The organism is Antarctobacter sp. (assembly GCF_965277915.1).
Classification (GTDB): domain Bacteria; phylum Pseudomonadota; class Alphaproteobacteria; order Rhodobacterales; family Rhodobacteraceae; genus Antarctobacter.
In genome coordinates this window covers 1480189-1536878 of the sequence record NZ_OZ255849.1, presented here as the reverse complement: position 1 = coordinate 1536878, position 56690 = coordinate 1480189, and the positions used below count along the sequence as shown (strand labels likewise).

At 65.6% G+C, this 56690-nt stretch carries 52 protein-coding genes (2 of these 52 only partly in view); 26 read left to right on the top strand and 26 right to left on the bottom strand.

Translation table 11 applies throughout. The features are described 5' to 3' along the window. The 7 genes from ACQY5B_RS08285 to ACQY5B_RS08255 all read right to left on the bottom strand — a co-directional run. Positions 1 to 126 carry the beginning of a M20 aminoacylase family protein gene (locus ACQY5B_RS08285; protein ID WP_305972184.1) on the bottom strand. Its footprint begins 1041 nt before the window's first position, so 126 of the gene's 1167 nt are visible here — the first part of the coding sequence; its start codon is at positions 124 to 126; its stop codon lies off the left edge, out of view. 143 nt (positions 127 to 269) lie between these two features. Further along, on the bottom strand, positions 270 to 1436 hold the full coding sequence (locus tag ACQY5B_RS08280) for a M20 aminoacylase family protein (RefSeq protein ID WP_420325637.1): 1167 nt from the start codon (positions 1434 to 1436) through the stop codon (positions 270 to 272). Positions 1437 to 1489: 53 nt separating this feature from the next. Beyond that, the gene (locus ACQY5B_RS08275; protein WP_420325638.1) at positions 1490 to 2833 is read right to left on the bottom strand and encodes an NAD(P)/FAD-dependent oxidoreductase; all 1344 of its coding nucleotides are present in this window, start codon (positions 2831 to 2833) and stop codon (positions 1490 to 1492) included. 160 nt (positions 2834 to 2993) lie between these two features. Next, entirely contained in the window at positions 2994 to 4154 is a 1161-nt protein-coding gene (gene argE, locus ACQY5B_RS08270) for an acetylornithine deacetylase (RefSeq protein WP_420325639.1), read from the bottom strand. A gap of 39 nt (positions 4155 to 4193) precedes the next feature. Next, complete coding sequence (locus ACQY5B_RS08265) at positions 4194 to 5075, bottom strand: endonuclease/exonuclease/phosphatase family protein (RefSeq protein WP_420325640.1); 882 nt, start codon at positions 5073 to 5075, stop codon at positions 4194 to 4196. A gap of 3 nt (positions 5076 to 5078) precedes the next feature. Continuing rightward, positions 5079 to 5471, bottom strand: a complete 393-nt coding sequence (locus ACQY5B_RS08260) for a hypothetical protein (protein ID WP_420325641.1) — start codon at positions 5469 to 5471, stop codon at positions 5079 to 5081. 12 nt (positions 5472 to 5483) lie between these two features. Further along, complete coding sequence (locus tag ACQY5B_RS08255) at positions 5484 to 7328, bottom strand: ABC transporter ATP-binding protein (protein WP_420325642.1); 1845 nt, start codon at positions 7326 to 7328, stop codon at positions 5484 to 5486. Positions 7329 to 7580: 252 nt separating this feature from the next. On the opposite strand from ACQY5B_RS08255, the gene ACQY5B_RS08250 reads away from it, so the two are divergent. The 4 genes from ACQY5B_RS08250 (at position 7581) to ACQY5B_RS08235 (ending at position 12853) form a co-directional block, all read left to right on the top strand. Continuing rightward, positions 7581 to 9278: a peptide ABC transporter substrate-binding protein gene (locus tag ACQY5B_RS08250; RefSeq protein ID WP_305972177.1), complete on the top strand. Its 1698-nt coding sequence runs from the start codon at positions 7581 to 7583 to the stop codon at positions 9276 to 9278. Positions 9279 to 9382: 104 nt separating this feature from the next. Then, entirely contained in the window at positions 9383 to 10390 is a 1008-nt protein-coding gene (locus tag ACQY5B_RS08245; RefSeq protein WP_305972176.1) for an ABC transporter permease, read from the top strand. Next, a complete protein-coding gene (locus tag ACQY5B_RS08240; protein WP_305972175.1) occupies positions 10383 to 11372 on the top strand; it encodes an ABC transporter permease in 990 nt (329 codons plus the stop codon). Before ACQY5B_RS08245 ends, ACQY5B_RS08240 begins: the two co-directional genes overlap by 8 nt. Before the next feature lie 431 nt (positions 11373 to 11803). Next, positions 11804 to 12853, top strand: coding sequence for a YeeE/YedE family protein (locus ACQY5B_RS08235; protein ID WP_420325643.1), 1050 nt, complete (start codon positions 11804 to 11806; stop codon positions 12851 to 12853). A gap of 194 nt (positions 12854 to 13047) precedes the next feature. Here the strand turns inward: ACQY5B_RS08235 and ACQY5B_RS08230 are convergent, their stop codons facing one another. Together ACQY5B_RS08230 and ACQY5B_RS08225 are read right to left on the bottom strand one after the other, a co-directional pair. Next, positions 13048 to 14349: a DUF3422 family protein gene (locus tag ACQY5B_RS08230; protein WP_305972173.1), complete on the bottom strand. Its 1302-nt coding sequence runs from the start codon at positions 14347 to 14349 to the stop codon at positions 13048 to 13050. A gap of 145 nt (positions 14350 to 14494) precedes the next feature. After that, positions 14495 to 14932, bottom strand: coding sequence for a DUF6314 family protein (locus ACQY5B_RS08225; protein WP_420325644.1), 438 nt, complete (start codon positions 14930 to 14932; stop codon positions 14495 to 14497). 166 nt (positions 14933 to 15098) lie between these two features. On the opposite strand from ACQY5B_RS08225, the gene purB reads away from it, so the two are divergent. The 5 genes from purB to ACQY5B_RS08200 all read left to right on the top strand — a co-directional run bounded on the left by purB (position 15099) and on the right by ACQY5B_RS08200 (position 19522). Further along, entirely contained in the window at positions 15099 to 16409 is a 1311-nt protein-coding gene (gene purB / locus ACQY5B_RS08220; protein ID WP_420325645.1) for an adenylosuccinate lyase, read from the top strand. A gap of 5 nt (positions 16410 to 16414) precedes the next feature. Then, positions 16415 to 16912, top strand: coding sequence for a DUF4396 domain-containing protein (locus tag ACQY5B_RS08215; RefSeq protein ID WP_420325646.1), 498 nt, complete (start codon positions 16415 to 16417; stop codon positions 16910 to 16912). Positions 16913 to 17033: 121 nt separating this feature from the next. Further along, complete coding sequence (locus ACQY5B_RS08210) at positions 17034 to 17192, top strand: adenylosuccinate lyase (RefSeq protein ID WP_305972169.1); 159 nt, start codon at positions 17034 to 17036, stop codon at positions 17190 to 17192. A gap of 239 nt (positions 17193 to 17431) precedes the next feature. After that, positions 17432 to 18484 (top strand): flagellar motor switch protein FliG, encoded by a 1053-nt coding sequence (locus ACQY5B_RS08205; RefSeq protein WP_420325647.1) that lies wholly within the window; start codon positions 17432 to 17434, stop codon positions 18482 to 18484. Between the two features lie 69 nt (positions 18485 to 18553). Beyond that, positions 18554 to 19522, top strand: coding sequence for a lysophospholipid acyltransferase family protein (locus ACQY5B_RS08200; RefSeq protein WP_420325648.1), 969 nt, complete (start codon positions 18554 to 18556; stop codon positions 19520 to 19522). On the opposite strand, the gene ACQY5B_RS08195 is transcribed toward ACQY5B_RS08200, so the two are convergent. After that, complete coding sequence (locus ACQY5B_RS08195; protein WP_420325649.1) at positions 19492 to 20187, bottom strand: DUF1223 domain-containing protein; 696 nt, start codon at positions 20185 to 20187, stop codon at positions 19492 to 19494. The two genes, ACQY5B_RS08200 and ACQY5B_RS08195, sit on opposite strands and share 31 nt — an antisense overlap. A 309-nt stretch (positions 20188 to 20496) precedes the next feature. Between ACQY5B_RS08195 and acnA the strand changes: the two genes are divergently transcribed. The 8 genes from acnA to ACQY5B_RS08155 all read left to right on the top strand — a co-directional run bounded on the left by acnA (position 20497) and on the right by ACQY5B_RS08155 (position 29394). Then, the gene (gene acnA, locus ACQY5B_RS08190; protein ID WP_420325650.1) at positions 20497 to 23256 is read left to right on the top strand and encodes an aconitate hydratase AcnA; all 2760 of its coding nucleotides are present in this window, start codon (positions 20497 to 20499) and stop codon (positions 23254 to 23256) included. A gap of 205 nt (positions 23257 to 23461) precedes the next feature. Next, positions 23462 to 24115 carry a Hint domain-containing protein gene (locus tag ACQY5B_RS08185; RefSeq protein WP_420325651.1) on the top strand — a complete coding sequence of 218 codons (654 nt, stop codon included), beginning with the start codon at positions 23462 to 23464 and terminating at the stop codon, positions 24113 to 24115. Further along, positions 24064 to 24336 (top strand): hypothetical protein, encoded by a 273-nt coding sequence (locus tag ACQY5B_RS08180; RefSeq protein WP_420325652.1) that lies wholly within the window; start codon positions 24064 to 24066, stop codon positions 24334 to 24336. Before ACQY5B_RS08185 ends, ACQY5B_RS08180 begins: the two co-directional genes overlap by 52 nt. Before the next feature lie 301 nt (positions 24337 to 24637). Then, complete coding sequence (locus ACQY5B_RS08175) at positions 24638 to 25567, top strand: Hint domain-containing protein (protein WP_420325653.1); 930 nt, start codon at positions 24638 to 24640, stop codon at positions 25565 to 25567. A 119-nt stretch (positions 25568 to 25686) separates the two neighbouring features. Then, entirely contained in the window at positions 25687 to 26022 is a 336-nt protein-coding gene (locus ACQY5B_RS08170) for a TM2 domain-containing protein (RefSeq protein WP_305972162.1), read from the top strand. 122 nt (positions 26023 to 26144) lie between these two features. Further along, positions 26145 to 27011 (top strand): Hint domain-containing protein, encoded by an 867-nt coding sequence (locus ACQY5B_RS08165; protein ID WP_420325654.1) that lies wholly within the window; start codon positions 26145 to 26147, stop codon positions 27009 to 27011. A gap of 972 nt (positions 27012 to 27983) precedes the next feature. Then, positions 27984 to 28925: a Hint domain-containing protein gene (locus tag ACQY5B_RS08160; protein WP_420325655.1), complete on the top strand. Its 942-nt coding sequence runs from the start codon at positions 27984 to 27986 to the stop codon at positions 28923 to 28925. A 328-nt stretch (positions 28926 to 29253) separates the two neighbouring features. After that, on the top strand, positions 29254 to 29394 hold the full coding sequence (locus ACQY5B_RS08155) for a hypothetical protein (protein ID WP_420325656.1): 141 nt from the start codon (positions 29254 to 29256) through the stop codon (positions 29392 to 29394). Between the two features lie 33 nt (positions 29395 to 29427). Here the strand turns inward: ACQY5B_RS08155 and ACQY5B_RS08150 are convergent, their stop codons facing one another. The 11 genes from ACQY5B_RS08150 to yajC all read right to left on the bottom strand — a co-directional run bounded on the left by ACQY5B_RS08150 (position 29428) and on the right by yajC (position 37356). Continuing rightward, positions 29428 to 30270 carry a cytochrome C gene (locus ACQY5B_RS08150; protein WP_420325657.1) on the bottom strand — a complete coding sequence of 281 codons (843 nt, stop codon included), beginning with the start codon at positions 30268 to 30270 and terminating at the stop codon, positions 29428 to 29430. A 97-nt stretch (positions 30271 to 30367) separates the two neighbouring features. Continuing rightward, the gene (locus tag ACQY5B_RS08145) at positions 30368 to 30907 is read right to left on the bottom strand and encodes a DsbE family thiol:disulfide interchange protein (protein ID WP_420325658.1); all 540 of its coding nucleotides are present in this window, start codon (positions 30905 to 30907) and stop codon (positions 30368 to 30370) included. Continuing rightward, the gene (gene ccmD, locus ACQY5B_RS08140) at positions 30900 to 31058 is read right to left on the bottom strand and encodes a heme exporter protein CcmD (RefSeq protein ID WP_305971144.1); all 159 of its coding nucleotides are present in this window, start codon (positions 31056 to 31058) and stop codon (positions 30900 to 30902) included. The genes ACQY5B_RS08145 and ccmD overlap by 8 nt, the downstream gene beginning before the upstream one ends. After that, positions 31055 to 31804, bottom strand: coding sequence for a heme ABC transporter permease CcmC (gene ccmC, locus ACQY5B_RS08135; RefSeq protein ID WP_420325659.1), 750 nt, complete (start codon positions 31802 to 31804; stop codon positions 31055 to 31057). Before ccmC ends, ccmD begins: the two co-directional genes overlap by 4 nt. 71 nt (positions 31805 to 31875) lie before the next feature. Continuing rightward, on the bottom strand, positions 31876 to 32532 hold the full coding sequence (ccmB, locus tag ACQY5B_RS08130) for a heme exporter protein CcmB (protein ID WP_069208533.1): 657 nt from the start codon (positions 32530 to 32532) through the stop codon (positions 31876 to 31878). Beyond that, the gene (gene ccmA / locus ACQY5B_RS08125) at positions 32529 to 33143 is read right to left on the bottom strand and encodes a heme ABC exporter ATP-binding protein CcmA (RefSeq protein ID WP_420325660.1); all 615 of its coding nucleotides are present in this window, start codon (positions 33141 to 33143) and stop codon (positions 32529 to 32531) included. The genes ccmB and ccmA overlap by 4 nt, the downstream gene beginning before the upstream one ends. A 179-nt stretch (positions 33144 to 33322) precedes the next feature. Next, complete coding sequence (locus ACQY5B_RS08120; protein WP_305971141.1) at positions 33323 to 33676, bottom strand: Mth938-like domain-containing protein; 354 nt, start codon at positions 33674 to 33676, stop codon at positions 33323 to 33325. A 9-nt stretch (positions 33677 to 33685) separates the two neighbouring features. Continuing rightward, on the bottom strand, positions 33686 to 34435 hold the full coding sequence (locus ACQY5B_RS08115) for a sulfite exporter TauE/SafE family protein (protein WP_420325661.1): 750 nt from the start codon (positions 34433 to 34435) through the stop codon (positions 33686 to 33688). Next, a complete protein-coding gene (gene secF, locus ACQY5B_RS08110; protein WP_420325662.1) occupies positions 34428 to 35396 on the bottom strand; it encodes a protein translocase subunit SecF in 969 nt (322 codons plus the stop codon). Before secF ends, ACQY5B_RS08115 begins: the two co-directional genes overlap by 8 nt. A 1-nt stretch (position 35397) precedes the next feature. After that, positions 35398 to 37062 (bottom strand): protein translocase subunit SecD, encoded by a 1665-nt coding sequence (gene secD / locus ACQY5B_RS08105; RefSeq protein WP_420325663.1) that lies wholly within the window; start codon positions 37060 to 37062, stop codon positions 35398 to 35400. Positions 37063 to 37068: 6 nt separating this feature from the next. After that, positions 37069 to 37356, bottom strand: coding sequence for a preprotein translocase subunit YajC (gene yajC, locus ACQY5B_RS08100; RefSeq protein ID WP_420325664.1), 288 nt, complete (start codon positions 37354 to 37356; stop codon positions 37069 to 37071). Between the two features lie 560 nt (positions 37357 to 37916). Here yajC and ACQY5B_RS08095 point away from each other — a divergent pair. The 4 genes from ACQY5B_RS08095 (at position 37917) to lfb1 (ending at position 41117) form a co-directional block, all read left to right on the top strand. Beyond that, positions 37917 to 38555, top strand: coding sequence for a trypsin-like serine peptidase (locus ACQY5B_RS08095; protein ID WP_420325665.1), 639 nt, complete (start codon positions 37917 to 37919; stop codon positions 38553 to 38555). An 84-nt stretch (positions 38556 to 38639) separates the two neighbouring features. Continuing rightward, a complete protein-coding gene (serS, locus tag ACQY5B_RS08090; protein ID WP_420325666.1) occupies positions 38640 to 39932 on the top strand; it encodes a serine--tRNA ligase in 1293 nt (430 codons plus the stop codon). Between the two features lie 31 nt (positions 39933 to 39963). Continuing rightward, positions 39964 to 40665, top strand: coding sequence for a TspO-related membrane protein (locus ACQY5B_RS08085; protein ID WP_420325667.1), 702 nt, complete (start codon positions 39964 to 39966; stop codon positions 40663 to 40665). 80 nt (positions 40666 to 40745) lie between these two features. Further along, complete coding sequence (gene lfb1 / locus ACQY5B_RS08080) at positions 40746 to 41117, top strand: LIC10280 family protein (RefSeq protein WP_305971132.1); 372 nt, start codon at positions 40746 to 40748, stop codon at positions 41115 to 41117. A 178-nt stretch (positions 41118 to 41295) separates the two neighbouring features. Here lfb1 and der read toward each other — a convergent pair whose 3' ends face one another. The 3 genes from der to ACQY5B_RS08065 form a co-directional block, all read right to left on the bottom strand. Beyond that, positions 41296 to 42768: a ribosome biogenesis GTPase Der gene (der, locus tag ACQY5B_RS08075; RefSeq protein WP_420325668.1), complete on the bottom strand. Its 1473-nt coding sequence runs from the start codon at positions 42766 to 42768 to the stop codon at positions 41296 to 41298. Positions 42769 to 42900: 132 nt separating this feature from the next. After that, positions 42901 to 44235: a PQQ-like beta-propeller repeat protein gene (locus tag ACQY5B_RS08070; protein WP_420325669.1), complete on the bottom strand. Its 1335-nt coding sequence runs from the start codon at positions 44233 to 44235 to the stop codon at positions 42901 to 42903. 65 nt (positions 44236 to 44300) lie between these two features. Continuing rightward, the gene (locus ACQY5B_RS08065; RefSeq protein WP_420325670.1) at positions 44301 to 44957 is read right to left on the bottom strand and encodes a tetratricopeptide repeat protein; all 657 of its coding nucleotides are present in this window, start codon (positions 44955 to 44957) and stop codon (positions 44301 to 44303) included. A 346-nt stretch (positions 44958 to 45303) separates the two neighbouring features. On the opposite strand from ACQY5B_RS08065, the gene ACQY5B_RS08060 reads away from it, so the two are divergent. Continuing rightward, a complete protein-coding gene (locus ACQY5B_RS08060; RefSeq protein ID WP_420325671.1) occupies positions 45304 to 47247 on the top strand; it encodes an efflux RND transporter periplasmic adaptor subunit in 1944 nt (647 codons plus the stop codon). Next, on the top strand, positions 47244 to 51065 hold the full coding sequence (locus ACQY5B_RS08055; protein ID WP_420325672.1) for an efflux RND transporter permease subunit: 3822 nt from the start codon (positions 47244 to 47246) through the stop codon (positions 51063 to 51065). Before ACQY5B_RS08060 ends, ACQY5B_RS08055 begins: the two co-directional genes overlap by 4 nt. 129 nt (positions 51066 to 51194) lie before the next feature. On the opposite strand, the gene ACQY5B_RS08050 is transcribed toward ACQY5B_RS08055, so the two are convergent. Together ACQY5B_RS08050 and ACQY5B_RS08045 are read right to left on the bottom strand one after the other, a co-directional pair. Next, the gene (locus ACQY5B_RS08050) at positions 51195 to 51365 is read right to left on the bottom strand and encodes a DUF2256 domain-containing protein (RefSeq protein WP_305971126.1); all 171 of its coding nucleotides are present in this window, start codon (positions 51363 to 51365) and stop codon (positions 51195 to 51197) included. Further along, positions 51365 to 52876 carry an FAD-binding domain-containing protein gene (locus ACQY5B_RS08045; protein ID WP_420325673.1) on the bottom strand — a complete coding sequence of 504 codons (1512 nt, stop codon included), beginning with the start codon at positions 52874 to 52876 and terminating at the stop codon, positions 51365 to 51367. Before ACQY5B_RS08045 ends, ACQY5B_RS08050 begins: the two co-directional genes overlap by 1 nt. A gap of 89 nt (positions 52877 to 52965) precedes the next feature. On the opposite strand from ACQY5B_RS08045, the gene pepN reads away from it, so the two are divergent. The 3 genes from pepN to ACQY5B_RS08030 all read left to right on the top strand — a co-directional run. Further along, positions 52966 to 55518, top strand: a complete 2553-nt coding sequence (pepN, locus tag ACQY5B_RS08040) for an aminopeptidase N (RefSeq protein WP_420325674.1) — start codon at positions 52966 to 52968, stop codon at positions 55516 to 55518. A gap of 185 nt (positions 55519 to 55703) precedes the next feature. After that, on the top strand, positions 55704 to 56447 hold the full coding sequence (locus tag ACQY5B_RS08035; RefSeq protein ID WP_305971123.1) for an SDR family oxidoreductase: 744 nt from the start codon (positions 55704 to 55706) through the stop codon (positions 56445 to 56447). Next, positions 56444 to 56690: the 5' portion of a hypothetical protein gene (locus tag ACQY5B_RS08030; RefSeq protein ID WP_305971122.1), read on the top strand. The gene runs 185 nt beyond the window's last position; 247 of the gene's 432 nt are visible here — the first part of the coding sequence; the start codon lies at positions 56444 to 56446; its stop codon lies off the right edge, out of view. Before ACQY5B_RS08035 ends, ACQY5B_RS08030 begins: the two co-directional genes overlap by 4 nt.

Here is a 56690-nt window from a genome sequence, read left to right as displayed (position 1 = left end):
CAGCTTTTCCTCGACCAGGGCCGAGGTCCGGTGCGTTTCGAACAGGATCTCGGGGTGTTCATGCAGGTCTCGGCGCCAGGCGGTGATCTCGTCCTGCAGTTCGGCAAAGCGGTTCTTGACGGGCATCTTGGCCTCCTTGTTGTCGTGAGTGTGCGTTGCGCCGCAGGGGGCCCTTGGGGCGCCATGCGGTTATGGGGTTCAACATATGCACCGTCGTGCGGGGCGCAACCACGACCGCGCGTCGCCCCTGCCCCGGCGTCCCGCGCTGCTTAGCCCAGGGGCATCCGGGTCTCGGCCAAGGTGGCGAACCAGCTGGCCCCCACCGGCGCGATGGCATCGTCGAAATCATAGGCCGGGTTGTGCAGGTCGGCGCTGTCGCCATTGCCGATAAAGACAAAGGCCTCGGGACGCACCCGCAGCATGTCGCCGAAATCCTCGCTGCCCATCACGCGCGGCGCCTCGCGGTCCACGTGGCCGGACACCGCCTCGCCCGCGTCGGCGGCCATGGCCGCCTGTGACTCGGCATTCACCAGCGGATCCACGCCCTCGATGTATGCCATCTCCGCCTGCGCCCCGTGGGCCAGGGCAGTGGCCTCGGCGATCTGGCGGATACGGCTGCGCATCGTGGCGCGGTCTGCGACATCATACTGGCGCACCGTGCCGATCAGCGTGACCGCATCGGGCAGCACGTTATAGGTGAAAGTCTCGGATTTCATCCCGCAGACGGAAATCACCACCGCGTTCTGCGCGTTCACATCGCGCGAAGGGATCGAATGCAGCGCGGTGACGATCTGAGACGCCGCCAGGTTGGTGTCCACCGCAAGATGCGGCATGGCGCCGTGGCCGCCCTTGCCCGTCACGCGGATCTCGAACTTGTCGGCAGAGGCCAGGAACGGCCCCGGCCTCGTCGCGAAATGGCCCTGCGCCAGCCCCGGCCAGTTGTGCATGGCATAGACTTCGTCCACCTTGAACCAGTCGAACACCCCGTCTCCGATCATCGCCTTGGCCCCGCCGCTGCCTTCTTCGGCCGGCTGGAACAGCGCCACGACGGTGCCGTCGAAATTGCGCGTCTCGGCGAGATACCGGCAAGCGCCCAGCAGCATCGTGGTATGGCCGTCATGGCCACAGGCGTGCATCTTGCCCGGTATGGTCGAGGCATGATCCGCCCCGGTCTGTTCCAGGATCGGCAGCGCGTCCATGTCGGCCCGGAAGGCCACGGTGCGCCCGGACCCGCCCTGTCGTCCCCGGATCACCGCGACGACGCCGGTCTGCCCCACGCACTCGATCACCTCGTCACAGCCGAAACCCCGCAGCTTTTCGGCCACGAAACGCGCGGTCTCATGCTCCTCGAAACGCAGTTCGGGATGTGCATGCAGGTGGCGGCGCCATGCGGTCAGGTCCTCCTGCCAGTCGGCGATACGGTTCTTCACGGGCATCGGGTCTCTCCTTTGCCCGTGATCCTGCGCCCATGCGGCCGCCTCCGCAAGCCTCAGAGATTGGGGCCAGGCTGCAACCGCGACCCGTCAAAGAAGCGCGACATGCGGAACCGGTCCAGGTCATGGCCCGGATCGCGCCCGGTGGCCAGGTCGACGGCCACCCGGCCAAAGCCGGGACCGATGCCGAACCCATGCCCGCACATGCCCGTCACCACCGTCAACCCGGGGATCTGCGCGACCTGGTCCACCACCGGCACCACGTCCGGCAGCACGTCGATCATGCCCGCCCAGGCGTCCTGCGCCCGGACCGGCGCCGCATCCGGATAGATCTGGCCGAACCGCCGCATGATCTCCGAGACCTTGCCGCCATTGGGCGCGGGATCGAGGATGCGCATCCGCTCGAACGGGCTCTCTTCGGCCCCGCTCCAGTGGCGCGGGGTGGAAAAGGCATCGGGCCAGTGGCGCGGTTGCGGCCCGCGCGGGTGGATGTCGAATTCACCGGTCATGGCCAGCGGCAGGTAGTGGTGCAGGTGCCGCAGGAGATCCGGGCCAAGGTACAACTCGCCGAAAGCGGCGGGCGCCAGCGTATAGCCGCCATCGGCGCGCGGACGGAAGGCCAGCCGGTCGTCCACCGCCGCCGTCCCCACCGCCGGCGGCAAGGGCTGCGTGGCCAGCGCGGTCGAACGCACCGCAAGCTGCGGAATGTCCACCCCGTGCCGGCGCAGGAACAGCGAAGACCAGGCGCCCCCGGCCAGGACAACCGCCTGCGTCCGGACGCGGCCTTTCTCGGTGATGACACCGGTCACGCGCCCGGCCTGCCGGTCCAGCCCGCGCACGGCGCAGCTCTCGGCAATCGCCGCGCCCTCGGCCCGCGCCAGCCGCGCCAGTTCCGGCACCGCGACCCAGGGTTCGCCTTTCATGTCGGTGGGCGTGTGCAGGGCCCCGACCCAGGGGCCGCGCGGATAGTCCAGCAGGCGCAGCATCTGCATCCGCCCCAGCAGTTCCGAGCTGACGCCAAGCCCCCGGGCCTCGTCCAGCCAGCCTTCGAAAGCCGCCATCTCGGCCTCGTCACGGGCCAGATAGCTGACCCCCACGGTCCGCGTGCCCAGACGTCCGCCACATTCCGCGTCCAGCGCCTGCCACAGGTCCTGCGCCTCAAGCGCGATGGGGATCTCGGCCTTGTCGCGCCCCTGCACCCGGATCCAGCCCCAGTTGCGCGAGGACTGCTCACCGGCGACCCGGCCTTTCTCCAACAGCACGACCTTCAGCCCCCGGCGGGCCGCGAAGAGCGCGGTCGACACACCGATCACCCCGCCACCGATCACCGCAAGGTCGACGGCCTCGGGCAGAGGATCCGAAAACTCCACCTCTCCCATCTCGTGATAGGGAAATCTCATCCTGCCCTCCCTTGCCCGGCACAGGCGCCCTTCCCGAATGTCGCGGCGCCGTATTTTACCAGAGAACAAGCACCGCGCGCGCCCCTGCTTCTTCTCTGCCGAAATACTCCGGGGGTGAGGCCGAAGGCCGAGGGGGCAGCGCCCCCTTGCAGCGAACCGGTCATGCCAGGCGCTCCAGCAGGCGTTCCATGAACCGTCGGCCTTCCTCGAACTGTGCCAGGGTGATGTACTCGTCCGGTTGATGCGCGACGGTGATGCTGCCCGGGCCGCAGACCACGGCCTTGTAGCCCGCGACCTGGAAATGGCTCGCCTCGGTGCCGTAGCTGACGAAATTCTCCGAGTTGTCGCCGGTGATCTGGCGGACCAGCGCCTCGGCGGTATTGTCCGTTTCCGGGGCAAAGGGCGGCAGGCTGAATTTCTCTTCCAGTTCGATCCGGGTCTCCGAGCGGACCTGTTGCATCTGCGCGGTAAGCTCGGCGGCCTTGTCCTCGGTCAGGCGCCGCCACTGGTCCAGGGTCTCGCCCGGCACCACGCGATAACCAAAGCCGAACTCGCAATCCTTGGCCGCGATGTTATGCGCCGTGCCGCCCCGGATCTGGCCGACGTGGACGTTGGTATATGGCGGGTCGAACAGCCCGGCCATGCCGACCGGCTCCGCCGCCTGCAACTCGGCGTTCAGCTGGTTGGCCCAGTCGATCATCTTGGCCCCCCACATGATCGCGCTGACCCCGGTGTGCAGCAGCGAGCTGTGGACCTCGAAGCCGTGCACATGCACCCAGTAGGTCACGCCGCCCTTGTGGCCGGTCACCGCCTTCATCATCGTCGGCTCCCCGACGATCACGTCGCGGGCCCGCGGCAGGCCGGACATCGCCTCGATCAGCGGCGGCGCACCGGCACAGCCGATTTCCTCGTCATAGGACAATGCGATCTGCAGCGGGCGCGTGACACCGCGCCTCTTGGCCTCGACCAGGGCCCAGATCGCCAGCGCGTCGAACCCCTTCATGTCGGTGGTGCCGCGCCCGTAGAGGCGGCCGTCCCTTTCAGTCACCGTGAAAGGGTCCGTGGACCAGTCCTGCCCATCGACCGGCACCACGTCCGTATGGCCCGACAGCACCACGCCGCCCTCTTCGTCCGGCCCCACATGGGCAAAAAGCGCGGCCTTTTCCGGCTCGTCCGGCTTGACGTGGCGCCCCGCCTCGATCCCGTGCGAGGCGAGATAGTCCTGCACCCAGTCGATCAGCGGCAGGTTGGTGTCGCGGCTGACGGTGGGAAAGCTCACCAGCTTGTCCAGCAGCGCGCGGGGGGACAGCACCTCGGCCATTCTCACCTCGTTCTTGATGTGTCGGATGGCATATGCCTGTCACGGCAGGGCGATATCCGCAACCACCGGGTAGTGATCCGAGGGCCAGTCACCTGCCCTTTTGCCATGCAGCCCCCAGGGACCGCCCACAAGCTGCACACCAGGCGCGCGTCCCAGCCGGTCGATGGCGGGCAGGAAGTGCAGGCCGCGGTTGAAGTGGAACGAACTGCCGCGCGGGTCATGCGTGTGCAGCCCGGCCTCGCGCAGGATGCGCACCGTCTGCCAGCCCGGGAGCGCGTTCATGTCGCCCAGCACGATGACCGGCATTCCCTGCTGCAGCACCGGCGTGACATGTGCCGCAAGGCGGCGGGCCGCGCGACGCCGCTTGGCGCCGTCGCGAAAGTGGAAATGCACGTTGTAGACCCGGAACGGGCGCCCGTCCGGCCCGGCGAAATCCGCCCAGGACGCGAAATACAACCAGAACCCCGGGCGCTGGCGCTCTTTTTCGACGGCCTCGGGCGCGTCGTAGAGGAACCAGCCCTGGTCAAGCAGGCGCAGACGGTCGGTGCGGTAGAAGATCGGCTGGCGAGTGGGAAAGCGTCGCCAGTCGCCCGTCGCGGCAAGGCCGTAGCCCGGGTTGCGGGACAACAGCCAGTCGCGCGCCAGGTTCACGTCGCGGTTCTCGTCCGGGCCAATGCTGACCATTTCCTGAAAGGCGACGAGATCGGCGTCCGCCTCCTTGAACACCGCGTCCAACGCCTGTTTGCGCGCCTCCCAGTCGGCCAGGGACCAGGGGCCGCGCGCCCGGGTCATGCGGATGAAATGCACGTTGTGGCTGGCCACGCGCAGGACATCGGCGCTGCGCGCGGGCGGCGCCTGCGGCTTCCCGCAGGCGGACACCAACAACACCAGCAGGGCCAGGGACTTGCGCAGGGCCCGCATCGCTCAGCCCCTTGGCGCGGGCGCGTCGCGCAGCCAGGTTCCGCCGTACCAGGTGCAGTACCAGTCCGGGTTCTCGGCCTCGATCGCGCGCAGCAGGCGTTCCGTGGCGCCCCATTCGTCGATGGCCAGGCTGATGGCCCGGCTGTCAGGTCCGGGCAACCGCAGCTGGATCCGAAAGCGGTCGCGCCTGTAAAAGCCCGCATCGCCGCTGTCGTTCCACCGCAGGCCCGGCAGATGGCGGTCGAAGACGGCGCGCAGGTCGGCCTGCGGACCAAAGGGGATCGCCGGGCAAGGACCGGCCAGCGCCGCGATCAGCGGCGACTGGTCCATGCGGGGATCATCGGGCGAACAGGGGGGCGGGCCGTCGAACCGCCAGATCCGCAGGCCCGCCGCCACGCCCTGCCCCCGTCAGTACCCGCTGTCGGTGATCAGCACCTTGTGGCCCGGGCTGACCTCTTCGTATTCCGAGGGCGCGGCCTCGTAACCGACCGGGTGGATCGGTGAGGGGATCGGTTTGAAGTTGAGGTCCTTTTCCGTCTTCCGACGGCGCGGATCGGCGATCGGGACCGCCTTCATCAGGGCCTGTGTATAGGGGTGGCGCGGATTCTCGAAGACAGCGCGGCGCGGCCCCAGTTCGACGATCCGTCCCAGGTACATGACGCCGACGTAATGGCTGACCCGTTCGACCACGGCCATGTCGTGGCTGATGAAGAGATAGCCCAGCCCCATGTCCGCCTGCAGTTCCATCATCAGGTTGATGACCTGCGCCTGCACCGAGACGTCCAGCGCCGAAACCGCCTCGTCCGCGACGATCAGGCGGGGTCGCAGGGCCAGGGCGCGGGCAATGGCGATCCGCTGACGCTGGCCGCCGGACAGTTCGTGCGGATAGCGGCGCATGAAGCTGCGCGGCAGTTCGACCCGGTCAAAGAGCTGCGCGACATGGTCGGACACCGCGCTGCCGGTCTCGATGCCATAGTTGTGGATCGGCTCGGCCACCTGGTCGGCCAGTTGCAGCTGCGGGTTCAGCGAGGCGAAGGGATCCTGAAAGATCATCTGCATGTCGCGCCGCGCCTCGCGCAGCCCGTTGGTGCCCAGGGCCATGACGTCGGTGCCGTCGAGATCGACCTTGCCCGCCAGTGGTTCGACCAGCCGCAGGATCGACCGACCGGCGGTGGACTTGCCGCAGCCGGATTCCCCCACGAGGCTGAGCGTCTGCCCCTTGTTCAGGACAAAGGACACGTCCTCGACCGCGTGGACATTGGCCACGGTACGGCGAAAGAACCCGCCCTTGACCGCAAAACGCGTGGTCAGCCCCTCGACCGTCAGCAGAGGTTCGTTGGTGCCGGGGATGGGTTTCAGATCCTGGTCGTCGCGGCCCACCAGCTTCATCGGTTCGGGCAGGTCCTTGCCGGTCATCTCGCCCAGCTTGGGGACGGCGGCCAGCAGCGCCTTGGTATAGGGGTGCTTCGGGTTCTCGAAGATTTCCTCGACGGTGCCTTCCTCGACCTTGTTGCCGCGGAACATGACCACGACCTTGTCGGCCATCTGGGCGACCACGGCCATGTCGTGGGTGATGAACATCACGGCGGTGCCGGTCTCACGCTTGAGCCGGTCCATGAGGGCGAGGATTTCCGCCTGGATCGTCACGTCCAGCGCGGTGGTCGGTTCGTCGGCGATCAGCAGGCGCGGCTTGCAGGCCATCGCCATGGCGATCACCACGCGCTGACGCATGCCGCCGGACAGTTCGTGCGGGAACTGGTTCAGACGGCGTTCCGGTTCGGGAATTCGCACCTCGCGCAAGAGTTCGACGGCCCGCTCCTCGGCCTGTTTCGCGCTCATCCCGCGGTGGACGCGCAGGCCCTCTGTCAGCTGTTTCTTGACCGTGAAGACAGGGTTGAGCGCGGTCATCGGCTCCTGGAAGATCATGCCGATCTCGTTGCCGCGGATGTTGCGCATATGCGTCTGGTCGAGGGTGCGCAGGTCGACCTCGCCGCCCTCCTTGCGATCGAACAGCAACCGGCCGCCGGCGATGTCGCCGCCACCGTATTCCACCAGCCGCATCAGCGAGAGCGAGGACACCGACTTGCCCGAGCCGGATTCGCCCACCACGCAGACCGTTTCCCCCGGACCGATGTCGAAACTGACGTCCTCGACGCCGACGACCGGGCCGTCCTTGGTCTGGAACTCCACCCGCAGCTTGTCGATCCGCGCGATCGGTCCTGCAGTCTGCGAGTTCGGTGCGCTGTCCAGCATTGTTGCGTGCTCCCCATGTCCTGAGGGCAAAGGCTATGGGCTGCGCGGGCAGGCTGTAAAGACCCGCAATGCTTTTACGTTAGGCAATGCTTGCATTTTGCGCATGTTGTGCTTTCGATGGGGAACGGGTGGGGTATCCGGATCATCGATGTGCAAATGGCGGTTGCAATCGCCTCCTCATCTGGCCGACCATCCCGCCACAACGAAGGGGCCGGGCACGACATCCGGTCCCGACCAACATGGAGTGATATCATGAGACTCAAGACCCTGATGCTCGGGGCAGCCGCCGCTATTGCACTGGCTCCCGCAGCCTTTGCCGAGCGGGCGTCTGACGGCGACGTCAAGATCATCTACTGGCAGGCTCCGTCGATCCTGAACCCGTTCCTGTCGGGCGGCACCAAGGACGTCGAATCCTCGTCGATGATCATCGAACCGCTGGCACGCTACAATGAGAACGGCGAACTGGTGCCCTGGCTGGTCGACGAGATCCCTACCGTTGCCAATGGCGGTGTCTCCGAGGACCTGACCCAGATCACCTGGAAACTGAGCCCGGGCATCCTGTGGTCGGACGGCACGCCGCTGACCTCCGAGGACGTCAAGTTCACATATGAATACTGCACCCACCCCGAGGGCGGCTGCGCGCAGATCACCAAGTTCGAGGGCGTGACCTCGGTCGAGACGCCGGACGAATCGACCATTGTCGTCACCTTCGAAGGCCCGACCCCGAACCCCTACGGCCCCTTCGTCGGCGGTGAGAGCCCGATCATCCAGAAGGCCCAATTCGAGAACTGCGTCGGCGCCGCGGCCTCGACCTGCACCGAGCAGAACTTCAACCCGATCGGCACCGGCCCCTTCGTCGTCACCGAGTTCAAGCCGAACGACGTGATCACCATGAAGGCCAACGACAACTACCGCGACCCGGCCAAGCCGGCCTTCGCCACCGTGACCTTCAAGGGCGGCGGTTCGGCGGCCGCGGCGGGCACCGCCGTGATGGAAACCGGCGAATTCGACTACGCCTGGAACCTGCAGCTGGCCCCCGACGTCATCGCCAAGATGGAAGCGGGCGGCATGGGCAAGCCGGTGGCCGGCTTCGGCCCGCTGTTGGAACGCATCATGCTGAACAACACCAACCCCGATCCGAACCTTGGTCCGGACGAGCGTTCGGTGATCCGCCCGCACCCCTTCCTGGGTGACCCGGCGGTCTACAAGGCGATGTCGATGGCCATCGACCGCAACCTGCTGGTGGAAATCGGCTATGGCCAGGCCGGCCGCGTGTCCTGTTCCTGGGTCCCCGCCCCCGCCGCCTTTGCCGCCGACATCGAAGGCTGCGACGTGCAGGACATCGAGGGCGCCAAGAAGATGCTGGACGACGCGGGCATCGTCGACACCGACGGTGACGGCATCCGCGAGAAGGACGGCGTGCCGCTGTCGATCGTCTACCAGACCTCGGTCAACGCCGTCCGCCAGGACTTCCAGGCGCTGATCAAGGACTGGTGGGAACAGATCGGCCTCGAGGTCGAGCTGCGCTCGGTCGATGCATCGGTCTTCTTCGGTGGCGACCCGGGTTCGCCCGACACCTTCCAGAAGTTCTATGCCGACGTGGAAATGTACGCCAACACCTTCAACGGCACCGACCCGCAGGCCTACCTGGGCAACGGTCTGTGCGACAAGGCACCGCGTCCGGAAACCCAGTGGCAGGGCGAGAACATCAGCCGCTTCTGCGACGAGGAATACGATGCGCTGCACAAGAAGCTGACCGAAACCGCCGACATGGAAGAGCGTCAGCGCATCGGCCGCGAGCTGAGCCGCATGGCCTTCGAGCGGGGCGCGATGATCCCGCTGGTTCATCGTGGCCGCCTCTCGGCGCATTCCAACAGCCTCGGCGGCGTCAAGCTGAACGTCTGGGACAGCGAGCTGTGGAACGTGGCCGACTGGTACCGGATCGACTGATCCGCTGAAAACCGGGGCGCGCCCGGCGCGCCCCTATTGCAGGCCGGACCCGCTTCGGCCCGGCCTGCCCCCGGCTCCATAGCCGCAAAAATCAGAGGCGTTTGATGCTATCCTACGCGACGCGACGTCTGGTCCTTTCGATCCCGACGCTTCTCTTCATCAGCTTTGTCATCTTCATGCTGCTCCAGCTTGCCCCGGGGGACCCGATGGCGCAGGTGCCGCTCACGGTCCCGCCAGAGGTGAAACAGAAGATGCGCGAGGCCCTGGGCCTTGGTGAACCGCCGCTGGTGCAATACTGGAAATGGCTGGTGCAGGTCTTCTGGACCGAACCCAAGGTCTTTATCGACTGGGCCTTCGGCACCAACATGACAGAGGGCGCGCAACGCGTGATCTCTTGGCAGACCCGGTCGCCGGTCATGGACATCATCATCCAGCGGATCCCGCAGACCCTCTGGGTGGTCGGCACGGCCTATATCGTCGCCATCCTGATCGCCATCCCGGTGGGCGTCTATTCGGCCTACAGGCAGTATTCGGTCTTTGACCAGGCGGGCACCTTCGTGACCATGATCGGCTTCTCGATCCCGCCCTTCTTCACCGGCCCGCTGCTGATCGTGATCTTTTCCGTCCAGCTTGGCTGGTTCCCCTCGATCTACGACACCACCCACGTCGTGACCGACTGGGCCAGCTTCAAGGTCCAGCTGAGTCAGATGATCATGCCGGTCATGGTGCTGGCGCTGCAGATCACCGCCCAGCTGAGCCGCTACATGCGCGCCTCGATGCTGGACAACCTCAACCAGGATTACGTCCGCACCGCCCGCGCCAAGGGCCTGAGCGAGGCGATCGTCGTCAATGTCCACGTCGTGCGCAACTCGCTGATCCCGGTGGTGACCGTGATCGCGCTGGGGGTGCCGGCCATCTTCGGCGGAGCCATCATCACCGAACAGGTGTTCAAGGTGAACGGGATCGGCCAGCTGCTGATCACCGCGCTTTTCGCCAACGACCTGCCGATGGTCATGACCCTGACCTTCATCTTTGCCGTGCTGATCGTGCTCTTCAACCTGGTTGCCGACATCCTCTACGGCCTGCTCGACCCGAGGATCCGCTATGACTGACAACACCACCCCCTCGGACGAGCCATTGCAGGCCATCGAGGCCCTGCAGGACAAGGAACCGTCCAAGCCGCCCCGCGCGCGCTCCAAGGACGTCTGGGACCAGTTCCGCAAGCACAAGGGCGCCATGTTCGGCCTGGGGTTCCTGATCTTCATCACGCTCGCGGTGCTGATCGGCCCCTGGCTGTACCAGGTGGATCCGCAAAAGATAGACATCCGCAACAAGGACTTCCGCCCGATCTATGTCGCGCTGTGGGATTCCGATGCCAGGACCGGCTGGAACAAGCCTTTCGGCTCGGACCAGCTGGGCCGTGACCAGCTGGCGCAGATGATCGCCGGGGGCCGCGCCTCGATGGCGGTGGGCTGGGCCGCGATGATCCTCAGCCTCGTCATCGGCACCGCCGTCGGCGTGATCGCGGGCTATTTCAAGCGCCTCGACGGGTTCCTGATGCGCATGACGGACCTGTTCCTGTCGCTGCCGATCCTGCCGCTGCTGCTGCTGGCGGTGACGCTGTTCCGACAACCCCTCAGGGCCAACTTCGGGCCGGAGGGGGGCATGTTCATCCTGATCGTCACGATGATTGCCATCACCTCCTGGATGCCGACGGCGCGGATCGTGCGCGGCGACATCCTGGCCATCAAGGAACGCGAATTCGTGCTGGCCGCGCGTTCGATCGGCACAACCCAGTTCAAGATCATCCGGCGGCACCTGCTGCCCAACGTCCTGTCACCGATCATGGTCTCGGCGGCGCTGGGTCTGGCCACGGCGATCATTACGGAGTCGGCCCTGTCGTTCCTCGGCGTGGGCTTCCCCTCGGACTTCCCGACCTGGGGCAAGATGCTGGCCGACGCCGTGGTGCGGATGGAGGAATTCCCGGAGCGGGTTCTGCTGCCCGGGATCGCCATCTCGCTGACCGTGCTCTCGGTCAACTACCTGGGCGACGGGTTGCGCGATGCGCTGGACCCGCGCATCCGGGGCCGGTGAGCCTGGCCGCAATGACAGCAACAGGGACCGGCGGTGCAAACCGCCGGTCCTTTTCCTTTTGGCGTGCCATGCCGCATTCCTGCGCGCGGTGATCCAAGGGATCGGCGGCAGTGGCACCTTAGCTAATGACACCCCTGCCCCGGCGGGCACGATGCGCAACCTGAACACCGTTCCAAGACCCCCGCGAAATGCTGGCAGAGCGCCGACTTCGAAAAAAGGATAAGCCCACGGCCCGTGGCCCGGCGCCCCGAACAGGCACCCGCCCCGGCGCGGGCGCGGGGATGACGTTTTCCTGCTGGATGCCCTCCGACGCGGGAAATCGTCCCGGTTCGAAAGGTGCTCCATAAGGATCATGTGCTTGCCTTGTGGCCTTTGCCCCCTCATTTGGGACAAAATTCCTGAATCCCAATCCCCGCACCCCGGAGGCTGCCATGTATGAATCGCTGGGTTTCGACACTCTTACCGCTCCGCAGGCCGCGGTCTGGTTTGCCCTGATCCTCGGCGCCGCCTTCGGTCTGCTGGCCGAGCGGACCCGTTTCTGCTTTCGGCGTGGTCTTGTCGGCGAGGATCGGCGCGCCGCGCTTGGCGTCTGGCTGACCGCGTTGGCCTTTGCGCTGGTGGGCACCCAGGCCGCCGTGGCGATGGGCTGGATCAGCTTCGGCGACCACCGCTTCATGGCGAGAGACCTGCCGGTGGCGGCGATTCTCGTCGGCGGCCTGCTCTTCGGCGCGGGCATGGTGCTGACACGCGGCTGCGTCTCGCGGCTGACGGTGCTGACCGCCTCGGGCAACCTGCGTGCACTGACCGTGCTGGCGGTTTTCGCCGTGGTGGCCCATGCGACGCTCAAGGGCGTGCTGGCCCCGGTGCGCACGACCCTGGCGCAAACCACCCTGCCCCTGGGCGAGACCACCAGCCTTGCCGCCCTGCCCGGTGGCGCCGCCCTCTGGACCGCGCTGCTGGCCGCCGCGGCGCTGGCCTACGGGCTGCGCTCGGGCAACCGCTGGCAGGCCCTCGCGGGCGGTGCGCTCATCGGCCTGCTGGTGCCGCTGGGCTGGGTCGGTACGGGCTTCATCCTCTATGACGATTTCGACCCGATCGCGATGCAGAGCCTCGCCTTCACCTCCACCTGGTCGGACACGCTGTTCTGGACCGTCGCCTCCAGCTCGATCCCGGCGGGCTTCGGCGTGGGCCTGATCGGCGGCGTCTTCCTGGGCGCTTTCGTCTCGGCCCTGGCCGCGCGCCGTTTCCAATGGCAGAGCTTCTCCTCCCCGGCAGAGACCGGCCGCTACCTGGCCGGCGCCGCGCTGATGGGCGTGGGTGGTGTTCTGGCGGGCGGCTGCACCGTGGGCGCGGGCCTCTCCGGCGTGCCGACCCTGTCGATCGCCGCGCTGGCCGCCCTGGGCGCCATCGCGGTCGGCGGGCTGGTGACCAACGCCCTGCTCTCCGCCTCTCCGCGTGGCACGCTGCAACCGGCGGAGTAACCCCTTCTCGAACCGAAACGCACGGCCCCGGAAATGTCCGGGGCCGTTCTCGTTCGTGCCAGCAACCGCAAGGATCAGCACGCCGCCTGTTTCCTGGTGGCTCCGGAAGCAAAGACAGGCGCAGCCTGTCCCAAGGGTCGGCGGGCGGGCGCCTTTGCGGCAGAGCCGCAAACAGTCCCGTCCCGGCGACAGGCCTACAGGTCCGGCCCGCCGTCTTCCATGTGGTGCCGGATACGGCGGATCATCAGCCAGACCACCGCCACCACCGGCAGCGTCAAGATCGCCGTCATCATGCCCTTGCTGATCCCCAGCAGGTCCGCCACCGGGTACATGAGATAGCCCGCCAGCGAGACCGCGTAGTAACTGATCGCCACCACCGACAGCCCTTCGACCGTCTTCTGCAATTGCAGTTGCAACTCGGCGCGCTTGTCCATGCTTTCCAGCAATTGCTGGTTCTGCGCCGAACGCCCCACTTCGACCCGGGTCCGCAGCAGGTCGGCGGCGCGGGTGGCTCGGTTGGTCATGCTTTCCAGCCGGCGCTCGGCGCTTTTCACGGTCCGCATGGCCGGGTCGTAGCGGCGCATCATGAATTCGGAAAAGGTCTGCCGCCCCTGAAAGCGCTCCTCGCGCAGCACCTCGATCCGCTGCCCCACGATGGCCTCGTAGGCGCCCGTCGCGCCCAGCCGGAAGGACATGCGCGCCGACAGGCTTTCCAGCTGGGCCGAAACCTTCAGCAGCGCCTTCAGCGTGCCTTCCTCCTGCCCGTCCTCGTCGGTCATGACCTGCATCAGCCGGGTCAGTTCGGTGTCGATCTCGCCCAGCCGCGGAGAGATCTCGCGGACCCGCGTGAAACCCAGCATCGACATGGCCTTGTAGGTCTCGATCTCGCAAAGCCGCTGCACGATGCGCCCCACCCGGCGCCGGCCGATCCCCTCGCGCACGAAGATGGCAAAGCGCTGGTGCCCCGCCGGGTCGATTCGGAAATCGCCCGCGATCACCGCATCGCCGTCAATCACCTCGCTGACGGCCACGCTTTCGGGTACAAGCCAGTCGCCCAGCTGGCGGCTGATGGCAGCGTCGTCGGCGGGGCGCTCGTCGATGCGCAGCATCGCCGATGTCACCCGCACGCCGGGCGCGCGCGCAAGCCAATCCGGCGGGAAGACATCGAGATCCGCCGGATCGAAGGCGCGGTCGCCGAGCCCCGGCATGAAAACCGTATAGGTCACGAATTCCGTATGCTGTTCCCATTTCAGCATGAATTGCCCGATCGGCCCCTGGTAATGGGTGGCGCCGGGCTGGGGATGCGGGGTTTCATGCCGGTCGAGCAGATCGATCAGGTGCGTCAGGTCCGCGCCCCGGTCCCGGGCGGCGGCATCCTTGGGCTGCTTGATCGCCAGGTAGATCGCACGGCAGGGCGCCGTGAGCGAAGGAAAGGGGCGCGCGTGCAACTCGTTGGCCAGCTTGAAGCGCAGCGGATGGTCCTGGATGGGCGGCATTGCATGGACTCCGGTTATCGGGCGCAACATGAATTGCTGCAGGTGCAAAGTAAAGATGATAAACGGCGTTTTTTCAGTGCCTTAGTTGAATGCGACCGTATACATTGCCGCGGCGGCAGGCGATCCGACCGATCGGCCCGGCCTCTCATGACCCCGGCCTCTCTGCCGTCGAGTACAGGGTCAGGCTCTCGTAGGCTTTGCGCGGCCCCGTGACGCGCCAGCGCAGGGACCAGCGCGGCCAGTCCGAGAAATCGTAGAGGCCATCGTATTGATCTGGCGGGCACCAATGCGCGACCTCGCCGCCCTCGACCGGGACCTGGTGGAACAGGCGACCATCCTCGAAGTAGACGGTCAGGTCCGCGTCCCAACGATAGCTGCGTTCTGCCACGAAGGGCCCCTGTCCACCCAGCCAGAACTGCCCCCGTTCACTGTAGATCGCGCCGGTGCCATCCCGCCGCCAACGGGCCGTGCCCTCGAACCGGCCCCGGGCGCCATCGTCCTGCCAGATCTGCCGGCTGACCTGCCAGTCGCCGAGAAATGCCCCGAGATCCCGCGTCGCCACCCTGCCTGAATGCCCTGTCATCTTGCCGTCCCCGCCGGATTTCAGAGTGCTAACACGCGGCACCGCCCCGGGGAAAGCCACAGGTGCGGTGATCCCTATCGTCGCGGCGCGCCTGCCCCCCTATTGCCGATGCATGCCGGTCGGCGTATGGCACCCCAACGTCGCAGTCCCAGCCGAGAGGTCCGCCATGATCCCCCGCTATTCCCGTCCCGAGATGGTCGCCATCTGGAGCCCCGAAACCAAGTTCCGCATCTGGTACGAGATCGAGGCCCATGCCTGCGACGCACAGGCCAACCTGGGCGTGATCCCCAAGGAAAACGCCCAGGCCGTCTGGAAGGCCAAGGATGTCGAGTTCGACATCGACCGCATCGACGAGATCGAGCGCGAGACCAAGCATGACGTCATCGCCTTCCTGACCCACCTCGCCGAGCACGTCGGCAGCGAGGAGGCCCGGTTCGTCCACCAGGGCATGACCTCGTCCGACGTGCTGGACACCTGTTTCAACGTCCAGCTGGTGCGCGCCAGCGATATCCTGATCAAGGATCTCGAAGGGCTGCTGGCGGCGCTGAAGAAACGTGCCTACGAACACAAGGACACGGTGCGCATCGGGCGCAGCCACGGCATCCACGCCGAACCCACGACGATGGGCCTGACCTTCGCCCGGTTCTACGCCGAGATGGACCGCAACCTGAGCCGGATGCGCGACGCGCGGGCCGAGATCGCCACCGGCGCCATCTCGGGCGCCGTGGGCACCTTTGCCAACATCGACCCGGCGGTCGAAGAGCATGTCTGCGACCAGATGGGCCTGGTGCCCGAACCGATCAGCACCCAGGTCATCCCGCGCGACCGCCACGCGGCGTTTTTCGCCACGCTGGGCGTCATTGCCAGCAGCATCGAGAACGTCGCCATCGAGATCCGCCACATGCAGCGGACCGAGGTGCTGGAAGCAGCCGAGTTCTTCTCGATGGGGCAAAAGGGCTCGTCCGCGATGCCGCACAAGAAGAACCCTGTGCTGACCGAGAACCTGACCGGGCTTGCCCGCCTTGTCCGCATGGCCGTCGTCCCGGCGATGGAGAACGTGGCGCTCTGGCACGAGCGTGACATCTCGCATTCGTCGGTCGAGCGGAACATCGGCCCGGACGCCACGATCACACTGGATTTCGCGCTGCACCGTCTGACCGGCGTCATCGACAAGCTGCTGGTCTACCCGCAGAACATGCTGGACAACATGAACAAGTTCCCCGGCCTCGTCATGTCGCAGCGCGTGCTGCTGGCGCTGACCCAGGCCGGTGTCAGCCGCGAGGACGCCTATCGCCTTGTGCAGCGCAACGCGATGAAAGTCTGGGATCACCGCACCGATTTCCGCGAGGAACTGCTGGCGGACGAAGAGGTGCGCGCGGCACTCTCCGAGGAAGAGATCAACGAGAAATTCGACCTCGGCTATCACACCAAGCACGTCGACACGATCTTTGACCGGGTGTTCGGCGCCCCTACCTGAGGGGAATGGAACAGCATAAGCACAGCCCTGCGCATCACGGGCATGCGCAGGACGACAGCCACGATACCCACGATACCCACGCCACCTGGCCCGCCGCCTTCTGGGCGACGGTCCATTGCGCAACCGGCTGCGTCAGCGGCGAAGTCCTGGGGTTGATGATCGGCGTGTCCCTGGGGCTGAGTCCCTGGCCGATCATTGCCCTGACCACCTCCCTTGCCTTGCTGTTTGGCCTGACGCTGGCCTCTGTTCCGCTGGCACGACGGCTGGGCACCAGTGTCCCGGCCGCTCTTGGCATGGTCTGGCTGGGCGAGACCGTCTCGATCCTGACGATGGAATCCGTGATGAACGCCGTCGACTATCTCTTGGGCGGCATGACCTCCGGCACGGTCTGGAGCACGGCCTTCTGGCTGTCGATGGCCGTGGCCATCCCCGTCGGCTTTCTGGCCACGCTGCCGGTCAACTATGTCATGATCGGGCGCGGGATCGCGAAACACGATCACTGAGCGCCCCGAAACCAAGCAGGTTTTCAGGATGTTGCGCGGACACGGGTCCGCCGAGCAAGTTTGTTTTTTGCCAGGGGCCGCATGCGTGCTACCCTTTCGGGTACACGTAGACAGGAGGACCATGAAGATGAAGCTGAAGATGCTCTTCGCCGCGACGGCCCTTATCGTGGCACCCGCGCTGGCGATGGCCTGCCCCGGACATTCCAAACAGGCCATGAGCTGCGCCGACGGCATGACCTATGACCATGAAAGCAACAGCTGCGTGGTGGTCGCAAGCTGACGGCCACAGGCGTCCGCAGCGCGCATGACCGAGGTTTCGCGGGCGGCCCATCGGGCTGCCCGTCTTGTTTCGTGGCGGGTCCTGCCGCCAAAGCTTGACAGCGGCTTAACGTGGCCGGGCATTTTTCCAACAATTGCAGGGGTTTCCTGCGGCTTCTTCTCGCATCTGGCTTAACGGGCCGGAAACCTTGTGGCGTTACGCCTTGGCCATAGCGCAACAACAAGGTCGGAAAGAACCGGATGTCCGCACTCGCTGCCCTGCCTGCCCCGTCCGCCATCGGTGGCAAGCCCCGTCTCAGCCGCAAGGCCAAGGCCGCCATCATCGTGCAATTCCTGCTGAACGAAGGCGCGGATGTGCCGCTTGCCGCTTTGCCCGACGAATACCAGGCCGAACTGACGATGCTCTTGGGCAATATGCGCTACGTCGACCGCGAGACGCTGAATGCCGTGGTCGAGGAATTCTCGAATGAGCTCGAATCGGTTGGCCTGGCGTTTCCCGGCGACATGGCCGGTGCGCTGACCGCGCTTGACGGCAAGATCAATCCGCACACCGCCATGCGCCTGCGCAAGGAGGCCGGGGTGCGCCAGACCGGCGATCCCTGGGCGCGGATCAACGCGCTGGAAGTGGACCAGATCAAGACGCTGGTGATGTCCGAAAGCACCGAGATCGCCGCCGTCATGATGTCCAAGATCGCCGTCGGCAAGGCGGCGCAGGTGCTGGCGAAACTGCCCGGCGACAAGGCGCGGCGGATTTCCTACGCGGTCTCGATGACCACCGGCGTGACGCCCGACGCGGTGGACCGGATCGGCCTCAGCCTAGCGGCGCAGATCGACGCCGAACCGCCCAAGGCCTTCAAGGCGCGGCCCGACGAACGGTTGGGCGCGATCCTGAACTATTCCAACACCGCCGTGCGCGAGGAACTGCTGCAGAACCTCGAGCAGGAGGACGCGGCCTTTGCAGAGGCGGTGCGCAAGGCGATCTTTACCTTCGCCAACATCCCCGAACGGCTGAACCCGATGGACGTGCCAAAGATCACCCGCGACGTGCCGCCGGACACCATGGCACTGGCACTGGCGGCGGCGATGCAGGGATCCCCGGAAGAGAGCAAGGCGGTCGAATTCCTCTATGCCAACATGTCCAAGCGCCTGGGCGAGAACCTGCGCGAGGAGGTCTCTGGCCTGGGCGAGGTCAAGGCCTCGGTCGGCGAAAAGGCGATGGCGGCAGTGATCAGCGCGATCCGCGACCTCGTCTCGTCGGGCGAGATCGAGCTGGTGGCCCCCGACGAAGAGTGATGCCCGCGCCCCTTGCCGCCCGGCATCGCCCTGCATAGAACGGGGACGATCTGTACGAGGGGCCCCCGGGTGAGCGGCAAGGACACGGAAAAGACGCGAAACACAGGCAAGGCCGGTGCGAAACCGGAAGCGACCCGGGGCACATGGCAGGACCGCCTGTCAGATATCGGGCTGAACCTCTTTGTGGGTGCGCTGCGCCTGTTGCCCGTGCGCAGCCGGCTGAACCTGGCCAGCTGGATCGTGCGGCGGGCCGTCGCTCCGGCGCTGGGATACTATGACCGCGTCGAAGCCAATATCGACCATGTCTGGCCCGGCACGCCGCCCGAGGAAAAGCGCCGCATCGCCGATGCCGCGATCGACAACCTCGCCCGGGCCTTCATCGAGAACTACGACCCGGCCGAGATGCTGCAGCGGGGCGCCGCCTACCCGGTGGGCGGTCCCGGCCTGCCCGCCTTCGAACAGGCCCGGGCCGAGGGGCGGCCGGTGCTGCTGCTCTCGGGCCACTACGGCAACCCGATCTGTGCGCGCTGCGCGCTGGTCGCGCGGGGCTACGAGGTGGGCGGGCTGTTGCGGGCCATGTCGAACCCCTATTCCAACGCCCGCTACGTCCAGAACTACCGCGACGTGGCAGAGCCGGTCTTTGTGCAGGGCCCCGGCGGGCTGAAGGCGCTGCTGCGGCATGTGCGCGGCGGCGGCGTTTTGGCGATGGTCTTCGACGTCTTCGACGGCTCTGGCGTGCCCATCGATTTCCTTGGCCAGCCGGCCCCGACCGTGACCTCTCCGGCGGATATCGCGCTCAAGACCGGGGCGCTGCTGATCCCCTATTTCGGCATCCGCCGCGCCGACCATTACGGCTTTGACACCATCCTCGAAGACCCGATCGAACACGGCGATCCGGTCGAGATGATGCGCGAGGCGACACGGCGGCTGGAAGCGCGGATCAAGGACGATCCGGGGCAATGGATGTGGACGCACCGGCGCTGGAAACCCAAGCGCCAGATGAAACGTCAGCGCAAACGGGCCGCCGCCACGATGTGACCGTTCTCGGGGTCCTGCACCAGCACGACCACCGGCGCATCCTGCCCCACCTCGACCCGGCCCTCGTAGATGCCGGTCCCGTCCCAGCGGGCGACGACATCCCAGCGACGGGCGATGTTGGTATAGGTCAGCGTGTGGCCGGCGTTCTCTCCACGGGTGATGGTCACCTCTTCGGAGGGATCGTAGCGCACGACGTGAATATCGCAGGGCCGCGCGTCGGTCAGGGCCTCGGCCCGGATCGCGATGCTGGCCCCGTCGCGCTGCACCGAGAGATTGACATGCGAGGGACGCTCGGCGTGTTTGCGGATCAGCTTGGAGAGTTTCATCGGGCGCGAACCGACAACATCGTCCTCGCCGTTCACCACCATCTGCGGCGTGTAGATCATCTTCCAGCCGCCAGTACGGGCATAGGCCTTTTGCCGCCGGGTGAAGGCATGCTGGGCAAAAACATCCTGCCAGCCGATGTAGTCCCAGTAGTCGACGTGCAGTGCCAGGGCGATCACGTCCTCGCGGTCGCTGAGTTCGGCAAGGATCGCGTCGGCTGGCGGGCAAGAGGAGCAGCCCTGCGAGGTAAAGAGCTCAACCACGACCGGATTGTCCTGGGCGGAAACCGCCCCTGCCAGCGCGATCCAGCCCGCCGTCACGATACCTGCAATCCTGCGCATGAATGCCTTGCCCTTGTCTCGTTCCCCCATCCGGGTCTACCCAAGCGCGTTCTCGAACGCCAATCAAGGTTTTGGGAGATTGCGTGACAGGTTTTGCCCCGCCCGCACCCGTCACACCCGCGTATATACGGCCATCAGGGCGCAGAAACAGGGGGCCACTCGCACCGCGTTGCACGGGTTCGGCCACCCAGCCGGGCAAAATTGTGTGCAACGGTATACAAAAACGACGCACCCCCCTTGATTGACTCACCCGCTTTCGGCATGAGGGTGCCAAGAAATCCTTTCGTCACCCCATCGGAGGCATTGCCCATGACCATCACCGTAGGCCATGACAGCGCGGGCACGCGCAAGACGCTCGAAGCCGGCGGCAAGACCGTCGCCTATTACTCGATCCCCGCAGCCGAGGCTGCCGGCCTTGGCGATTTCTCGAAACTGCCCGCCGCGCTTAAGGTGGTGCTCGAGAACATGCTGCGCTTCGAGGACGGAAAGACCGTCACCCAGGACGACATCAAGGCGTTCAGCGACTGGGCCAAGAACGGCGGCAAGGGCGACCGTGAACTTGCCTACCGCCCGGCGCGCGTGCTGATGCAGGACTTTACCGGCGTTCCCGCCGTGGTCGACCTGGCCGCCATGCGCGACGGCATCAAGGCCCTGGGCGGCGACGCGCAGAAGATCAACCCGTTGAACCCCGTCGACCTGGTCATCGACCACTCGGTCATGATCGACGAATTCGGCAACCCGCGCGCCTTCCAGATGAACGTGGACCGCGAGTACGAGCGCAACATGGAGCGTTACACGTTCCTGAAATGGGGCCAGACCGCGTTCAACAACTTCCGCGTCGTTCCCCCGGGCACCGGCATCTGCCACCAGGTCAACCTCGAATACCTCAGCCAGACCGTCTGGACCGACGAGGACCAGAACGGCGAAACCGTCGCCTACCCCGACACGCTGGTCGGCACCGACAGCCACACCACGATGGTCAACGGCGCGGCCGTTCTGGGCTGGGGCGTGGGTGGCATCGAGGCCGAGGCCGCGATGCTGGGCCAGCCGATCTCGATGCTGATCCCCGAGGTCGTCGGCTTCAAGCTGACCGGTGCGATGGTCGAAGGCACCACCGGTACCGACCTCGTGCTGAAGGTCGTGGAAATGCTGCGCGCCAAGGGCGTGGTCGGCAAGTTCGTGGAATTCTACGGCGACGGCCTCGACAAGCTGCCGCTGGCGGACCGCGCCACCATCGCCAACATGGCCCCGGAATACGGCGCGACCTGCGGCTTCTTCCCGATCGACGGCGAAACCCTGCGCTACCTGCGCAACACCGGCCGCGACGAGGACCGGATCGCGCTGGTCGAAGCCTATGCCAAGGAAAACGGCATGTGGCGTGACGCGGACTACGACCCGGTTTACACTGACACGCTGGAACTGGACATGGGCACCATCGTGCCGGCCATCTCCGGCCCCAAGCGTCCGCAGGACTACGTTGCCCTGACCGCGGCAGCCACCTCGTTCGAAAAGGTCGTGGCCGATTTCCGCGGCATCGACATTTCGGGCGATGCCAAGGACATGGCGGCCGAAGGCCCTGCCGCAACCAAGCCGGTCAACGTCCACAAGACCGCCAAGGTCGAGGGTGAGGACTATGAGCTGCGCGACGGCTCGGTCGTGATCGCCTCGATCACCTCCTGCACCAACACCTCGAACCCCTACGTCATGATCGGCGCGGGCCTGGTGGCACGCAAGGCCGCGGCGCTTGGCCTGACCCGCAAGCCCTGGGTCAAGACCTCGCTGGCCCCGGGGTCGCAGGTCGTGTCCGCCTATCTGGAGGCCGCCGGCCTGCAGGAGGACCTGGACAAGGTCGGCTTCAACCTCGTCGGCTATGGCTGCACCACCTGCATCGGCAACTCGGGCCCGCTCCAGCCCGAGATCTCGAAGTCGATCAACGAGAACGACCTGATCGCAACCTCGGTCCTGTCGGGCAACCGCAACTTCGAAGGCCGGATCTCGCCGGACGTGCGCGCCAACTACCTGGCCTCGCCGCCGCTGGTCGTGGTCTACGCGCTGGCCGGCGACATGAACATCGACATCACCAGCGAACCGATCGGCCAGACGCCGGACGGCAAGGACGTCTACCTGAAAGACATCTGGCCGACCACGCAGGAAGTGGCCGAGCTGGTCGAGCAGACCGTGACCCGCGAGGCGTTCCAGTCCAAGTACGCCGATGTGTTCAAGGGTGACGAGAAGTGGCAGGGCGTCGAGGTTCCGCAGCAGGAAACCTATGACTGGCCGGCGACCTCGACCTACATCCAGAACCCGCCCTACTTCCAGGGCATGGGCAAGGAAAAGGGCGCCATCACCAACATCGAGGGCGCGCGCGTCCTGGCCCTGCTGGGGGACATGATCACCACCGACCACATCTCTCCGGCCGGTTCCTTCAAGGAAACCACCCCCGCCGGTCAGTACCTGGTCGAGCGTCAGGTTCCGGTGCGCGAGTTCAACTCCTACGGGTCGCGTCGCGGCAACCACGAGGTCATGATGCGCGGCACCTTTGCCAACATCCGCATCAAGAACGAGATGCTGGACGGCGTCGAAGGCGGCTATACCAAGGGCCCCGACGGCGACCAGACCTCGATCTTCGACGCGGCCATGGCCTACAAGGACGCCGGCACCCCGCTGGTGATCTTCGGCGGCGAACAGTATGGCGCGGGTTCCTCGCGCGACTGGGCGGCCAAGGGCACGGCGCTGCTGGGCGTGAAGGCGGTCATCGCTGAATCCTTCGAGCGTATCCACCGCTCGAACCTGGTCGGCATGGGCGTCATCCCGTTCGAGTTCACCGGCGGCGACACCCGCAAGTCGCTGGGCCTGACCGGCGACGAAAGCGTCTCGATCACCGGTCTGGACACCGTTCAGCCGCTGCAGGAGGTGCCCTGCACCATCACCTACACGGACGGTTCGACCAAGGAGATCACGCTGAAGTGCCGGATCGATACCGCCATCGAGGTGGAATACATCGAACACGGCGGCGTGTTGCACTACGTGCTGCGCAACCTTGCGCAAGAGCCCATCGCGGCGGAATGATCTGACCAATCAACGTATACAGAAAGGGCGCCTTCGGGCGCCCTTTTTTATGCCCGGGATTCGGCCCGCCCGGCGTCCCCCCTTTCACTCGATAGCTCCGGGAAATGACGGCTTACTGTCCGCCCACAGCTTTGGATTCAAATCCGATTGACGTTGCCAACTGTTGCAGTAACGTGCCGGTGTTTATCCAATATTGTGGGAAAAAATGCCCGATTTCAATTACGTGCAGGATTTCGTCTATGATCCGGCAGGCACGCAAATCAACAATTCCATCGCTGGCGGATCCCTTGCGGATGAAGACAACGACGACCAGTTCGAAACCGGCGATCAGAACTTTTCGACCAACGATTACGTCGGCACCATAACGGTCGGTGGCATTAAAATGCCGGTGTTCCAGCGTCCCGATGGCTCGCATCACGTGTACAACCCCGGTCCGGGATGGGTTACTCCCCGGGCGAGTTTTCCGGGGGCGACTTCGGGCGCGCATCTCTTCTGTTTCGCGGCCGGAACGCGGATTTCGACCCCTGACGGCACGGCCGCTGTCGAGGATCTAACCATCGGCGGCTACATCCTGACGGAGGATGGCCGCTGTGTTCCCGTGAAATGGATCGGGCGTCAGACGGTACGCACGGCATTTGCCGCGTCGAAGCGACAATTGGTCAGGCTTCGCGCAGGCTCGCTTGGCCATGGACTGCCAAATGCCGACCTGACCGTGACCGCCGACCACGGCATGGTGCTGGACGGATACGTCATCAACGCGTCCGCGCTTGTGAACGGCGACAGCATCAACTGGGTGCAGAGCGCGGAATGGACAACAGCTACACCGTCTACCACGTCGAAACCGAAGAGCATGACGTGATCCTCGCCAATGGCGCGCCTTCGGAAACCTTCATCGACTACCGCGACCGCCGCGCCTTTGACAATTTCGACGAATACCTGGACCTGTATGGCTGCGAGCGGATCATTCCCGAGATGCCCGCCCCCCGGATCTCCAGCGCCCGCCTGGTCCCGCAGGCCATCAAGAATCGCCTGGCCGGAACCGACGCCCCATCCACCCGGCAAAAGGCGTGGTGCGCCTAATCGGATCGCGTTCGGAATGAAACCGGGATGTATCGAACAGGGCGGCCTGCGGCACGACGCGCCGGGGAACCTGGCCAAGTCGCATTCGGCACCGGGGTGGGACTCGGGCCGGGCATCGCAGATCGCCTCATGATCATCTGAAAGCAGAAACGAGCACCGAAACGGGCGGGCCGTAGTCTTCGCCCTGATTGAGGTCGGTGTCCCGGTACGCGCGCAATGCGAACGAACACGGATTTTTCTTTGCCCCTCAAAGCTCCTGTCTTAAGGTGCCACTGTTAATTATTAACAAAGAGTAAAGAGTATGCCGACCGAACATACTGTCATCGTATGGGAAAGCACCCCCACGGATACCTCGCCGAATATTCTGACCGTCGGCGAAGACCTGATCGCCTCTGTCCTTACCTTTACGGATGTCGATGATAGCGGGACACTCGCCGTTGGGGATAGCGTGGGCGGCGAAGCGATCACATATATAGAAATAGTCGATCTCACTTTGAGCGTCAGCGGCCCCGTTTCCGTCTGCGCCGTGCAGACACCCTCGACCATCTATCTCATCCCCTTGGATGGCTCCACGCCGACGGCAGAAGTGTTTACGTCAATCGAAAGCTACACGGGCGTTTCCTCCGCCGACATATCTCTGATGTGCTTCCTGCCCGGCACCCGAATCAAGACCCCCCAAGGCGATGCAGCCGTCGAATGCCTGAAGATCGGGGACCTGATCGCCACGGCCGATGGCCGGCAGGTGCCGGTCAAGTGGATTGGGCGCCAGACGGTCCGGCCCCTGCTCTCGCGTAAGGGCGCGCAACCCGTCCGCATCCGTGCAGGTGCCCTAGGCGATGGCCTGCCCGATGCCGACCTGACCGTGACCGCCGATCATGGCATGGTTCTGGATGGACATGTCATCAACGCCTCGGCGCTGGTGAACGGGTCGACCATCGACTTTGTCCCGTTGGGCGAACTGGTGGACAGTTTCACCGTCTACCACGTCGAAACTGAGAACCACGACGTGATCCTCGCCAATGGCGCGCCTGCCGAGACGTTCATCGACTACCGCGACCGCCGCGCCTTTGACAATGTCGACGAATACCTGGACCTGTATGGTTGCGAGCGGATCATTCCCGAGATGCCCGCGCCCCGGATTTCCAGCGCGCGGCATTTGCCGATGAATACAAGGGGGCGCCTCGGCATCGGACGTCTCCCCAGCGACACGGGCGCCGCGATCAGCGCCTGACCGACACGCGGCAGGACATGCAGATTTTGGGGGCTTTTCCCCATTGCCCCCATATTCATGCCGTATTTCCCCTGCATCGAGCATGTTCATATGCATTTCAGACTCCCAGGAGACCCGGATTGGAACTTTCCACGCAACAGCAAATGCTGGTCGAACAAAAACTGGCCAACGAAAAGAAGTCCTCGACCACGGCCTATCTGCTATGGTTCTTTCTCAGCGGGTTTTCGGCCCATCGCTTTTACCTGGGCCGCGCCGGCACCGCCATTGTCCAGATGATCCTGTTCTGGGGCGGGCTGCTGCTGGCCTATTTCATCATCGGAATCCCGATGCTGCTGGCCTTCGTGATCTGGTGGATTGTCGACGCCTTCCGCATCGGCCCGATCATCGCACAGGACGCCGAGGCCAAGCGTACGCGGATCGCAAGCGAAGTCGCCCTGACAACACGGGCTGACTGACGTTCCCCGACATCGGGGCGCCTGCGAAGTTTCGCGCGGCGCCCCCTTGATTGCGACCGGGAACCGAACCTAACCTGCGGACACCCGCCCGCTTGTTACTATTGGTTCCAGAGGATTGTCTCGTGTCGCAAAGCTTTACCCATATCTATGTCGTCGGCGGGGTCGATGGCCTCGGCAATTATCAGCTGCAGGGGCCGAACGCCATTTCATCAACCGTCAGTGACGGCGCGGACGGCCTCAACGACACCAGCACCGCAGTTGGCGACAATGTCACATGGACCGTGTCCAGCGTGCTGACCAGCGGTCCCTATGAATTGGTGGGGCTGACCGTCGACGGCGATCCGGTCCTGTTCAACGGCTCCTCCGCCTATGTCGCCTCGAACGATCCCAGCCTGGGGCCGGGCGTCGTGGCGGCCTCTTCGGATACGACCTACACCTACTGCTTTGCCGCCGGCACCCGCATCGCCACCCCGGAAGGTGAGACCCCGGTCGAGATGCTGGACGTCGGCGCCCCCGTCCTGACGGCGGCGGGCGATGTGGTCCCGGTCCGATGGGTCGGTCGGCAAAGCCTGCGCGCCACGCAGGCCCGGCTGGTCCGCATTCGCGCCGGCGCCCTGGGGCACGGTCTGCCCCACAGTGACCTGACCCTGACCGCCGATCACGGCATGGTTCTGGATGGCCGGGTGATCAATGCCGCCGCGCTTGTCAACGGGGACACGATCAACCGGGTGTCCGTCGCGGACCTGTCCACGCGCCTGACCGTCTACCATGTCGAGACAGAGGCTCATGACGTGATCCTTGCCAATGGCGCGCCCTCGGAAACCTTCATCGACTACCGTGACCGCCGCGCCTTCGACAATTTCGACCAGTACCTGGAGCTATATGGGGTCGAGCGGATCATCCCGGAAATGCCCCTGCCCCGGGTCTCGTCCGCGAGGATGCTCCCTGCAGAGGTGCGCCTTTCGCCAGGGCTGCGGCACAGCGCCTGATAGCGCCCACCCCTTTTTGACGATTGACAGACCCCGTCACCCTTATGGTTGGCGGGGTCTTTCGGTCCTGATGAAAACGGATGACCGGGTTTGCCCGTGTGCCAGATTTCGGTTTCGATCCGACGCGTCGCCCCAATAACAATCCATCTGCGCCAGGTCGATCAGCGCCCGGACGGCGCGCCCCATGTCCACCGTCCGGGCCGAGTCACATCGCCGCCAGTTTTCCGCAAGTAGCGGCGGAGGCATTTGCCGACTGCCTGGCCGCAGGCACCAGTCCCAGAACAAGCACCTGAACCTCATCCGGCGTCAAACCTTCATCGGCGTGTGATCGTCCTCGTGAGGGAGTGCACGCAGAAACCACGCCACCCGGCGGCGTTCAGACGATGCCCCTGCGTCGTGGCGGCCAATGCCCGCTTGTCCCCGAGGTCACTCCTCCGGTGTCGTCACGGGTCAAGACGTCGGGCCTTACGTTGAACGCGGCCTTCGCGCACCCCATGCCCAGAATCCCTATATCAATACTTCATGACCCGAGCTTGTACCGCAGGTCCATAACCCCAGAAGTCACACCTCACCCCCTACTACTTTAGGATGAGTTGCCAATTCCACTATTCGGAATTGCCACAGGAAAGCGTGCTGAAGGCAGGCAGGCAGGACATTCATGACATTCATGCAAAAATTTTGTGACCAACTGGTAAAATTCCACCATTATCCGATATGCGGCATAACTATACACTTCGAAGCATAACCGCATGTGTATAGGACACATCCAAAAGTATATTTAAACTCTTAGTCCAAAATGCAGTTTTTTGCATTGACTGTCGGAAAACCGCTGGGCTAACTCTCGTTAAGAGGGAGCTAGTCTAGACCTTCCCGAAGGTGCGAGGGGCAATCTTCGGGGCGTTCAAGGGCGTGTTTTCAAGACGGGGCTGTTCAGAGTCCTGGTCGATCAGGTGTGACGAATAGGAGAATTTCATGTCCACGATAAACCTTGATGATGTCTATACCGATGGCAGCCTGATCGGTCTGTCCGTCGGCCAGTTGATCAACCCGACAACATTGCTGGACTTCAGCAGCCCGGAGTCGCCCGCATCGATCACCGATGCCAACGACACGTTCGAGCAGACGGACGACGGCATCACCACGTTCAACGGCGATCCCATCGACTACATCGGCCATGGGACCGCATCGGTTCTTGGCCTGCTTGACCCCAAACCCTTCGTTGCGTTCGACGCCGGCGGTCAGACCTATTTCTGGTTCCCGGAAGGCAAGCCTGCCCTGGGCGCTGTCACCACCACCTTCGACCTGACCAGCACCGGCGACTATGCCTACTGCTTTGCGGACGGCACGCTGATCGCCACCCCCGAAGGTGAGCGCAAGGTCGAGGACCTGTCCATCGGCGACAAGATCCTTACCGCAGACGGTTCGGAAACCACGGTCAAATGGCTGGGCGTCCAGACGCTGAACGGCGTCCTTGGCGAAGCATCCAGGCAGATGGTGCGCATCAGCGCCGGCGCGCTTGGCGAAGGCCTGCCCCACAGCGACCTGACCGTGACGGCCGACCACGGCATGATCATCGACGGACTGGTCGTGAATGCCTCGGCCCTGGTCAACGGTTCGACCATCGACTTTGTGCCGGCCACCGAACTGGGTGCCCGCTTCAAGGTCTACCATGTCGAGACCGAAAGCCATGAAGAGATCATTGCCAACGGTGCGGCGGCAGAAACCTTCGTCGACTACGCAGCGCGCAAGAACTTCGACAACTACGAAGAATATGTCGCGCTCTACGATGGTGTGGAACGCCTGATCCCGGAAATGTGCAAGCCGCGCGTTTCCTCCAGCCGGATGCTGCCCGCACAGCTGCGCGCGAAACTGGGTATGACCCCCCCTGTCACCCAGTTCCGCAAGAGCGCCTGACCCCCAATACGCCCTAGTCTTCCGAGGAGCGTTACGTACAACAGGCACTCTGGACGGGCTCTGCGATTTTTCGCAGGGTCCGTTTCTTTATTATTGGCGCCAGGTAGCCAAGTCCTTTTACCGGCCCGAAGTGTCCGCGCTCGCAAGGCGCCCATCCTGCGCCGACCTGCGGATCGGCCGAGGGATGCCCATTTCACGGACAAATTTGCAGGTTTCCGCGCATATCCTGCGCACTGGCGGATTTCCTGACCTGCGCAACGCGCAATTCCCCCTGTAATTCAGCCTCGAAACCCCATGTCTTGGTCAGAAAGACAAACGAGGCAGACTCATGAAAACCCTGACCATTCTCCAGGCCGCAGCCTTGCTGATGTTGGCAGTGATCGGTGCCTATGCCGAGCAGGACGACAGCACACGACCCTGCGTCGCACCCCAGCAGGCCACCGCACAGGTAGAGACCTGCGATCTGTGATCACAGGCCCCTTTTCCGGTCTGAATGTCCGGTTCAGCCCGCGTCGGGCAATGGCGGCAGGCTGCGCAGGTAGAGGATGATGGCCGAGAGATCGTCCCCCGTCATCCGCGCAAGGTATCCATAGGGCATCGGTGGCATCATCGGGCTGCCATCGGGCCGCACTCCCTTGACGATCATGTCGGCCAGTTCGGCGTCGGTATACCCTGCCAGCCCGTCTTCATGCGAGGTCAGGTTGGCGGCAACGGATGTACCCCAGGGGCCGTGGAATTCAAAGCCGCCAGCGCCCAGGCGGGTGTCCAGCATCGGCCCCTTCTCTCCCATCGGGGTATGGCATTCCATGCAATGCGCCACCGGCCCGGCCAGGTAGGCGCCGTATTCGACGGTTACCGCCTGCTGGGGGTGGGGCACGCTGTCGATGGGCGGGCCATAGGCCGGTGGCAGCGGGATGTTGTAGGTGCTCTTGCCCGGATCATTCTCGACAGCGGGCACGGTGCGCAGATACATCACCATGCTCATCACGTCGTCATCCGACAGGCCCCGGTACATGGGAAAAGGCATCGGCGGACCGATGATCGTGCCATCGGGGCGCAGCCCCTCGCGGATCGCCCGCGCCAGTTCGACATCGGTCCAACCCGCCACGGCCCCGGCGGGCGTGATGTTGGGGGCAATGGCGGTAAAGGCCGGGTTCTTGTCCACCAACCGTCCGGCCAGGTTCTGATCCATCACCGGGCCCTGCGGTCCCATCGGTGTGTGGCAGTTGCCGCAGCCCGCCGGTCCTTCGACAAGGTACCGGCCGCGGTCGAGGCTTGGCTCTGCCTGCGCCACGGCCCCGGACATCGCCAGCGCCAGGCCCAGGCCTGTCAATCGTCGAAACATGGTCTTCTCCCTGAAAAATCGCTTCTTTTTTGTAGACAAACGACTCGCACGCGGGGCGAGTGTAGCGCCTTCCAAAGAAGTTCCTCAGGGAAATCTTTTAGCGGCCGAGGGCCTCGTTCAGCTCTGGCAGGAACCTCTGTTCATAGTCCGAGCCCACAAGCGGGCCGACGAACTTGAACAGCACGGTGCCGTCTCCGTCCAGAATGAAGGTCTCTGGCGGGCCGGTCACGCCCCAGTCGATCGCCGTGCGCCCAGCCGGATCAAAGGCCACCGCCATGAAGGGATTGCCGTCATCGGTCAGGTACTTGGTGGCGTTGCCAGCCTGGTCCTTGAAGTTGACGCCGACGACACGGATGCCCTCTTCGCGCATTTGCAGCAGGACGGGATGTTCGGCGCGGCAGGGCGGGCACCAGCTGGCCCAGAAGTTGACAACGGTCACCTCTCCGCCCGCCAGAATCTCTGGCGTGATCGCCGGATAGCCCGGCAGCGCGGCATCGGTCATGGCCGGCGCGGGCTTGCCCTCGAACATGGATTCCAGCTTGTCCGGATCCTCGCGCCCAAGGCCGAGATAGAACAGCGCGCCAAGGGCCGCAAAGATCAGCGGCGGCGCCACCATGAGGGGAGAAACCTTAGCCATTCTTCTTCTGTCGCTCCTCGATGCGCTGCAACTCTGCCTTGACCCGGCGCGACCGCAGCACGCTGACCACGATCAACAGAACGATCAGGACCAGCGAAACCGCGTAGGACGACAGCACCGTGCCCGCGTATTTGCCCAGTTCCGGCATCATGCGCTGCGCTCCCGTGCAATGAGGGCGCGCGACCGGCGTGCCCGGATTTCCGTCTGTGTCCGCAGCAGGACCAGCGCCAGGAACAGAAGGACGAACCCGATCCCGGACACCAGCAACGGCATGAAATAGACGTTCGAGACCTTCTCGGTGGTGTCCGTTCCCGTCACTGCCCCCGCGCGCAGCACCGACGAGCCCTGGTGCAGACCCTGGTTCCAGAATTGCACCGCGTAGCGGCTGAGCAGCGCGAAGACCGAACCGACGAGGCAGAGGATCGAGGTCAGGTCGGCGGCGGTATCGTCATCCTCGATCGCCTCCCAGAGCGCCATGTAGCCAAGGTAGAACAGGAAGAGGATCAGGAAGACCGTCAGGCGCGGGTCCCAGGCCCACCAGGTGCCCCACATGGGCTGCCCCCAGATCGCACCGGTGACAAGACCGATCACCGTCATCGTCGCGCCGATGGGCGCCGCGGCGCGGGCGGCCAATGCACTGACATGGTGGCGCCGCACGATCCAGATCAACGAGGCCAGAAGCATCATCAGCCAGGCATTGATCGCCATCATCGCGGCGGGCACATGCAGATAGATGATCTTGACGGTCGAGCCTTGCCGGAAATCCTCGGGCGTGAAGAAGAACCCCCAAACCAGCCCGGTGACAAGGCAGATCACCGCGGCCACCGTCACCCAGGGCAAGAGCACATCCGCGGTGCGGATGAACTTGACCGGATTGGCGTATTCCCAGATCGACATGGTCCTTGGCCTCCCTCTCGCAGGGTTACAGCGCAAATATCGTGCGGGCGCAATACGTCACGGGCGCGCGCTCACCTTAGGTTGATCCGCAGGACCGCCGCGCTGGCAAAGGGCAAAAGCGCCGCGACACCGAAACTGATCCCCGCCAGCATGAGGAGCGGCGTCTGCACCGCCAGCCCCTCGGCCCCGCGCCGCGCGACCTCGGCACCAAAGATCAGCGTCGGCACGTATAACGGCAGCACCAGCAGCGACATCAGAAGACCACCGCGTTTCAGCCCCACGGTCAGCGCCGCGCCGAAGGTGCCGATGACCGACAGCGCGGGCGTGCCAAGCGCCAAGCTGACAAACAGCCACAGGTAGCCCGGCCCGGCCAGGTTGAGCAGCACCCCCAGCGCCGGCGCGGCCAGCACCAGCGGCAGGCCCGTGGTGATCCAATGCGCCAGCGCCTTGACGCTGACAATGCCCTCCATCGGCAGCGGCGCGGTGGCGAGCAGATCAAGCGAGCCGTCCTCCCAATCCAGCGCAAAGATCCGGTCAAGCGAGAGCAGGCAGGCCAAGAGCGCGCCGATCCAAAGGATCCCCGGCGCGATCCGGGTCAACAGGTCGGTCTGCGGTCCAACGCCGAAAGGCACGAGCACGGTCACGATCAGGAAGAAAGCCAGGCCAAGGCCGAACCCGCCTCCGGCCCGCACCGCCAGCCTCAGGTCGCGTGTCAAAAGCGCGATCACAGAAAGGCCTCGTCCTGTAGCGCCGCGCGCGGTTGTGCACGATAAGGCGTCACGTCGAAATCATCCGCCTCGGGAATGCCCAGGTCGATATGGGTGGCCATCAGTGCCGACCCGCCCTGCCCCAGGTGCGCGCGCACCGCCTCGGCGAACAGGGCGACCGATGCGGTATCCAGCGAGACGGTCGGTTCATCCAGAACCCAGACGGGCCGCCCGGTGACCATCAGCCGCGCCAGCCCCAGCCGCCGCTTCTGCCCCGCGGACAGCGTGCCTGCCAGCCGGTCCTCCAGCGTTTCCAGGTTGAAGGCGGACAGCGCCGCGCCGATCCCCTCGGTGCCAAAGACCCGCGCCCAGAAGTGCAGGTTCTCCCCCACGCTGAGCATGGATTTCAGCCCGTCCGCGTGCCCGGCATAGGTGATGCGCTCTCCGGCGCCGCTAACCTCTCCGGCCAGTGCCGGCTGCAATCCCGCCACGGTACGCAAAAGCGTCGTCTTGCCCGCGCCGTTGGGCCCCCGCAGCACCAGCGCCCGGCCCGGTGCCAGCGCAAAGCTCACCCCGTCCAGCACCGGCACGCCGCCCCGGGCCACCGTCAGATCGCTTGCCGTCAATTCCATGCCTTGCGGCTTACCCCAGCGCGCGCGCCCGCAAAAGCCCCAAGCGCGCGCCGCGACGCGATGCCCTGCACCGCCTTTGCGCGGGTGCCTGTTTCTTTGGGCCTGAAATACTCCGGGGGAGTCGATCGAAGGGAGACGGGGGCAGAGCCCCCACCCGCAACTGCCCCCAAGCGCGGCGCTCAGACCGGCAATGCGGCCAGTGCCACCCGGCGGCCTTCGCTCAAGAGGACGTTGTAAGTGCGGCAGGCCGAGGGCGAATTCATTGCCTCGACGCCCAGCCCGGCCTCTTCCAGCCGGTCGCGCAGGGCCTTGGGCAGATGCGCGGTCTCTGCGCCCGTTCCGACAAAGATCACGTCGACATGGCCGATCATGCTCAACAGCGTCTCGTGATCCTCGAGCCCGCCCCAATCGGCACGGCCCCGATCCCAGATCAGCAGAGCGCCTTCGTGAACCTCGCCGCCGACACGGAAGAAGCCGGGACCATAGCCGTCGACCGGCAGCGCATCGGTGAATGTGATCTCGTTCAGTCGCATGGTGGCTTCCTACTCCCAAATGGGCAGCCCGGACAAGGCCGCCAGTGCGATCAGGACATAGGCGATGCCGCGGTAGAAACGCTCCTGCTCCGGTCGGAACAGCCATCCTCCCAGCATGTTGCCCGCCATGTTCGGCAGCGCCATGAACAACCCCAAAAGGGCAAAGCCCGGTTCCAGCCTGCCGAAAGCGCCCATGTAGCCCACCAGCAGCAGGTCATAGGACAGGAGAAACAGCAGAATCGTCGCGCGGATGATCCGCACCGGAAGCGGCCGCGACATGTAGAACAGGATCACCGGCGGCCCCGGCAGGCCCGCCACGCCGCCCAGAATCCCGGCCGCGCCGCCGATCCCCGTCACCATCCGCCGCCGGACCGTGCCGCGATAGCGCAGCCCAAGCGACAGGATCCCCAGCATCGCAAGTGCCAGCAGGCCAACGGCCATTTGAAAGATCTCGGGCGGGATTCGGGTCAGCGCCCAAAGTCCCAGCGGCAGACACAACAGGCAGCCAAGCACCAACCGGCCCAGGTCGCCGCGATCCACGTCATTCCAGGCGCGGCGCAGAATCGGCAATGGACCGAACAGGTCCATCAGGGTCATCGTGAGGATTGCGCCGAAAGGGGGCAGAACCTGTGCCGCCACCGGCAGGAAAACCAGCCCCGAGCCGAAGCCGGTAAAGCCACGCACCAACCCGGCGAGAAAAGCCGCCAGGACAATCCAGCCCGTCTCCATCGGAGACAGGCTGAACCATGCGTCAGGCATCAATGTCGCCGAACTGGTTCCCGGTGGTGTCCGAGGGCTTGGACCAGTCGCGCTTCACGCCAAGGCGCAGCAGCATGATCGAGGCCACGAAGATCGACGAATAGGTGCCGACGATCACGCCCCAGGTCATCGCAAAGACAAAGCCGCGGATCACGTCGCCGCCCAGCACCAGCAGCGCGATCAGCGCCAGCAGCGTCGTGGCGGAGGTCATGAAAGTCCGGCTCAGCGTCTCGTTGATCGAGAGGTTGAGCACCTCCTTGAGGTCCTTGGACTTGTACTTGATCAGGTTCTCGCGCACCCGGTCGAAGACCACGACCGTATCGTTCAGAGAATAGCCGACGATGGTCAGCAGCGCCGCGATGATCGCCAGGTCGAACCGGATCTGAAGCTCGGAGAAGATGCCGATCGTCAGGATCACGTCATGTACAAGCGCCACGACCGCACCCAAGGCGAACTGCCATTCGAAGCGTAGCCAGATGTAGATCAGCACCGCCCCGATCGCCAGGGCCACGGCGATGGCCGCCGTGCGGATCAACTCGCCCGAGACCTTGGGGCCGACGGATTCGACCGAGACGAACTTGATGTCCGGAGAGATTTCCAGCAGTGCCGCCTCGGCGGTCTCGATCACCTCGGTGCTGACCGCCTCCTCGCCGTCCTGTGCGCCGATGCGGATCATGGCGACGTTCTGTTCCGGGCCGAAGTTCGGGTCGAAGACCTCGGAGATCACGACGTCGCCCAGTTCCAGCGCCGCCAGCGCGTCACGATAGGCGCCCACGTCCACCGGCTGCGCGCTTTCGGTCCGGATGGTGGTGCCGCCGCGAAAGTCGATGCCGTAGTTCAGCCCACGCACCCCGAAGCTGGCCAGCGCCAGCAGGATCAGGAAAACCGAGATGCCCAGCCAGAGCACCGGCCGCGAAAAGAAATCGAAGTTGGTCTGTTGGGGTACCAGTCTCAGGCGCATGTCAGACCTCGATCGTTTTCGGACGGCGGCGTTCGAACCAGATGACGATCAAGAGCCGCGTGACAAAGATCGCAGTAAAGACGGAAGTCAGGATGCCGAAACCCAGCGTGACGGCAAAGCCGCGCACCGGGCCGGACCCAATGACGTAGAGGATGACTGCCGTGATGAAGGTGGTGATATTCGCATCGACGATTGCGGACAGGGCCTTTTCATAACCCAGTTCAATCGCCCGCGCCGGACCGCGCGCAGTGCGCAGTTCCTCGCGGATCCGCTCGAACACCAGCACGTTGGCGTCCACGGCCATACCCACGGTCAGAACGATGCCCGCGATGCCCGGCAAGGTCAGCGTGGCCCCGATCATCGACAGCAGGCCAAAGATCAGCCCGATGTTCAGGATAAGCGCGACGTTGGCGAAAAGACCGAAAAGCCCATAGCTGAGGCCCATGAAGACCAGCACCGCGCCAAAGGCCACCATCGTCGCGATCTTGCCCGCGTCGATGCTGTCCTGCCCCAGTTCCGGGCCGATGGTCCGTTCCTCGAGGAAGACCAGTTCCGCTGGCAGGGCGCCGGCACGCAGGAGGACGGCCAGCTGGGTCGATTCCTCGACCGTGAAATTGCCGGTGATGATGCCGGAGCCGCCCGCGATGTGGGCCTGGATGACGGGGGCGGAAATCACCTCGTCGTCCAGAACGATCGCAAAGGGCGAACCGATGTTCTGCGCGGTATAATCGCCAAAGCGCCGCGCCCCCGAGGGGTTGAAGCTGAAGTTCACCGCCGGGCGGCCGTTCTGGTCAAAGCTCGGCTGCGCGTTGGTCAGGTCCTCGCCGGTGACGACGGGCGCCTGTTCGAGGATGTAGTAGACGCCCTCCTGGTCCAGCGAGGGCAGGATCTCGTTTCCGACGCCGGGGCGTTCGCTGCCATCGGACGTCCGGCTGACCACGGGCTGAAAGGTCAGCTGCGCGGTGGTGCCGATGATCTCTTTCAGTTCGGCGGCGGACCCGATGCCCGGCACTTGGATCAGGATACGGTCGAACCCCTGGCGCTGGATCGTCGGTTCGCGGGTGCCGACCTCGTCGATGCGGCGCCGGATGATCTCCAGGCTTTGCTGCATGGTGCGGTCGTCGAGCGCCTGGCGTTCGGCCTCGGACAGGGAGATGACCAGAACGTCATCCTCGCCGCGCACCTCCAGGTCCGTGGACCCGGCCCCGGTGAGCGAGACCACCGGTTGCGCCAGCGTGCGCACCAGTTCGATGGCCCGGTTCATGCCGGCGGGTTCGGAGATCTTGATGCGCAACTCGCCCAGGGGGGCGTTGGGTTGCAGGCGGATGGTGCCCACCTCGTCGCGCGCATCGCGCAGCAGGTCGCGGACCTCGGGCCAGAGCGATTCCATCCGCGATTGGTAGACGTCCTGCACCTGGACCTCTGCCAGCAGGTGCGCGCCGCCGCGCAGGTCCAGCCCCAGGTTCACCAGCCCCGAGGGCAGGAACGACGGCCAGCCGGCGGCGAGTTCACGGTTTTCGGACGTATCGAACCCCGCTTCGATGGCCTTGACGGCATCGTTGTGGGTTTCGACCCGCGAATAGAATGCGTTGGGCATGGCGAGCAGCAGGCCGACCACGACGGTGGCCCAGATCAGCACGCGCTTCCAGAGATCGACCTGCAGCATGCCCGATCAGCTTTCGGCCGGTTCGGTCTTGGACAGGACCTGCGCGATGGTCTGCTTGACCACGCGGACCTTGACGCCCTCGGCCAGTTCGACCTCGATTTCCTTGTCGTCCTTGACCTTGGCAACCTTGCCGATCAACCCGCCCTGGGTGACAACCTGGTCGCCGCGGCGCAGGGCCTCGACCATTTTCTGATGTTCCTTCATCTTTTTCTGCTGCGGACGGATCAGCAGGAAATACATGATCGCGAAGATCAGGATGAGAGGAAGAAACTGGCCGATTGCGCTTGCGTCCATTGGGGATGCTCCTGTTGGATTGCGGCGGGGCACCCCCCGCGAAATTTGGCCGGAACCTATGCGCGGTACTGGCCAGATGCAAGAAGGGCCCGCCCCCTGCGCGCATTTGTTTCCCGGCCAGGGCGTCGGTTTTGCATCCGCCCCGGCTCAGGTGGGCGGGATCGTCCCCCGGGTGCGCGCGGATCGGGTCAAAGACGAAGGCCCCCTCGTCGTTCACCCCGCCAGCAGCGCCGGGGCCGGCTTGCAGAACGGCACCGGTAGCCCCGCCAGCAGGATGATCGACCGTGCCTCATCCTATTCGGCCAAGGCCGCAGATTCGGCCAAGGCGCGCAGAGCGCCCCTTTCGATGATGTCGCAGGCCTCCCGGGTCAGCGCGGCGGCCCGAGTGGATCAGGAAAGTGTCTGTCAGGAACTCCATGCGTTTCCCTTTGTGGCATAAAAGGAGCCCGGCATCGCCCCGGCGCCCGTGGTGAGAATTCGCCGCCTTGCCCAGGCGCCGCGCGCCGCCTACCTTGGCTCTTGCGAACAGGGCCAAAGCGAAAGGCCACCTCATGCTCCGCATGGCTCTGACATTGCTGCTGGTGCCCCTGCCCCTTCTGGCGGGCGAGCCCTCGATCGGGCGGTTGAACACCGCCGGCTACCGCATGACAGAGATGTGCACCGCCACGCTGATCGCCCCGGACCTCGTCCTGACCGCCGCCCATTGCGTCACCCGGCCAGAGGACGGCTATCTCAAGCGGATCGCGGACATGGTTTTTGTCGCCGGCTGGGATGGCGAGGACCATACCGGGGCCGCCCGCATCCGCGAGGTCCGCGTTCACCCAAAGGCCTATGCCGATGGCGGGTTCGACCTGCGCCACGATATCGCCCTGGTCGAACTGCAAGACCGGCTGGAGCCGCCGCCCTTGGCCCTTGGCAACGCGGCCCTGCCCGGCCCCCTGACGCTGATGGGATATCGCCGCTCGCGGCCGCACAGGCTGACGGTGACACCGCTCTGCTACGGCGACGCCTATCGCGGCATCTGGCGCATCGGCTGCCGGGTGGAGCCGGGGCAAAGCGGCGGGCCGGTCATGGCGGGCGAAGGCGCGGCACGGCGCATCGTCGCGGTGATCGTCGCCGTCACCCGCGATGAAGAGGCGCTGGCGGTGCCCGTGGACGGCTGGCTGCGGCGGGAATTCGCGGCAGCGGACCGGGATTGACACAGGAGCCTCGCTGCCCCTCTACCTTCCTTAATCAAGATGGGGCATAACCCCCGCGACTCACACTACCTTCTGGAGGATACGATGCACGACATCCGCGCCATCCGCGAAAACCCCGCCGCCTGGGATGCGGCTCTTTCCCGTCGCGGGGTTGATGCGATGTCGTCGCAGGTCCTCGACCTGGACCGCGCCCGCCGCGCGGCCATCACCGCTGCCGAAGAGGCACAAGCCGAGCAGAACCGCGCCTCCAAGGAGGTCGGCAAGGCCAAGGCCAGCGGCGACGAGGCAGAGTTCGAGCGCCTGCGCGCGCTGGTCGCGGCAAAAAAGGCCGAAGTCGGCGAGATGCAGGAAAAGGCCAAGAGCCTTGACGCCGAGCTTGAGGCCCTGCTGGCCGGCATCCCCAACCTGCCGCTGGCAGAGGTGCCCGAAGGCGCCGACGAGAACGACAACGTCGAGATCAAGCGCTGGGGCACGCCCCGCAGCTTTGATTTCACCCCGAAGGAACATTTCGACCTCGACGGCGTGAAACCGGGCATGGATTTCGAGGTGGCCGCGAAACTCTCGGGCAGCCGTTTCGTCGTGCTCTCGGGCGCCGTCGCGCGCATTCACCGTGCGCTGGCCCAGTTCATGATCAACACCCACGTCGATGAGAACGGCCTGACAGAGACATGGACCCCCGTGCTGGTGCGCGAGGAGATGATGTATGGCACCGGCCAGCTGCCCAAGTTCGGCGAGGACAGCTACAAGACCACCAATGGCTGGTGGCTGATCCCAACGTCCGAGGTCACACTGACCAATATCGTCAACGGGCTAATCGTGGACGAGGATTACCTGCCCCGCCGATATACGGCGCATTCGCAGTGCTTCCGCTCCGAGGCCGGCTCGGCGGGCAAGGACACCTCGGGCATGTTGCGCCAGCACCAGTTCGAAAAGGTCGAGATGGTTTCCGTCACCCATCCGGACAAGTCGCTGGAGGAACACGACCGCATGACGGCCTGCGCCGAGGGCATCCTGGAAAAGTTGGGCCTGCCCTATCGCACCGTGGTGCTGTGTACCGGCGACATGGGCTTCGGTGCGCAGAAAACCCATGACATCGAGGTCTGGCTGCCGGGTCAGGACACCTACCGCGAGATCAGCTCTGTCTCGACCTGCGGCGATTTCCAGGCCCGGCGCATGAACGCGCGCTTCCGTCCCACGGCCGGTGGCAAGCCCGAATTCCTGCACACGCTGAACGGCTCGGGCCTCGCCGTCGGGCGTTGCCTGATCGCGGTGCTGGAAAACGGCCAACAGGCGGATGGCTCGGTCGACCTGCCCGAGGCGCTGCATCCCTACCTGGGCGGCAAGACCCGGCTGACCGCCGAGGGTACCTTGGCATGAGCCCGGTGCCCCCCTGTCCGGAGGCGGTCTCTTGACCCGCCTCTGGGCCCTCCTGTGTTTCCTGGCCGCGCTCTGTTTCGCGGCTTCGCCTTGGTTGGTGCCCGGGTTCAACGGGTACGAGCCGTCGCAATTCCCGGTCGTTCTGGAAGACCCGCCGGTGCAGCCCGCGGGCTATGCCTTTGCAATCTGGGGCCTGATCTATGTTTGGCTGGTGATCGGAACGGGCTTCGGCCTGCTGCGACGGAGCGATGACGTCGATTGGGCGCCCATGCGTCCGCCGCTCTTTGCCAGCCTCGCCGTTGGCGCGATCTGGCTGCCGGTGGCGCAATGGTCCCCGGTGCTGGCCACGCTGCTGATCTGGGTCATGCTGGGCACGGCGCTTGTCGCGCTCTGGCGGGCGGGCGACACGGATCGCTGGCTGCAACAGGGTCCGGTGGCGGTCTATGCCGGCTGGTTGTCGGCAGCGGCCTGCGTCGGCACCGGCGTGGTGATCGGCGGCTACGGCTGGATGCCCCCCACCCCGGCGGCGCTGCTGTCGCTCTCGGTCTGCATGGCGCTCTCGGTGACCATGCAATACCGGCTCCACCGGGCGCCGGAATACGGCATGACGGTGATTTGGGCACTGGTCGGTGTGGTCGTGGCCAATAGCCAGCCCTTCAACGCCGCGGTCACGGGGCTCGCGCTGGTGGGCATGATCGCCATCCTGGGCGTGCGCGGAACGGACACGGAGTAAAACACGCCGGACCGCTCGGTTCTGGACAGCTGTCTGGCCGGCTCGTAGGCTGCGCGCATTCGGTTCAAGAGGTTTCCTCCATGCGCGCCCTTATTCTCTCTGCCTGCCTGCTGGCATTGCCGCTTGTCCCCGGTCCGCTCCCGGCCCAGGAAAGCCTGCCTATCGAAGGCGGCTCCGACATCGCCGGGGCCTACCGGGTCGCGGGCCGCAATCCGGATGGGTCCGCCTACAGCGGTACGCTCCAGTTGACCGGAAATAGCGCCCGTTACCAGCTGACCTGGACCATCGCAGGCCAGATCTTTCGCGGCACCGGACGGCTGGAAGGCCGCGTCCTGACGGTGGACTGGCAGGGCGACAGCAACCCGGTCGTCTACGTCCTGATGCCCGACGGTTCCCTGCACGGCACCTGGGCCGACGGTCTCGCCCTCGACCGGCTCGAACCGCTCCGCTAGATCGCCCAGCCTTCGCGCCGCGCAACCTCCACCAGAGGTGTCGCCGCCGGTTGCAGAGCGGCGCTCAGCCTGTCCATGGTTTCCCGGGGCCCGAACGGACAGGCGCAGCCTGTCCCAAGGGTCGGCGGGCGGGCGTCTTTGCGGCGCAGCCGCAAACAGTCCCGTCCCGGCGCCCGACTCAATCCTTCTTGGACTGCAACTTGCCCAGGTGCTTCTTCAGCGCGCCCGCGTTCTTCTTCTTGCGGCCCTTGTAGGGGTTGCGATCGCCCTGGCCGCGCATGGTCAGGCGGATCGGCGTGCCGGGCATGTCGAAATCCTCGCGCAGCCCGTTCACCAGGTAACGCGAATAGCTCTCGGGCAGCTTGTCGGGATGAGAGCACATCACGACGAACCCCGGTGGCCGGGTCTTGGCCTGGGTCATGTAGCGCAGCTTGATCCTGCGCCCCTGCGGCGCGGGAGGCGGATGGCGGCTGACCATCCCTTCCAGCCAACGGTTCAGCTGAGCGGTGGGCACGCGGCGGTTCCAGACATCATAGGCCTGCATGATCGCGGCCTGCAGCCGGTCCAGCCCCTTGCCGGTGCGGGCGGAAATCGTCACCAGCGGCGCGCCGCGCAGCTGCGGCAGGACATGTTCGAACTGCTCGCGCAGCCACTTCAGCTTGTCCTGCTTCTCGTTCTCTACGTCCCACTTGTTGACCGCCACGACCACGGCCCGCCCCTCGCGCTCGGCAAGGTCGGCGATCTTAAGGTCCTGGGTCTCGAAGGGGATGGCCGCATCCAGCAGCACCACCACGACCTCGGCGAATTTCACCGCGCGGATGCCGTCGGAGACCGAGAGTTTCTCCAGCTTGTCTTGGACCTTGGCCCGGCGCCGCATGCCTGCGGTGTCGAAGATCCGCATCGGCACCCCGCCCCAGTCCATCTGGACCGAGATCGCGTCCCGCGTGATCCCCGCCTCCGGCCCGGTCAGCAGCCGTTCCTCGCCCAGGATCGCGTTCACCAGCGTCGACTTGCCCGCGTTGGGCCGCCCCACCACGGCGATCTGCAGGGGCTTGTCCCGCGTGGGCAGTCGCATGTCGCCCTCACCCGCCTCGGCCTCTTCCTCGCTCAGCGTGACCTCGACCTCGGGCGCCTCCGCGGCGGCGCGCGCCTCGAATCCTTCGGACAGGGGCAGAAGTGCCGAGTAGAGGTCGTTCATGCCCTCGCCGTGTTCGGCCGACAGGCGGATCGGCTCGTCCAGACCCAGCGAATAGGCCTCAATCACGCCGGCATCGGCAGCCGATCCCTCGGCCTTGTTGGCCGCAAGGATGACGTGCTTGGCCCGCTTGCGCAGGATCTCTGCAAAGACCTCGTCATCGGGCAGGATGCCCGCCCGCGCGTCGATCAGGAACAGGCACACATCCGCCTCGTCCACCGCGCGTTCGGTCAGCCGACGCATCCTGGCGGGCAGCGACTCGTCGGTCTCGTTCTCAAGGCCTGCGGTGTCGACCACGGTGAATCGCAGGTCGCCCAGCCTGGCCTCGCCCTCGCGCAGGTCACGGGTCACGCCCGGCTGGTCGTCGACCAGCGCCAGGCGCCGCCCGACGAGACGGTTGAACAGGGTCGACTTGCCCACGTTGGGGCGGCCGACGATGGCAAGAGAGAAACTCATGGCCCGGCTCCAAGGATCAAGGGCGCCGCTTAACGCATTTCAAAGCAGGGCGAAAGGGGCATCCCGGCGCCACGGTACAGTCCGGGCGCCAGTGCACCGCGGTCTCGCCGGCGCGGGTACGGGAGACGGGCCTCAGCGATAGGCGTGCAGAACGCCCTTGCGGGACACGACATAGAGCGTGCCGCCCGCCACCACGGGGCGCGTGGTGGCGCCACCCGGGATCGCGATTTCCTGCAGCAGCTTTCCGTCCACCGGGTTGAAGGCCCGGATCTTGCCGTCCGAACTGGCCACGATCAGGCGGCCCCCCGCCAGGACCGGACCGTGGTTGGCAAAGGCGCCGTCGCGGCGGCGGTTCGGGTTGCGCGTCGGGCGATAGCCCGGCAGGTCGCGGCTCCAGATTTCCTGCCCGGTTCCGGCATCGAGCCGGACCAGCTGGTTGAGGTCGGAGACGAAGAACACCGAATCGCCTGCCGGCCACATCGGACCCAGCGCGCCTCTCTTGGCGGTCCAGATCCGCTCTCCGTTGTAGACCGACAGCGCCACCGCGCGGCCCGAGTGGTTGCCGGCAAAGACCCGGTCGCCCGCGATCACCGGATCGCCGGTGATATCGTTGATTCCGGCGATGGTGACGCCGGTACGGCGGCCCAAAAGCTCGGCGTTCCAGACCTGCAGCCCGCCCTGCCGGAAGGCCGCCGAGACGGCGCCCGATCCGAAGGCGAAGACAACGTACTTGTCGTTGATCGCGGGGGCCGGTGCCCCTGCGATGTTGTTGAAATCCTTGGTGCCGTCGAACTGCCAGCGAACGCGGCCATCGTCGCTTTCGATCGCCCAGGCGGTGCTGTCGCCCGAGACGACGTAGACCAGCCCGTCACGATAGCTGGGCGCGCCGGTGGCGGTGTTCTTGAGGTCCTGCTCCCAGAGCATTTGCCCGGTGGCCGGGTCAAGCGCCGTCAGCATGCCGAAGCCGGAGGACACGAACAGCTTGCCGTCGCCGTAGGCCAGCCCGCCGCCCTGACCTTCGGGGGCCTTGTCGCGCTGCGGGACAAGGGTCGCGGACCACAGCTGCTGACCCGAGGTTGCGGTCGCCCGGACCTGGTGGTTGGCGTCCATCGTGAAGATGCGGCCGCCGGCGACGATCGGATCTGCGTTCAACCGCGTCTTGCGCCCGTCGCCCGCACCGATCCCGACCGAGAACAGCGGTTTCAGGGCCAGCCCCAAGGCCGCGTTCGTGACACGGACCATCGGCGAGACGGGGCTTTGCGCCCAATCGGTGTTGCTGACGCTGGCGGGCGTGGAAAATGCGCGGGCCTGCGGGCCGGTCTCTGCCGGGTCGGTGCCTTCGTCGTACCCGCCGGTCAGCACGTCCCGGACATTCAGACGTTCCCCCGGAAGGATCTGCTCGCTCTTGGCACAGGCCGTCAGCGCCAGCGCGGCCAGCGAAATCAGCAGAGAGGTCTTGCGCAGCATCACCATGCCCCTTTTCGTCACTACCCGGGGCCCTGCCCCCCGCCGTGCGCCCCGCCTGAGCGGGCTCAGTTACCGGGCGCGTCGCCGCCCAGTGCCACAATCAGTTGACCGGCGCGGCGCTGCAAGCCCTGCGTCGCCTCGGCATCTTCGGCCAGCCGTTCAAGCCGTGCGATCGCGGCGTCACGGTCGCCGGTTTCGATCTCGATCAGCGCCAGTTGTTCCTCCGCCAGCAGGCGCAGCGGCTGCCCCGGCACGGCCAGCGCCTCGAATCCTGCGCGGCGCTCTTCGACCGGCAGGACGGATGCGCCGCGGGTCAGGGCCTTGTAACTGGCGATCTGGCGATAGATGGCCGGGATCTCGGTATTGTCGGCGACCGCCTGAAGACGGGCGACCGCCTCGGCGTCATCGCCGGCGGTGCCTTCCTCGGCAGCGGTCAGCATCGACAGGATCGCCGCGCCGCCGGTGGTCGGCGGTTCGATCGCCGTCAGCGCGTCGATGCGCTGCGCCGGTTCCTCGGCGTCGAGCGCGTCAAGCACGCTATCGCCAAAGGCCTGGGCCTGAGATTCGGCAGAGGCGATCCGCCATTCGCGCCAGGCGGTGCCGCCGACGATGAGAAGCACGATGACCACGCCAACCCAGCCCCACTTGCGCAAAGTGGCGTAAAGGCGGTCGCGTTTGACCTCTTCGGTCACCTCGTCGATAAAACTGTCGGCGTCGCTCAAACGGGCCCCCTCCGGTTGGTTTTCTCCCTCTTACATGCCCCGCAGCGCAGTGCCAAGGCGAGAAGGCATACCCGCAAGGGCCGTTTCCCGCGCCGAAACGGGCTTGGCGAATTGTCGCGTAAATGCCGATTAATCGTGAAACTCTCGCAGAATTGTCGAAAAAGCGCCGCTTTGCAGGGCAAAAACCACGCCCGTGCTTGAAGCCTACGTTGCGGCACCCTAAAACTGAACGAAACGGTTCAGCCCGGACTCGTCCGGGTCGGCAGGGGTCGGGCCGGCTCGGCACCGTAACGATCAACAGGATGTGCGACGGGCCACGCGGTTCGGCGCCGAGAGGACGAAGACGATGCGCATCATGTCTATCCTGACCGCCTGCCTTGTGGCTGCGGTCCTTTACGCGGTTGTATTCGAGCGCGACCGACTGCTGGAGTTCGCTCGCGAGGTGGCCCCGGCGGCGCAGGGGGACGTGGCAGATGGCGGCCCCGCCCCTTCCGAAGATGCGGACCCGGCGCTGGAGGCGGGCGCCCCCGATGCCCTCCCCGAAGGCGCGGTGCGCGTGATGGCCAAGCGGTCGGTGGCTCAGGTGGTCGACAGCGAGGTGATCCTGCGCGGCGAAACCGAGGCCGTCCGCCAGGTCGAGGTGCGGGCCGAGACCTCGGGCAAGATCGTGTCCGAACCGCTGCGCAAAGGATCGCTGGTCGAAGCCGGACAACTGCTGTGCGAGATCGACCCGGGCACCAGCCAAGTCTCGCTGCAAGAGGCGCTGGCCCGACTCGCGGAATCCAAGGCCCGGTTGCCCGAGGCCAAGGCGCGTCTGGCCGAAGCGGAGGCGCAACTGCCCTCTGCCAAGGCCCGCATCCTAGAGGCCGAAGCCGCCGTGCCCGCCGCCGAGGCGCAACTGGCCGAGGCCCGCGCCAGCGTCCCCGCCGCCGAGGCCCTGCTGGCCGAGGCAAAGGCGCGGGTGCCCGAGTTCGAGGCCCGGCTGGAAGAGGCCGAGGCCCGCGTCCCCGAGGCAGAGGCGCGGCTGGCAGAGGCCAAGGCCGCCGTGCCCGCCGCCGAGGCCCGCCTGAAAGAGGCAGAGGCCGGCGTGCCCGCCGCCGAGGCCCTGTTGGCCGAGGCAGAGGCCCGCGTGCCCGAGGCCGAGGCGCGCTTGAAGCAGGCACAGGCACAGGTGCGCGAGGCAGAAATCAACCTGCGCGCCGCGCAGGAACTGGCCCGCGACGGCTTTGCCGCGCAGACCCGGCTGGCTGCGGCCGAAGCCACCTACGAGACCGCCCTGACCGCTGTGCAAACCGCGCAACTTGGCCTGAAATCCGCCGCCTCCGGCATCGAGGCGGCCAAGTCTCAACTCCAGGGCGCGCTGGCCGCCGTCCAGACCGCCAAGAGCCAGGTCGAAACCGCCAAGGCTGCCGTGCAGGCCGCTCAAAGCGGCATCCGCAATGCCCGCGCCGGGGTGATCTCGGCCAAGGCCCAGATCCAGAACGCCCTGGCCGGCGTGCAATCCGCGCAGAGCCAGTTGCAGGGGGCCAAGGCCGCCGTGGCCTCGGCCCTCTCCGGTGTCGAAGGTGCCAAGGCGGCGGTCATCGCCGCCCGTGCCCAGCTTGAAACTGCGACGGCGGGTATCCAGTCCGCCAAGACCGGCGAGGAAAGCGCGCTGAGCGCGATCCAGTCCGCCGAGGCCGCCGTCGCCTCGGCCCGGCGCGAGATCGACCGGCTGAAGGTGCATGCGCCCTTTGCCGGTCTGCTGGAAACCGACACGGCGGAATTGGGCGCACTGCTGCAACCCGGTTCGGCCTGCGCAACCGTGATCCAGCTGAACCCGATCAAGATTGTCGGCTACGTGCCCGAAACCACCGTGGCGCGCGTGATGGTCGGGGCCAAGGCGGGCGCGCGGCTGACCAACGGCCGCGTCGTGCAGGGTGAGGTCACCTTCGTCTCGCGCAGCGCCGATCCGACCACGCGCACCTTCCTCGTGGAACTGACGGTCGACAACTCCGACCTGACCATCCGCGACGGCGAAACCGCCGAAGTTGCCATCGAGGCCGAGGGGGCCAAGGCGCATCTGCTGCCGCAATCCACCCTGACCCTGAACGACCAGGGCAAGCTGGGCGTGCGCACGGTCAAGCCGGACGACAGCGTGCAATGGATGGATGTCTCGATCCTGCGTGACACCCGCGATGGCGTCTGGATCACCGGCCTGCCGGATGAGATCAACGTGATCACCGTCGGTCAGGAATACGTCACCAATGGCGTGACCGTGGTGCCGAGATACGAGGATATCATACAATGACCGGCATCATCGACTGGGCCGCCGCGCGCGCCCGAATGATCATCGCCTTCATCGTGCTCAGTCTGGTGGCCGGGGCCTATGCCTACGTGTCGCTGCCCAAGGAGGGTGAACCGGACATCGAGATCCCGGCGCTCTTCGTCTCGGTCCCCTTCCCCGGCATTTCCGCCGCCGACGCCGAAAAGCTGCTGGTCAAGCCCATGGAGACCGAGCTCTCGGATCTCGACGGGCTCGAGAAGATGACGGCCACCGCCGCCGAGGGCTATGCGGGCCTGGCACTGGAGTTCGAGTTCGGCTGGGACAAGACCAAGATCATCGCCGACGTACGCGACGGCATGAACAATGCCGAGGCCGAGTTCCCCGAAGGCGCCGAAAAATACTCGATCAATGAGATCAACTTTTCCGAATTCCCGATCCTGATCGTCAACCTCTCCGGCCCGGTTCCGGAACGTACGCTGAACAAGGTCGCCAAGGACCTGCAGGACCGGCTCGAGGCGCTCGATTCGGTGCTGGAGGCCGGGATCGCGGGCAACCGCGACGAGATGCTGGAAGTGGTCATCGACCCGCTGCGACTGGAAAGCTACAACGTCACCGCGGATGAGCTGATCCGCGTGGTCCAGAACAACAACCAGCTGATTGCCGCCGGCGAGGTCGAAACGGAAAACGGCGCCTTTTCGGTCAAGATCCCCTCCAGCTTTGACGATGCGCGCGATGTCTATGACCTGCCGGTCAAGGTGAACGGCGACCGCGTCGTGACGCTGGGCGACCTGGCCGCGATCAACCTGACCTTCGAGGACCGCAAGGGCACGGCGCGCTTCAACGGAGAGCAGACCGTCGCGCTGCAGGTGGTCAAGCGCAAGGGCTTCAACATCATCGACACCGTGGCGCAGGTGAAGGCCGAGCTTGCCGCCGCGCAGGGGACCTGGCCCGACGAGTTGCGCGCGGTGCTGGACGTGGGCACCTCGAACGACCAGAGCCGCCAGGTGGCCAGCATGGTCAGCCAGCTCGAAGGCTCGGTTCTGACGGCCATCGCGCTGGTGATGATCGTGGTGCTGGCAAGCCTGGGCCTGCGCCCCGCCCTGCTGGTGGGGTTTGCCATCCCCACCTCTTTCCTGTTGTGTTTCGTGCTGCTGGCGACGATGGGCGTGACGATCTCGAACATCGTGATGTTCGGGCTGATCCTGGCCGTGGGCATCCTGGTCGACGGCGCCATCGTGGTGGTGGAATACGCCGACAAGCGCATCGCCGAGGGCACCGGCCCGATGCATGCCTATGTCGAGGCCGCGCACCGGATGTTCTGGCCGGTTGTCTCGTCCACGGCGACGACGCTTTGCGCCTTTCTGCCGATGCTCTTCTGGCCCGGCGTCGCGGGCGAATTCATGGGCATGTTGCCGATCACCATCATCTTCGTGCTGACCGCCTCGCTGGTGGTGGCGCTGATCTACCTGCCGGTCATGGGCGGCGTCTCGGGACGATTCTCGCGCAACGTGCACCGCGCCGGCGACTGGCTGCGCGCGCGCCTGCACTGGACGCTGCGGGTGCTGCTGGTGCCGGTGGCGATCCTTGGGCTGTTCACCGGCGCGATGATGGTGCTGAACCCCAGCTACCTGGGTCCGACAGAGGCGACGGGCTGGGCCGCGCATATGCCCGGCGTCGTGATCTTTGTGCTCTTTGCGGTGATCTCTTCCGTGGTGATGGACGCCGCCGAAATCCGGCGCAAGCCCAAGCGCATCGAGTCGCGCAGCCGCCGGACCCCGTTCGGCAGTTTCACCAAGCTGATCGCCGGCAACCCGGTCATGCCTCTGGTGACGGTTGGGGCCGTGATCATGTTCGTGGTCAGCGTCTTCGCCTACTACGGCGAGAACAACAACGGCGTGGATTTCTTCGTCGAGAGCGAACCGGAACAGGCCATCGTCTACGTCCGCGCGCGCGGCAACCTGAGCCTGGCGGAAAAGGACGCGCTGGTAAAACGGGCCGAGCAGATCGTGCTGACCCATCCCGGCATCCTCAACGCCTTCTCCTTTGCCGGTGAAGGCGGGCTGGACAACAACACCGGCGGTGCGATGGCCCCCAAGGACACCATCGGCCAGGTCCAGTTCGAAACCATCGCCTGGGCCGACCGCCCGGCCTATGCCCGTGCCAACGATGTCCCGCTGGCGCAACTGGACGGGGACGTGATCCTTGACGACCTGACCGAGAAGCTGGAGCGCATCCCTGGCGTCGAGATCGAGATCCTGGCCCAGGCGCGTGGCCCGGCCAGCGCCAAGCCGGTACACCTGCAACTGAAGGGCGACGACTGGACCGCCCTGCTGGAGGCCGCGAGCATTGCGCGCACGAAATTCGACAACACCCCCGGCCTGACCCTGATCGAGGACACCCGCCCTCTGCCCGGCATCGACTGGCAGATCGACGTGGACGTGGAAAAGGCGGGCCGCTACGGCGCCGACGTGGCCACCGTGGGCGCGATGGTGCAGCTGGTGACGCGCGGGCTGGCCATCGGCAGCTATACCCCAGGCACCTCGGACGAGGAAATCGACATCCGCGTGCGCCTGCCCGAGGAAAACCGCGTCCTGTCCACGCTGGACAGCCTCAAGGTCCGCACCCCGGACGGGCTGGTGCCGCTGGTCAACTTCATCACCCGCGAGCCGGTGGCCAAGCTGGCCGAGATCGAGCGCATCGACCAGACGCGCTATTTCGACGTCAAGGCCGGTGTGCGCGAAAGCCTGATGGAAATCGGCTGGGACGTCACGACAACCGGCCCCGACGGCGCAGAGGCGACCGAGTTCGTGCCGCTGATGACCGGCGTGGAACTGGACCCGGAAACAGCCGATGTCTCGACCGCGGACTGGAGCCATGACTTTGGCCGCTCGTCGGGGTTCTTCGAATGGCTGATGGGGGCCAATATCCGTCACTTCGGCGACGTGCGCCTGCTGACCGACGCGACACCCGAAGAGATCGTCGCGCAGGCGGATACAGGCGAGCGCTCCAAGCTCAAGGTCGTGCCGGTGACGGGCACGGAACGGATCGGCGTCCTGACCGACTGGCTGGAAACCGACCCGCTGCCAGCGGGCATCGAATGGGAATGGACCGGCGATCAGGAGGACCAGGAGGAAAGCCAGGCCTTCCTGCAATCGGCCTTTGGCGGCGCATTGTTCCTGATGTTCATCATCCTGCTGGCGCAGTTCAACAGCTTCTACAACTCGGTGCTGGTGCTGCTGGCGGTGATCCTGTCCACGACGGGCGTGCTGATCGGGATGCTGGTGATGGATCAGTATTTCTCGATCATCATGACCGGGACCGGGATCGTGGCGCTGGCAGGCATTGTCGTGAACAACAACATCGTCCTGATCGACACCTACCAGGAGTATTCGCGCTACATGCCCCGGATCGAGGCCATCGTGCGCACGGCGCAGGACCGGATCCGCCCGGTGCTGCTGACCACGATTACGACGATGGCGGGCCTTGCGCCGATGATGTTGGGGCTCAGCCTCGACTTCTTCAACGGCGGCTATTCGATCGACAGCCCGACCGCCCTGTGGTGGAAGAACCTGGCCACGGCCGTGGTCTTCGGCCTTGGGATCGCGACGGTGCTGACGCTGGTCTTTACCCCCGCGATGCTGGCGATCCGGGTCTGGTTCACGACCTATGTGCTGTGGTTCGCGCGGCTGCTGGCGCGGCTCAGCTTTGGCCGCGGCAGTCGCGTGGCCCGCGACTGGGCCCTGAACCGCGCGGCGCGCCAGGTTAAATCGCCCGAAATCATCTGGGAGGATGCGCCGGCCAGCACGATGGAACTGACGCAGGACCTGCGCGCAGCAGAGTGAACTGAAAGCGGATCGGCCCGCCGGCGTGGGCCGATCCGCGGGACCTGCGGTACATATCTGACGGCGCTGCCCCAGTTGCGCAAAGCGCGGCCCCCGAAGTCTTTCGAGCCCAATGAAACGCTGTGCCAGTCAGGGACGACCTGCGTTCGCCTTGTCGGATTTGCGGGTGCGGCGGCAGCGGTCGGAACAATAGCGGACCTCTGCCCAGACCTTTTCCCATTTCTTGCGCCAGGTGAACGGGCGGCCGCAGGTCGCGCAGGTCTTGACCGGCAAATCGCCCTTGCGGGTGCCGCGCGGCATCAGAAATCGAAACTCTGCTGGCGGCTGTCGCCGGTGGGGCGCCGTTTTCGAGGCGCGCGGTCGTTGACGAAATGGCGTTGCGGATCCTTGCGCGAGGCGTGCTTTCGCACCACCCGTGCGGCTTCGTCATGGAACCCCTCATTCTTGCGCACCGACCAGATGGCATCGCGGGCGGTCCTTGCCGCCTGTTTCACGTCGACCACCGGTGGCGGATAGTCGATCTGCCCGTCCCAGTGCCAAGGTTCCTGCAGGCAATCGTCGGGAACATCGACCAGTTCCGGACACCAGCGGCGGGTGAAGGCGCCGGTCGAGTCCTGGTCGTGGCCCTGTTTGACCGGGTTGTAGATACGCAGGGTGTTGATGCCGGTGGTGCCCGATTGCATCTGGACCTGGCTCCAGTGGATGCCCGGTTCGTAATCGGTGAACATCCGCGCCAGATGCTGACCCGTGCGCTGCCAGGGCAGCCAAAGGTGGTAGGAAGCAACGCTCATCAGCATCGAGCGCATGCGGAAATTGAGCCAGCCAGTGGCGATCAGCGAGCGCATGCAGGCATCGACAAAGGGCAGCCCGGTTTCGCCCTTTTCCCATGCCTCAAGGCGCGCGGCATCCGGGGTTTCCGGGCGCAGGCCCTCATAGGCGCGGTGCAGGGCACGCCATTCCAGATCCGGCTCGTCCTCCAGCTTCTGGATGAAATGGTCGCGCCAGGCGAGGCGCGACTGAAAGCTTTTCAGGCTGCCGGACCACCCGGTCCGCGTGCCCCTAACCTCTCGCTGGCGGGCGGCGGTGGCGCGCACCGCCTCGCGCGGGCTGAGAGTGCCGAGGGCCAGGTGCGGCGACAGCCGCGAACAGGCGCTTGCGCCCTCCAGCGGTGTCGACATGGCCTTGCGATAATTCTGGCCGCGCTCTGTCAGGAAACTGTCGAGTAGCGCCTCGGCCTCGACGCGGCCGCCGCGCTGGCGTCCCGGGCAGGGATCGATGGCCAACCCCAGATCGGCAGCCTCTGGCAGGGCGTCGGACGGTTGCTGGACGGGCGGCAGCGCCCCGGGCGCCGGCAGCGGATCCTGCGCCATCAGCCGGTTGCGATGGGCGGCCCAGCCGTCACGGTCGTGTCGGCCACGGCGCACCGCCGATTGCGGCAGTTCCTGCCAGCGCAGGCCCTGACCAGCAGCCCAGGCGGCCACGGCCCTGTCACGGGCAAAACTCCAGGCGTTGCCGGTTTCCTCGGTGCTGACCAACCAGTTTGCCCCGGTTTCCGCGCGCAGCGCCTCCAGCACGTCGACCGCCGGGCCGAACCGGATCACAAGGTCGCTGCCAAGGGCACGCAGGTCGGCGCGCAGCCCGGCCAGCGTCTCGCACAGAAAGGCGTACTGGCGAGCAGAGGCGTCGGGCTGTTGCCACAGGCCCGGTTCAACGATGTAAAGCGGCAGGACAGGCCCGATCTCGCAAGCGCGCAACAACGCCGCGTTGTCGGCTACGCGCAGATTGCGCTTGAACCAGAGGATCACGGACATCAGGTCTCCTTTCGGCGGCGGTGCCATTGCAGCCCCCTCGGCTCCGACCTAGGGTCACGGCCAACAGCTTCCAGCCCCGCGAGGACCCGATGAAAGACGCCGCACCCAAGACCATCTATCTCAAGGACTACACTCCCTTCGGCTGGCAGGTCAGCGATGTGCACCTGACCTTTCGCCTTGCGCCCAAGTCGACGCGGGTGATCTCGAAAATCCATTTCGCGCCCAACCCCGAGGCCCGGGCACAGGACTTCTTTCTGCATGGCGAGGACCTGAAACTGATCCGCGCCACCATCGACGGGGTCGAGGTGACGCCGGAAGTCACGCCCGAGGGCCTGCGCTGTGCCGTGCCGGAAGGCCCGTTCCTCTGGGAAGCGGAGGTGGAAATCGCGCCCGAAGACAACACCGCGCTGGAGGGGCTGTACATGTCCAGTGGCATGTACTGCACCCAGTGCGAGGCCGAAGGATTCCGCAAGATCACCTATTACCCCGACCGCCCCGACGTCATGAGCGTCTTTTCCGTGCGGATCGAGGGGGATTTGCCGGTGCTGCTGTCGAATGGCAATTCGGTCGACCGGGGCGAGGGCTGGGCCGAGTGGCACGATCCCTGGCCGAAGCCCGCCTACCTGTTTGCACTGGTTGCCGGCGATCTCGTCAACCACCCGGACCGCTTCACCACCCGGTCGGGCAAGGAGGTCAAACTGAACATCTGGGTGCGACCGGGAGACGAAGGCAAATGCGCCTTCGGCATGGAGGCGCTGAAGAAGTCGATGAAATGGGACGAGGATGTCTATGGCCGAGAATACGACCTCGACGTCTTTAACATCGTCGCCGTGGACGATTTCAACATGGGTGCGATGGAAAACAAGGGGCTGAACATCTTCAACTCCTCCTGCGTCCTGGCTTCGCCCGAAACCTCGACCGATGCCAATTTCGAACGCATCGAGGCGATCATCGCGCATGAGTATTTCCACAACTGGACCGGCAACCGCATCACCTGCCGCGACTGGTTCCAGCTGTGTCTGAAGGAAGGACTGACCGTCTTCCGCGACCAGCAGTTCACCGCAGACGTGCGTTCGGCCCCGGTGGCGCGCATCGACAATGTGGCCATGCTGCGCGGGCGCCAGTTCCCCGAGGACCAGGGACCGCTGGCGCACCCGGTCAGGCCCGAGAGTTTCCAGGAGATCAACAACTTCTACACCGCCACGGTCTATGAGAAAGGCGCCGAGGTGATCGGCATGCTGAAACGGCTGGTGGGCGATGCGGATTACGCCAAGGCGCTGGATCTGTATTTCGAGCGCCACGACGGCGATGCCGCCACGATCGAGGATTGGCTCAAGGTCTTCGAGGATGCCACCGGCCGCGACCTGTCGCAGTTCAAGCGCTGGTACAGCCAAGCCGGCACGCCGCGGGTCGAGGTGACCGAGGATTGGGCCGACGGAACCTATACGCTGACCTTCAAGCAGCACACGCCGCCCACGCCCGGACAGGACGTCAAGGAACCGCAGGTCATCCCCATGGCCGTGGGCCTGCTCAATCCCAACGGCGACGAGGTGGTGCCGACCCGCGTTCTGGAGATCACCCAAGCCGAACAGAGCTTTTCCTTTGACGGGCTGGCCGCGCGGCCGGTGCCCTCGATCAACCGCGAGTTTTCCGCCCCCGTGGTACTGGAACGCGAACAGAGCCGCGAGGAACGAGCCTTTCTGCTGGCCCATGACACCGATCCCTTCAACCGTTGGGAGGCCTCTCGCCTGCTGGCCCGTGACAGCCTGATCGCCATGATCACCGAGGATGCCGGCCCCGACCTGGCCTGGCTGGACGGGCTGGAAAGGCTCTTGCGGGACCGCGATCTCGACCCGGCCTTCCGGGCGATGATGATGGGACGGCCCTCGGATTCGGAACTGGCGCAGGTGCTGTTCGAACGCGGCGTGACACCGGACCCGGACGCGATCTGGCAGGCCAAGGAAACGCTGGTTCAGGTCATGGCGGAACGCTGGGCCGACCTGCTGCCTCAGCTTGCCGCCGAAGGCCGGGTGGACGCGCCTTTTGCGCCGACCGCCGAGCAATCGGGCAAACGCGCCCTTGGCGGTTCCGCCCTGTCGCTGATCACCCAACTGGATGGCGGCAAGGCGGCGGAGGAGCAATTCGCCGGGGCCGACAACATGACGCTGCAACTTTCGGCGCTGGGGCAACTGGTGCGGGCTGGCAAGGATACAGAGGCGCTCTCCTCTTTCGAACAGCAGTGGAAGGGCGACCGGCTGGTCATGGACAAGTGGTTCGGGCTGCAGATCGGGATGACCGCGCCGGACAACGTGGTTCCGCGCGCCGAGGCGCTGACCGGGCATCCGGATTTCGACTGGAAAAACCCCAACCGGTTCCGCGCGGTTATGGGTTCTGTGGCCATGAGCCACGCCGGGTTCCATCGCAAGGACGGCGCGGGCTATGCCCTGCTCACCGACTGGCTGATCCGTCTCGATGACCTGAACCCGCAGACCACGGCGCGCATGACCTCGGCCTTCCAGACCTGGAAACGCTACGACGCGGACCGCCAGGACTTGATGCGGGCAGAACTGGAACGCCTGCAGGCCAAACCCAAGCTGAGCCGCGACACAGGCGAGATGGTGGCGCGCATCCTGGGCGCCTGAGCCCGCGGGGCGGCTGAAACGGCATTTGCCAGCAAGAAGGGCGCCGGGCACGCAAGCAATCTTGTGGCCCGCGCCAAAACCGCGATAGCCTGAGGCCGAACCACTCCGGAGACCGCGATGCGCCCTGTCCTTACCTTCGCCGGCCGCAGGCCGTCCCCACCCTTTTACGCCCGGACACTCCGCGCATGAACGGCGCGCTGATCATCACCGGCGCCAGCGCCGGGATCGGTGCGGCCACCGCGCGCATGGCGGCCTTTTCGGGCTGGCAGCGGATCGTCGTCCATTACGGCCAGGACAAGGCCGGGGCCGAAACGACCGCGGCGATGGTCGAAAGCATGGGGGCACAGGCCTACCTGGTGCAGGCGGATGTCTCCAAGCCCAAGGCCATCGAGAAGATGTTTGCCAAGCTGCGCGAGCTTAAGCCCGGTCCGGTCGGTCTGGTCAACAACGCCGGCATCGTCTCTCCCCACGGCAGCATTGAAGACCTGACGCCCGAACGGGTCCAGAAAGTCTTTGCCGTCAATGTTTTCGGCGCGATCGAGGTCGCCCGGCAGACCGTCGGCCTGATGCGCGAATGGGGCATGGGGGGCGGGATCGTGAACATCTCCTCGATGGCCGCGCGACTGGGGTCGGCCCACCAGTACGTCGACTATGCGGCCAGCAAGGGCGCCATCGACACCTTTACCCTGGGACTTGCCGATGAATTGGCGCCGGAGGGGATCCGCGTCAACGCCATCCGCCCCGGTCTGATCGAAACGGATATCCACGCCAAGGGCGGCCAGCCCGACCGGCTGGAACGACTGGCCCCGACCACGCCCATGCGGCGCGCCGGCACGACCGAGGAATGCGCCGAGGCGATCCTCTGGCTGCTGTCCGAGCGGGCCTCCTATGTCACCCGTTCCATTCTGGACGTGTCGGGGGGACGGTGAACAGCCCCTTGGAACATGCTTCTTCGGGCCGGTCGCTGCGGGCCTTTCTGGTGCTGATGCTGGTCTGGCTGGCGGCCATGACGCTGTGGTTCGTGCTACAAGCCTCGATCTGGATCGTCGGTGCGCTGCTTTTGGTCAGCCTCCCGGCCCTTATCGATTTCAGTACCGGGCGCAGCGCTTGGTTGCGATTGGACGACAACATGCTCCGCTGGGGATCGGGCGGGGCAACGGGCGAGGTTGCGT

Excerpts from the sequence above, each read along its gene's own strand:
- ACQY5B_RS08280 (WP_420325637.1), bottom strand. The coding sequence starts at position 1,436 with ATGCCCGTGAAGAACCGTATCGCCGACTGGCAGGAGGACCTGACCGCA.
- ACQY5B_RS08275 (WP_420325638.1), bottom strand. The coding sequence starts at position 2,833 with ATGAGATTTCCCTATCACGAGATGGGAGAGGTGGAGTTTTCGGATCCT.
- argE (WP_420325639.1), bottom strand. The coding sequence starts at position 4,154 with ATGGCCGAGGTGCTGTCCCCCCGCGCGCTGCTGGACAAGCTGGTGAGC.
- ACQY5B_RS08265 (WP_420325640.1), bottom strand. The coding sequence starts at position 5,075 with ATGCGGGCCCTGCGCAAGTCCCTGGCCCTGCTGGTGTTGTTGGTGTCC.
- ACQY5B_RS08255 (WP_420325642.1), bottom strand. The coding sequence starts at position 7,328 with ATGCTGGACAGCGCACCGAACTCGCAGACTGCAGGACCGATCGCGCGG.
- ACQY5B_RS08250 (WP_305972177.1), top strand. The coding sequence starts at position 7,581 with ATGAGACTCAAGACCCTGATGCTCGGGGCAGCCGCCGCTATTGCACTG.
- ACQY5B_RS08245 (WP_305972176.1), top strand. The coding sequence starts at position 9,383 with ATGCTATCCTACGCGACGCGACGTCTGGTCCTTTCGATCCCGACGCTT.
- ACQY5B_RS08240 (WP_305972175.1), top strand. The coding sequence starts at position 10,383 with ATGACTGACAACACCACCCCCTCGGACGAGCCATTGCAGGCCATCGAG.
- ACQY5B_RS08235 (WP_420325643.1), top strand. The coding sequence starts at position 11,804 with ATGTATGAATCGCTGGGTTTCGACACTCTTACCGCTCCGCAGGCCGCG.
- ACQY5B_RS08230 (WP_305972173.1), bottom strand. The coding sequence starts at position 14,349 with ATGCCGCCCATCCAGGACCATCCGCTGCGCTTCAAGCTGGCCAACGAG.
- ACQY5B_RS08225 (WP_420325644.1), bottom strand. The coding sequence starts at position 14,932 with ATGACAGGGCATTCAGGCAGGGTGGCGACGCGGGATCTCGGGGCATTT.
- purB (WP_420325645.1), top strand. The coding sequence starts at position 15,099 with ATGATCCCCCGCTATTCCCGTCCCGAGATGGTCGCCATCTGGAGCCCC.
- ACQY5B_RS08215 (WP_420325646.1), top strand. The coding sequence starts at position 16,415 with ATGGAACAGCATAAGCACAGCCCTGCGCATCACGGGCATGCGCAGGAC.
- ACQY5B_RS08210 (WP_305972169.1), top strand. The coding sequence starts at position 17,034 with ATGAAGATGAAGCTGAAGATGCTCTTCGCCGCGACGGCCCTTATCGTG.
- ACQY5B_RS08205 (WP_420325647.1), top strand. The coding sequence starts at position 17,432 with ATGTCCGCACTCGCTGCCCTGCCTGCCCCGTCCGCCATCGGTGGCAAG.
- ACQY5B_RS08195 (WP_420325649.1), bottom strand. The coding sequence starts at position 20,187 with ATGCGCAGGATTGCAGGTATCGTGACGGCGGGCTGGATCGCGCTGGCA.
- acnA (WP_420325650.1), top strand. The coding sequence starts at position 20,497 with ATGACCATCACCGTAGGCCATGACAGCGCGGGCACGCGCAAGACGCTC.
- ACQY5B_RS08185 (WP_420325651.1), top strand. The coding sequence starts at position 23,462 with ATGCCCGATTTCAATTACGTGCAGGATTTCGTCTATGATCCGGCAGGC.
- ACQY5B_RS08180 (WP_420325652.1), top strand. The coding sequence starts at position 24,064 with ATGGACAACAGCTACACCGTCTACCACGTCGAAACCGAAGAGCATGAC.
- ACQY5B_RS08175 (WP_420325653.1), top strand. The coding sequence starts at position 24,638 with ATGCCGACCGAACATACTGTCATCGTATGGGAAAGCACCCCCACGGAT.
- ACQY5B_RS08160 (WP_420325655.1), top strand. The coding sequence starts at position 27,984 with ATGTCCACGATAAACCTTGATGATGTCTATACCGATGGCAGCCTGATC.
- ACQY5B_RS08155 (WP_420325656.1), top strand. The coding sequence starts at position 29,254 with ATGAAAACCCTGACCATTCTCCAGGCCGCAGCCTTGCTGATGTTGGCA.
- ACQY5B_RS08150 (WP_420325657.1), bottom strand. The coding sequence starts at position 30,270 with ATGTTTCGACGATTGACAGGCCTGGGCCTGGCGCTGGCGATGTCCGGG.
- ACQY5B_RS08145 (WP_420325658.1), bottom strand. The coding sequence starts at position 30,907 with ATGGCTAAGGTTTCTCCCCTCATGGTGGCGCCGCCGCTGATCTTTGCG.
- ccmD (WP_305971144.1), bottom strand. The coding sequence starts at position 31,058 with ATGATGCCGGAACTGGGCAAATACGCGGGCACGGTGCTGTCGTCCTAC.
- ccmC (WP_420325659.1), bottom strand. The coding sequence starts at position 31,804 with ATGTCGATCTGGGAATACGCCAATCCGGTCAAGTTCATCCGCACCGCG.
- ccmA (WP_420325660.1), bottom strand. The coding sequence starts at position 33,143 with ATGGAATTGACGGCAAGCGATCTGACGGTGGCCCGGGGCGGCGTGCCG.
- ACQY5B_RS08120 (WP_305971141.1), bottom strand. The coding sequence starts at position 33,676 with ATGCGACTGAACGAGATCACATTCACCGATGCGCTGCCGGTCGACGGC.
- ACQY5B_RS08115 (WP_420325661.1), bottom strand. The coding sequence starts at position 34,435 with ATGCCTGACGCATGGTTCAGCCTGTCTCCGATGGAGACGGGCTGGATT.
- secF (WP_420325662.1), bottom strand. The coding sequence starts at position 35,396 with ATGCGCCTGAGACTGGTACCCCAACAGACCAACTTCGATTTCTTTTCG.
- secD (WP_420325663.1), bottom strand. The coding sequence starts at position 37,062 with ATGCTGCAGGTCGATCTCTGGAAGCGCGTGCTGATCTGGGCCACCGTC.
- yajC (WP_420325664.1), bottom strand. The coding sequence starts at position 37,356 with ATGGACGCAAGCGCAATCGGCCAGTTTCTTCCTCTCATCCTGATCTTC.
- ACQY5B_RS08095 (WP_420325665.1), top strand. The coding sequence starts at position 37,917 with ATGGCTCTGACATTGCTGCTGGTGCCCCTGCCCCTTCTGGCGGGCGAG.
- serS (WP_420325666.1), top strand. The coding sequence starts at position 38,640 with ATGCACGACATCCGCGCCATCCGCGAAAACCCCGCCGCCTGGGATGCG.
- lfb1 (WP_305971132.1), top strand. The coding sequence starts at position 40,746 with ATGCGCGCCCTTATTCTCTCTGCCTGCCTGCTGGCATTGCCGCTTGTC.
- der (WP_420325668.1), bottom strand. The coding sequence starts at position 42,768 with ATGAGTTTCTCTCTTGCCATCGTCGGCCGCCCCAACGTGGGCAAGTCG.
- ACQY5B_RS08070 (WP_420325669.1), bottom strand. The coding sequence starts at position 44,235 with ATGCTGCGCAAGACCTCTCTGCTGATTTCGCTGGCCGCGCTGGCGCTG.
- ACQY5B_RS08060 (WP_420325671.1), top strand. The coding sequence starts at position 45,304 with ATGCGCATCATGTCTATCCTGACCGCCTGCCTTGTGGCTGCGGTCCTT.
- ACQY5B_RS08055 (WP_420325672.1), top strand. The coding sequence starts at position 47,244 with ATGACCGGCATCATCGACTGGGCCGCCGCGCGCGCCCGAATGATCATC.
- ACQY5B_RS08050 (WP_305971126.1), bottom strand. The coding sequence starts at position 51,365 with ATGCCGCGCGGCACCCGCAAGGGCGATTTGCCGGTCAAGACCTGCGCG.
- ACQY5B_RS08045 (WP_420325673.1), bottom strand. The coding sequence starts at position 52,876 with ATGTCCGTGATCCTCTGGTTCAAGCGCAATCTGCGCGTAGCCGACAAC.
- pepN (WP_420325674.1), top strand. The coding sequence starts at position 52,966 with ATGAAAGACGCCGCACCCAAGACCATCTATCTCAAGGACTACACTCCC.
- ACQY5B_RS08035 (WP_305971123.1), top strand. The coding sequence starts at position 55,704 with ATGAACGGCGCGCTGATCATCACCGGCGCCAGCGCCGGGATCGGTGCG.